Below are 57,671 nucleotides of genomic sequence, written 5' to 3'. Positions count from 1 at the left end.
ATCGAAGACGCGACCGCGACGGTGCTGGCGCCCGACCTGACTGTGAGCGATCCGGAGCTTTCCTGGTTCGCCTCGCAAACCGGCAACTGGGGTGGCGCAAGCCTGACGATCAGCCGCACCGGCGGGGCGAGCCTGGAAGACGCATTCGGCGCCAGCGGCAACCTGGGCATGCTGAAGGAAGGCGAAAGCGTGACACTCGCCGGCGTCGCCATCGGTACCGTGAGCAGGAATAGCGGCGGCGTTCTGACGCTGAGCTTCAGCGACAACGCGACCTCGTCGCAGGTGCAGGCTGCGCTGCGACAAATCACTTATGCCAACAGCCGCCAGAGCCTGTCTGCAGGCGCGACGGCGAATGTATCGCTCGACTGGACGCTCGAGGATGGCGACAGCGACGCGCCGCCCCGGTCGAACGACCAGGGCGCGGGCGGCAACCTGTCGGTCAAGCTTGCCCAGGTCGTCACCCTGACGGGCGTCAACGACGCGCCGGTGCTGGTCGACAGCACCCTTGCGCTGGAACAGGTCGAGGACGCCGTCGTCCCGGCCGGCGTCGTGGGCACCGCGGTCTCCGCGTTGACCGGCGCCATCGCCGACGCCGACAGCAGCGCGCCGCGCGGCATTGCCGTCACCGGTGCAGACAGCACGCTCGGCACCTGGTACTACAGTATCGATAACGGCGCGAACTGGAGCGTCCTGCCGGCGGTTTCGGACAGCAACGCCCTGCTGCTGCGGGCAGCCGACCTCCTCTACTTCAAGCCCGCCGCCAACGTCAACGGGACGGTGAGCGCCGGCCTGACGGTGCGCGCCTGGGACCAGTCCAACATCGCCGGCAAGGCGGCCGGCGCGCTTGCCGACACGACGGGCAATGGCGGTACCCTGCCCTATTCCACCGCAACGGATACCGTTGCACTGACCGTCACGGCAGTCAACGACGCGCCGACGCGCGTGGCGGACAGGATCGATATCGTGGTCGCGGAGGACAACGGGGACCCGGCCGGGAGCACGGTCTCCAGCCTGTTTGCCCCAGCCTTCAGCGATGCCACCGACAACCAGTCCGCCTTCGGCGGCTCGAGCGCACATGCCATGGCAGGCGTGGCCATCGTGGGCAACCTGGCGATCGCGGACCAGGGAAAGTGGCAGTACAACAGCGGATCCGGCTGGACCGACCTGCCGGCGGTTTCCGCAGGCAATGCGTTCCTGCTGCAGTCCGGCGATCAACTGCGCTTCCTGCCGGCGGCGGATTTCCATGGCACCCCGGGCAAGCTCACGGTGCGCCTGATCGACGCTTCCGGCGGCGCCGTCAGCAGCGGCGCCAGGGCCGACCTCTCCGACGACGCGGTAAAGTCGGGCGGCACCACGCGCTACAGCAACAGCGCGAATGCGGTCGACCTGCGGGTCACCGTCAATGCCGTCAACGACGCGCCCACCCTTGGCGGCACCGCCAGCCTCGGCGCGACCGATGAAGACACCGCGTCGGCCGCGATGAGCGCCGGCGCCATCGCCGCGGCGCTGACCTACGGCGACGCCAGGGACGACCGCAGCGGTGTCGCCGGCGGCGGCACCACTGCCACCCCGCGCTCGGCTATCGCCATCGTCGGCAACGCGGCCGGTCCTGCGCAAGGACGCTGGGAATACACGCTGGACGGCGCGACCTGGAACACGGTCGCCACCGATGTCGGCGACAGCACCGCGATCGTCCTCGACCTGGCCGACCCGAAGCACCAGGTGCGCTTCGTGCCCGCCGCGGACTACAACGGGACGCCGGGCAGCCTGAGCGTGCGTGCGGCGGACGGCACCTGGAACGGCTCCGGTGGCGTGACCGATATTTCGGCCACGCTCGGCGGCAGCTTCGCCTGGTCGGCCTCCACCGCCAGCGTCGGCATTGTCGTGAACGCGGTCAACGACAGGCCGGCCATCGTCGGCCTCGATGCGACGCCGACCTTTACCGAGGGCAGGGACACCGCGACCGATCGCAACGTGCTCGGCGACTACGTGGTGATCGACGGTTCGGTCACGATCACCGACACCGAACTGGTGACCCAGCATGTGGACGATTTCAACGGCGCGACCCTCACGATCGCCCGCGACGGCGGCACCGATTTCGCCCAGAACGGCGAGGACAGGTTCGGCCTCGACCCGTCCGCGGTGAACGTCGCCTCCGGCGTCATTTCAATCGGCGCCAAGGCGGTGGCCGACATCACCACCAACACCGCCGGCCGGATGGTCATCACCTTCCGCAGCGCGGCAAGCAGCAGCGACGTCAATGCGGTTGCCAGCGCGGTGACCTATGCCAACACTGCTGACAAGCCCGACAACCAGGTGACGCTGCGTTATCGTTTCAGCGACGATAACCAGGGGCCGCAGGGCAGCGGCGGTCCGTTGCAACGCGACGCCACCATCCATGTGATCATCGCCGCCGTCAACGACCCGCCGCTTGCGGTCGACGACACCGCGTCCATCACCGAGGATGCGGCCTCCAGCGTGACCGGCAACGTGATCCACGGCGCGGGCACGGATACCGACCCGGAAGGCGACACGCTGACCGTGACCGGCGTGCGCACCGGCATGGAAACCGGCTCCGGCACATCCGGAACGGTGGGTGCGGTGCTGACGGGAGGCTATGGCAGCCTGAAGCTGGAGGCGGACGGCAGCTACAGCTACACGCTGGACAACAACAATGCGGCCGTCAACCAGCTCAAGACCGGGCAGACCCTGACCGAGGTCTACACCTACACGATCAGTGACGGCAACGGCGGCACCGACGTCGCGCAGCTTACGATCACGATCAGGGGCAACACCGACGCCGCGCCGGGGATCTCGGCCAGCGACAACAACGGTGGCGCGACCGGGCAGGCCGAGGTGTACGAGAAGGGCCTGACGGATGCTGCCGATACCAGCGAAACCACGGCCGGCACGATTGCGGTGGCGGCGGCCGACGGACTGGCCAGCGTTGCCGTGGGCGGCGTCACGCTCACGCTTGCCGAGTTGCAGGCGCTGGCGGGCGCGCCACGCGCGATCGATACAAGCGAAGGCACCCTGACGCTGACCGGTTTCACCGCCGGCGGCAGCGTCGGCGGCGTGCCCGTCACGGGCAGCATCGCCTACAGCTACACGCTGAAGGCAGCGCTGTCGCAAGCTGGCACCGAAAGCAGCGACGCGGTGGCGCTTGCCGTCACCGACAATGCCGGCGCGACCAGCAGCGGCACGCTGACGGTCCGGATCGTGGACGACGCCCCGTTGGCCAGTGCCGACAACGGCGCCATCGTCGAGGATGCGGCGCCGAACACCACCGGCGGCAACGTCCTGACCAATGACCGCAGCGGGGCCGACAGCAGCGGCGCGCAGGTCACCACCGTAACCGCAGACGGCCTGTCGGTGGGGGCAGGCAGCAGCATTGCCACAACCTACGGCAGCATCGTCATCCATGCCGACGGCAGCTACACCTATACCCTCGACAACGTCAACCCGGCGGTCAATGCGCTCAGTCCGACCAGCACCCCGCTCGTCGACAGCATCGGCTATACGCTGGTCGACGGCGACGGAGACTCCACCACTGCCACCCTGTCCATCAGCATCAGCGGCGCCAACGACGCGCCAGTCCTGATCGACGCGGTGCGAAGCATTGTCCAGCTGGAAGATGCCCCCATGCCGTCGGGCGCGGCAGGCACGACCATCGGCGACATCCTTGGCGCAGGCGGCAGCAGCGATGCGGACCTTTCGGCGGCGGCGCACGGCATCGCCGTCGTCGCGGCCGACAGCAGCCTCGGCAACTGGTACTACTCGACCGATGGTGGCGACCACTGGCAGGCTGTCGGCAGCGCTGCGGAAAACAATGCGCTGCTGCTCGGCCCGTCGGCCCGCCTGTATTTCGTGCCGGCGGCCGACCGCAACACCAGCGACGGTCCGATCGGCGCCAGCGCACCGATCGCCGACGGCCTACGCTTCCGCGCCTGGGACCGCAGCAGCGGCACCGAGGGCGGCCGCGCCGACGCCAGTGTCAACGGTGGCGCAAGCGCGTTCTCGTCCCTGGTCGACAACGTTCGCCTGTCCGTCACGCCGGTCAACGACGGCCCCGCCATCGTCGATCTCGATGCGGTCTCCGTCAACGCCTCGCCGACCAACCCGTACATCCCGGGCAACGGCGGCGTGGTGATCGATCCGGACGTACGCTTTGCAGACCGTGAACTTGGCAGCGAGCGCAACAACTGGAACGGTGCGCGCCTCTCCATCGCGCGCAGCGGCGGCCCCTCGGCGGACGACCTGTTCGCCGCCAGGCCGGGCGGCACGCTGGTGTTTTCCAGCGGCGATCTCGTCGTCGGCGGCGTCACGATCGGCAGCTACACCAACGCAGGCGGCAGCCTGACCATGCAGTTCAATGGCAACGCGACCACCGCGCTGGTGGAATCCGCCGCCCGCAACCTCACCTACGCGAACGCCCAGGCGACGCCCACCGAAAGCAGCGTCACGCTGCGCTGGACGCTGGACGACCAGAATCCGGACACGACCGGCGGTGGCACTGCCGGCAACGGCACCGGCCAGGGCAATGGCGGACGCCTGCAGGCGCGCGCGGACATCGTGATCTCGCTGAACCAGCCGCCGGTTGCAGCCAACGACAGCGCCACGGCGGTCGAAGCCGGCGGCATCGGCAACGGCACGGCCGGCATCAACCCGAGCGGCAACGTGCTGGCGAACGACACCGATCCGGATGTCTTCGACACCCGCGCGGTGGTGACGACGGGCAGCTTCGCCGGCAGCTACGGCACGCTGACGATCGCCGCCGACGGTTCATACACCTATGTGCTGAACAACAGCCTGACGGCAGTCGAACAGCTGCGCACCGCCGCCGACAGGCTCGTCGAGAACTTCGGCTACACGATGCGCGACGCTGCCGGTCTGACCAGCAGCGCCAGCCTGGTGATCACGATCGAGGGCGCCAACGACACACCGCTGGCAAGCGACGACACCGCTACCGCGGTCGAGGCCGGCGGCATGAACAACGAGACGCGCGGCCCTGAAAGCACCGGCAACGTGCTGGTGAACGATACCGACATCGATGCCGGCGACAGCCGGACCGTGGTCACGAGCGGCGAGTTCGCCGGCCAGTACGGCAGGCTGGTGCTGAACGCCGACGGCAGCTACCGCTACCTGGTCGACGATGCCCACCCCGCGGTGGACGCCCTGCGCTCGGGCGAGCGCCTGACCGAAGTCTTCCGCTACACCATGCGCGACAGCGCCGGAGCGACCAGCAGCGCAAGCCTGACGGTGACGATCCACGGGGCGGCCGACATCTACATCGAGCCGCCGGCGCCCCCGGCGCCGCCGCCGGTAACGCCGGAACCGCCGCCTACTCCCGTGACCGTCCCGCCGGCGCCGAACAGCGGCGGCGGCTCCGAAGGCTCGGGCAAGTCGGCCACCGGCAGCGCCTTCTTCGGCAACGCCGCCGACACCTTCAGCGACCAGGCGGGCCGCAGGCTGGAATTGCGCGTCACGACGGAGAACGCGCCCGGCGCCAACAGCCAGGCAGAAGGCAGCGAAAGCCGCAAGCTGGAATCGACCGACCGCGGTTTCCCGGTGGAGCGCATGAAGGCGGAAGGCGGGCCCAACGGCCAGGTCGACGGCCAGCAGAAAGGTGGCGACCGGCTGTTCGTGTTCAAGGGCATCAGCAATACCGTGGTGCCCAACGGCGGCCGCCTCGACTACCACGTGGAACGACAGGCGTTCGGCCATACCGACCCCGGTGCCATCGTCCAGCTCGAGGCGACGCTGATGGACGGCAATCCGCTGCCCGAGTGGATGGAATTCGATCCGACCTCCGGCACGTTCAGCGGCCGTCCGCCTGCCGACGCCGAGGCCAATGTCGAAGTCAAGGTCACCGCGCGCGACAACGAGGGCCGCGAAGCCTCGACCAGTTTCAAGCTGCAGATCGACCGTGCGGCGCAGCAGCGCGGCGACGCCGGCCCCGGCGCAGAAAAGCAGGCAGACAAGCAGGCCAAGCGTCCCGGCAAGGATGGCGCGCGCGGCAGCCTGCCCTTCTCCGAACAGCTGAAGCAGGCACGGCGCGGCGAAACCGCACTCGACAGGCTGCTGGCAGCGGTCGCACCCGGCCTGGCCCCCGCCAAGCCGGTCCAGGGCGAGAAGCCCTCCGAAAAATCCGACGCCTGATCTTCAGGATATTTGCACGAACCAACAGGAAGAAAAGTGAAGCCCACCCGAATAGCCGCCCTGATCGCGACCACCTTTGCGGTCTCTGCCTGCGCCGTCAGGCCGGTCGCGATCAGCGACGACGATCATCACCTGCGCGCGCAGCAGGACCAGCGCCGCCTGTACGACGAACAGGAAGCCGTCGCCGCACCGATGTCGCTGGCCGACGCCGTCGCCCGCGCGCTGAAGTACAACATGGACTACCGCACGCGGCTGATGGAGGAAGCATCGGCCATGGGCCAGACGGAGCTGGCCAGCTTCGACATGCTGCCGCGCCTGACCGCCGCCGCCGGCTATTCCTGGCGCAACAACGAGGCGTTCGGCTTCGGCTTCACACCGGCCGGCACCATCTCCACCACGCCCTCCGCCGCGGTGGAGCGCACCCATCACACCAACAACCTGACCTTCGCCTGGAATGTGCTGGATTTCGGCCTGTCCTACGTGCGGGCCAGGCAGCTGGCCGACCAGTCGCTGATCGCGGAGGAGCGCCGCCGCAAGGCGCAGCAGAACCTGCTGCTGGACGTACGCAGTGCATGGTGGCGCGCGGAGGCGGCGCAGCGCCTGCTGCCGGAGATCGACACGCTGCTGGCCGAGGTCGACCAGGCCGCATCGCGCGCCCGCCTGATCGAGACCCGCAAGCTGCTGCCGCCGCTGCAGATCGTCGCCTATCGCCGTTCGCTGCTCGACCTGACCCAGCAGATCGCGCTGCGCCGGCAGGAGCTGGAACAGGCGAAGCTCGACCTGGCGCAGCTGGTCAACCTGCGCCCCGGCCAGGAGCTGAAGCTGACGCCGGCGGAAACCGAGGATTTCGTCGCGCCCGATCTCGCTTCCCAGGTGGACAAGCTGGAAGCGCTGGCGCTGGACAACCGCCCGGAGCTGCGCGAGGAAGCCTATCGCGCGCGCATCACCGACCTGGAAGGCAAGAAGCAGCTGCTGGCGCTGCTCCCTTCCATCGGCCTGGACGCCGGCACCAACTACGATTCCAACCGCTACCTGCTCAACAACCGCTGGGCCTCGGCCGGGTTGAACGTCTCGTTCAACCTGATCAAGGCGTTCTCGCTGCCCGCCGTACGCCGGAGCAACGAGGCTGCCGCCCGCGTCGACGAGACCCGGCGCCTGGCGGCCACCGCCGCGGTACTGGCCCAGACCCGCCTGGCCGCCGTGCGCTACACGCTGCTCAGCGAGGAGCTGGGCATCTGGAACGACGCGGTGCAGGACGATACCCGCATCGTCGGCTACCTGAATGCATCCAAGGACGTCGGCCTCGAGACCGAGCTCGAACTGATCCGCGCCAAGGCGCGCCGCATGATCTCGCGCGTCAACCGCGAACTGGTGCACGCGTCGCTGCAGGGCGCAATGGGCCGCATCTACACCTCGGTCGGCCTGGACGCGCTGCCCCTGGAAATCGAAAGCCATTCGGCTGCCGCGCTGTCGACCGCGCTCGCCGAACGGCTCGAGAAATGGGAAGGCAGCACCTTCGTCGCCCGGGCTGCGCCGGTGGCGCGCCCTGTAGCCGTACCTGACGTGGCCGGCCTGCCGCCGGAAGCGGCGCAGGCCTTTACCGGCGCGATGCAGCGCATCCTGCGCCTGTCGAAAATCGCAGTGAGCGAGGCGAATGCACCGGCGCCGTACCGGGTCGAGACCCGCGTCACCCTGATGCCGCCGAATACCTCCGGCCAGCAGGCCAGGGTGAAGGTACGCCTGCTCGGCGAAGGCGGCGCGGTACTGTCGGAAAGCGAGCAGTCCAGCATGCTGGTGACGCCGATCGGCCCGGACCAGTGGCGCGCGCTGGGCGAAGGCGCCGGCTACCGGATGGTGACGCCGCTGCGCGCGGAATACGCGGCAAGGCGCACGGCGCCGGATGCCACCGCAGCTGCGGCAAGCGACGCCAGCCCGGCGAGCCAGGCCGCCGCAACCGCTTCGGCGCAGCGTCCGGCCGCGACCACGGCCGTCCTGTCCGCCGCCGCGCTGCTCGACAACTCCGAACAGGTCAAGCTGCAGCTCGACGGCACGATCAAGGCTGCCAACACTTCCAAGAATTGAACCTCCATCACTGACATGAACAAGAACCGACTCTATTCCGCCCTGGCCCTCCTGTGCGCCGTACCGGCCCTGCATGCGCAACCGCAGGACGGACCGCCTGCCGCACCGTCGCTGTCCGCACCGGCTGCCTCAAGCGCCGCTGCGCTGCCCCAGGAGGCCGCCAAGGAGCTGTCGGCGCTGATCAGCGCCGACAGCGAAGCCACGCTGTCGGCACAGATGCCGGGCAAGATCCGCCGCGTGCACTATGCGATCGGCCAGAACTTCGGCGCCGGCGCCACCCTGGTCGAATTCGACTGCGCCGAGGCGCAGGCACGCCTGGAGGCGCAGCAGGCCGAGTACCTCGGCGCCCGCGAAACCCATCTCGCCAAGCTCAAGCTGCAAGGTCTGGGCGCCGCCGGCGAACTCGAAGTGACGCTGGCCGCGGCCGCCACCGAGAAGGCCAAGAGCATGATCCGCCAGCAGGAAGCGCAGATCGCATACTGCCGCATCAAGGCGCCCTATGCCGGGCGCGTGGTACGGCTCAAGGCCCGCGAGGCAGAGAACGTCAACATCAACCAGCCAGTGATGGAGATCGTCGCGCAGGCCAAGCGCAAGGCCGTCGTGCATGTCCCGTCCTCCTGGTCCGCACGCCTGAAGCCCGGCCAGCCGTTCAAGATCCGGGTCAACGACACCGGCAAGGAATACCCGGTCAAGCTGGCGCGCCTGAATGGCCGCGTCGACGGCGTGTCGCAGTCGCTGGAAATCGAAGCGCAGTTCACCGGCAAGACCGACGACCTGCTCCCGGGCATGATCGGCCAGGCCGTTTTCCCCGACAGCGTGACCAAGGGGAACTAGGAAATCGCCGAGCCGCAGCCGATGACAGCACCAAGCCCCGCCGGCCTGCTCTCCTTCGAGGGCAGGCTGCGCTCCGCGCGCACCGCGCATGAAGCCGACTTCCTGGCGGCGAATGAGCCGCACACCCTGTTCGGCCACGAACAGACCTTGCTGTGGAAGCCCGGCCCTTCCGGCAAGCCACTGCTGGCCGCCGCATCGGGTCTCGCCGAGATCGAACCGAAGTCGCCGTTCGGCCTCTGGTTCTCGCGCGCGGTCAGCCTGCTGGCGGGCGACGGCGCGGTGCGGCGCGTCGCGACGACCGATTTTCCGGCGGAACTCGACGACGGCGCCGAATGGATGCCTGCAGCCCTGATGCTGGTACCGCTTTCCGGACCCGACGGCAAGGCCGTCGGCGGCCTCTGGATGACCGCCGACCGCCCGTGGACGGACGAGGACGTGGAGCTGGCGAGGTGGGCGGGGCAAGTCGTCGGCCATGCACTATGGGCATGGGAACGCAAACGCCTCGCCGCGATCCTGCCGAACGCGTGGCGCCGCCTGCCGAAGCGGCGCCGGCGCCTGGCCCTGCTGGCCCTTCCCTTGCTGGCCGTGGTGCCGATCCGGCTGTCGGTGCTGGCGCCGGCGGAAGTGGTGCCGGCGCATCCGGTCTCGGTCACCGCGCCGGCCGACGGCGTCGTCGCCCAGGTCCTGGTGGCGCCGAACCAGCGCGTCGCCGCCGGCACGCTGCTGCTGGAAATGGATGACACCGCGACCCGCAATCGCCTGCTGGTCGCCACCAAGGCGCTCGACACCGCCCGCGCCGACCTTGCCCGCGCATCCAGCAAGTCGTTCTCCGACGATGCGTCCAAGGCGGAGCTGCAGCTGCTGGACGCCCGGGTACGCGAGCGTGCCGCCGACGTGGCCTACCTGAACGAGCTCCTCGGCCGGCTGAAGCCTGTCGCGCCCGCCGCCGCCACCGCGCTGTTCGCCGATGCGGACGAATGGCGCGGACGCCCGGTGCAGACCGGCGAGCGGATCATGACGCTGGCCGATCCCTCGCAGGCCGCGCTCGCCGTCTATGTCGCGCCCGACGACGCCATCGCACTCGACATCGGTGCCGACGTGCGCGCCTACCTTAACGTGTCGCCGCTCGATTCCTATGCCGCTTCCATCACCCAGGCGTCCTACGAAGCCGGCACCAGCCCGGAAGGCACGCCGGCCTACGTGGTCAAGGCCGCCTTCGCCGACGGCGAGGACACGCCGCGGCTGGGCCTCAAGGGCACGGCCAAGGTCTACGGCGGCTGGACGGTGCTCGGCTACTATGTGATGCGCAAGCCCTTGCGCGCACTGCGGCGCGCGCTCGGCGTGTAGTTTTCCCGGCGGCGGGCGGATGCGGCCCTCATTTGCATCCTTCCGCCCGCCCCTGGCAGCCGGCCCGTCCCTCGCGCTGCAGCGTCCCCCGCATCAGCCACACCCTGCTGCGTTCTTCCGTGGCCAGGCTGCTGTTGACAATGGCGATGCCGCCGTCCCGCGTTACCGCCAGCTTGTCCATCAGCAGCCCCTGCTGGCCCCCATTGACGCCGCCGCCGGGATCACGGCTGGCAGGCACCGGCAGTGCCTCGCTGAAGCGCTCGCCGCCGTCGAGCGAGACCGACAGCGCGAGGCCGCGCGACCGCTTGCGCGGATCGTCGAACATCTCGTGGATGACCACCAGGCGTCCTTGTCCATCGATCTCCAGCGACGGATAGGCGGCGCTGCGGGAGCCGGAAGGCAGCGCCGCCGAGATCGGGCGCGGCGTGCCGAAGCGGCTGCCGTCGGGCGATCGCGCATGGAAAATGCGCGCCTCGGCGAATGGCCCTCCGTTGCTCTGCGCGAACACAAGGTGGATGCTGCCGTCCGGCGCCGTCGCAAGCCGCGGCGCATCCGCGTAGCCCTTGCCCTGGCCGATCAGCCGAGGCTCGCCGAAGCGGCGACCGCCGTCGGTCGAGGCGGCGAGATGGATGTCGGCATCGTCGTCCTCGCCGGTGGTCCAGGCAAGGTAGAGCGTGCCGTCCTTGCCGAGACCGAGCGCCGGCGCGCGCGCCGGCTTGGCGCCGCGACCGCCGGCCACCAGGCGCGGCGCATCGAAACTCCTGCCGCCATCCGTCGAGCGGCTGATCCACAGCGGTCCCTCGTATTCGGTCCAGGCCGCGTAGAGGACATTGTCCGGCGCCGCGAGCAGGTCGAAACTGCCGTTATGCCAGGTCTTGCTGTCGATGCGGCCCTTGCCGTCGCCGCCGACCGAGCGCGACAGGTTGAGTGGCGCAGAAAAGCGCGCGCCCCCGTCGTCCGAACGGGCGAACAGGATGTCGCCGCCGTGCGAGCCGCCGGAGAAGATGATTTCCTGCCACAGCAGGTAAACCTGCGCGGGTGCCTCGGCGTCCTGGGCGATGCGAGGCAACCAGGAAAAGCTGTCGGGATTGCGCGAGACATTCACCGCCGTATCGAAACGCCGGCTGCCGTCCTCCGCGATGCGCTGGAAGTACACGTCCTTGCTTCCCTGGTCGACCCAGGCGAGCAGCGCGTCGCCGCGCGGATCGAGCAGGACGGCCGGGTCATCGACGTAGTCGTAGCGCGAGTCGTTCTGTTCCCAGGGTCCCTTCTCGCCGCGGCCGACGGCAATGTCGACCGGCGGCTGCCAGGAAACCCCGCCCGTTTGCTGCGCAAAGCCTGCACCCGCCGCCCCGCCGAGCAGCAGCGCACAGGCGAGGATCGAAGCGGTAGGCGTGGGCATGTCCAGTCCGGTGCGAACGCCAGATGCCGTCCGCACGTCCGCCCCGGTCAGTGCAGCTGGTGCTTCAGGGACGAGATCATGTCATGCGCCCTCGCCACCGCATCCTGCAAGGTCGGGTCGACCAGGCGCGCATCGTTACACACCTGCATCATCCGGTCGCCGACCTCCTCCAGCCGGTCCACGCACGCCTTCACCCTGTCTTCCGCGGTCTCGACGTCGACCATGCGCCTTGCCTCGTCCGACTCCCGCTCCAGCTCGCCGATCGCGCTGCGCAATTCATCCGGCGCGTTGGGACTGAGCAGGCAGGTACGCGCCACCTGGTCCACGGTCTGTTCGATCGCCTTCAGTCGATCCTTGATGAGGCCAATCTGCATCTTCGCTCCTTTTCGCTGTCATCAAACCCGGTCCGCCTGCCCAAACGGATTGCCTCGTCGGTCAGTGCGGACGCATGCCGCTGCTGTGGTGTTGCGACGTGGATTCGGAAACACCCGCAAGGGCGGCGCCCGTCGAATCGATGTCGGCGCTGTGGCTGACGTCGCCCAGCGAAAGAATGCCGACCAGCCGCTTGTCGCGGCTGACCACCGGCAGGCGGCGCACCTGCAGCTCGCCCATGTTGGCGGCGACCTCGTCGAGGTCGTCATCCTCGAAACAGTATTTCACGTCGGTACTCATCACGTCGCGGACGCGCGTCGTGCCGCCCATTTCCCTGGCCAGCGCACGCACCACGATATCCCGGTCCGTGATCATGCCTACCAGCCTGTCGTTCTCCCCGACCGGCAACACACCGCAATCGCAGTCCGCCATCAGCCGCGCCGCATCGACGATGGTTTCGTCGGGGCCGATCACCTGCACGTCTCTCGTCATCGCATCGCTTGCTCGCATGATCCATCTCCTTCGGCCTGTGTATCCGTCCCGCATCCTGCTCCCTGCTGCGCTGGGACGACGGGCGCGAACAGGAGATGCTTGGACGCGGATGCCTGCTTCGGGTTTCGTGCCGCCCGCGGCATTTCGGCTTCCGTTGCCATCGGTATCGGCCGGACAAGAGCAGGATTGATCTGGAGATTTGCACGGCGGCAGGCGGCCGGCCGGTTCATGACGCAGGCATCATCCGATGTGCATGCAAACGATGCGCAACAGGACGCACACCGCGCATTACGCCCAACGCGCCGAGGCATGCAGCACGGGGCGACAGCACGGGACATGCCACATGCAGCGCCACGCGCGCCGTGGATGCAGCGTGCATGCAATGCCGCATTTCCCGGCGGGGCGGCAGGCGGCCGCGCCCGCGGTGTCGTTCAGGAGCCGGGGTCCTCGTTCGGCCCGGAGAGCTTGTCCAGCAGCAGCGAGAGTTGTTCGCTCATGGTCCCGAGGCTGACGGTCAGGCGGGCAAGCTGCCCTTCCAGCCGCTCGACCCGCTGCTCCAGCGACAGTGGCGCCTGCTCCTGTTCGGCTTCGTCTTCATCCGCACCGGAGGTGACGGTCGAGCGCCCGTCCTCCTTGCGCTGCTGCAGGATGCGCTCCAGTATCTTGAGCGCCGTTTCATAGTCGCCGCCGGTCTGGCTGAGCAGATAGCTGCAATGGGCGAGCGGCTCGCCGGTGAGCTGGTGCAGCCGGAAAGCCATTTGTGCGTTTTGTTCCTGCATGGTCGCCTCGATTGGTAATGCGGGCACTATACCGTCACTTGCCCTGTCCGTCCGACGATCGCCGGCGTTTCCTGAAGGGGCTGTCGTGTCATGCCGATCGCGGGGCGCCGGCACGTCAAGCGCTGCCGCATCCTGCGCGGCCTTCATGGTCTTCGATGCCTTCAGGGCCGGCGGGCGGGCAAGAGACGGTCAGCCGCGCCGGGCTGCCTCGATCGTCGCGATGTCGATTTTCCCCATCTGCATCATCGCTTCATAAGCGCGCTTGGCTGCCGCACGATCGGGATCGGCGATCGCCGCGGTGAGGGCGCGCGGCGTGATCTGCCAGGACAGGCCCCACTTGTCCTTGCACCAGCCGCATGCACTTTCCTGCCCACCGTTGTTGACGATCGCGTTCCACAGGCGGTCGGTTTCAGCCTGGTCGTCTGTCGCTATCTGGAAGGAGAAGGCTTCGCTGTGCCTGAATGCCGGGCCGCCGTTCAGGCCGATGCACGGAATGCCGGCGACAGTGAACTCGACCACCAGGACGTCGCCCTCCTTGCCCGACGGGTAGTCGCCGGGCGCAGTGTGGATCGCGCCTACCGCACTGTCGGGAAACGTCTCGGCGTAGAACTTCGCTGCTTCTTCTGCATTGCCGTCGAACCAAAGACAAACCGTGTTCTTGCTGACCATTTCGCCCTCCTGTGGATGATGGGAAGTACTGCGTGCAGATCGTGAAGACAGCCTGATTGCGCTGGCAACCGGCCTTGCGTATGGTAGCGCACCTCCGCGCCCGCCCTCGCCAGCGATCGAACACGAAGGAATGATGCAGGTGAGACTCTCGACGCCTTGGCAGTCATGGCGGCGCGCGCACCGGCCCGGCGTTGAACGTGCGGATCCGGAAATGGCAAGGGCCGGCGTGATTGCCGGCCCCTTTTCCTGCCTTGCGTGCCATCGCATGTCGCAGGGACGTGCCGGCAAGGAGGACAGGAGCGACGCGTAGCCCCTTCCCACCCCTCCGGTCGACCCGCGCCTGTTTATTCCGCGTAAATGCCGGCCTTCCTGATGATCGGGCCCCACTTGTCGATCTCGGCTTTGAGGTGGGCGCGCAGCGCATCCGGCGTTGCCCGATTCTCGGCGACCGGATCCGTGCTGAGTTCCGCCAGCCGCTGCTTGACCGTGGGATCCTTCACCGCGAACTGCAATGCACCGCTCAACTTGTTCACCACGGCGGCCGGCGTCCCCTTCGGCGCGTACAGGCCATGCCAGACCGAAAGCTCGAATCCCGGCAGGCCCGCACTTGCCAGCGGAGGAAGATCGGGCAGGCTGGCGACCGGCGTCTTGTACGTCACCGCATAGGCCTTGACCTTTCCGCTCTTGATGTGGCCGAGCGTATTGGTCGCCTGGTCGCACATCAGATCGACCTGGCCGCCCAGCAAGTCATTCATGGCCGGTCCGGTACCCTTGTACGGCACCGTGGTCAGCTCGGTGCCGATGGCACTCATGAAAAGCATGCCGCACAGGTGCGAGGCCGCCCCGATGCCCGCGTTCGCCAGGGTCGTCTTCTCCTTGTTTGCCTTCAGGTAGGACAACAACTCATTGACGTCCTTCGCCGGAAAATCCTTGCGCGCAACGAGCGTCGACGTCGCATCGGTCGCCAGACCGATCGGCTCGAAACTGTCGATGCTGCTGTAGTTGAGCTTGCGATACAGGCTTGGCGCGGTGGCATGTCCGACGTGGTGGATGAAGATCGTGTAGCCATCCGGATTGGACCGGGCGACGCGTGCCGCGGCAATCGTACCGCCGGCGCCGCCGACGTTCTCGACGATGACCTGTTGCTTCAGGTTGTTGCCCATGGCCTGCGCCAGCAGGCGCGCGATGGTGTCGGTGGGTCCGCCGGCCGCAAATGGCACGATCAGCGTGATCGTCTTGTCCGGGAAGTCCGCCGCATACGATGCCGGGCTTGCCGCCAGGGCCAGCCAGACGAGGGATCCTGCGCGCTTGATCTTCATGCCTATGTCTCCTTGATGAGTTTCCCGGCCCGATGCCGGGAAGGTTGCGGAAAGAGCCGATCGTCCTCGGTCGCCTTCACCGGTCTTCCTGCCGGTTCGCAGCTGCTTGATCCCATTGTTCCGGCCCCGGCACGTCTTGAAGCAATCGCCATTGCCGCTTATCCGGGCGTGATTCGGATACGGCATCCTGCCCGTCGTGCCGGCCGCCGGCAGGACCGCCCGTCCACTCAGGCGGACAGCTTCTGCATCTCGGCGTGCAGGTCGGCCTTGCCCTCGAAGCCGATGCCCGGCAGGTCCGGCATCGTGATGTAACCGTTGTCGACCTTGACGCCATCCGGGAAGCCGCCGTACGGCTGGAACAGGTCAGGATAGGATTCATTGCCGCCGAGGCCCAGGCCGGCGGCAATGTTCAGCGACATCTGGTGGCCGCCGTGCGGAATGCAGCGACTGGGCGACCAGCCGTGCTGGTGCAGCATGTCGAGCGTACGCAGATATTCGACCAGACCGTAGCTCAGCGCGCAGTCGAACTGCAGCCAGTCCCGGTCGGGCCGCATGCCGCCGTAGCGGATCAGGTTGCGCGCATCCTGCATCGAGAACAGGTCTTCGCCGGTCGCCATCGGATTCGGGTAGTAGTTGCGCAGTGTCGCCTGCAGTTCGAAATCCAGGGGGTCGCCCGGCTCCTCGTACCAGAACAGGTCGTACCGGGACAGCGCCTTCGCATACTGGATGGCGGTGTCCAGGTCGAAGCGACCGTTGGCGTCGACCGCGAGCTTCTGCCCGTCCTGCAGCACGCTGAGGATGGAATCGATCCGGCGCAGATCCTCGTCGAGCGAAGCGCCGCCGATCTTCTTCTTCACCACCGTGTATCCGCGGTCGATATAGCTGCGCATCTCGTCCTTGAGCTTGCCATGGTCCTGTCCGGGATAGTAGTACCCGCCGGCGGCATAGACAAAAATCTTCCGGTTGGGCCTGCCGTTTCCGTAACGGTCTGCAAGAAGCTGGAACAAGGGCTTGCCCTCGATCTTGGCGACCGCATCCCAGACGGCCATGTCGATGGTGCCGATCGCCACCGAGCGCTCGCCGTGACCGCCCGGCTTTTCATTGGTAAACATCGTGTTCCAGATCCTTTCCGGATCCAGGTTGTTGCCGGTGGCATCGACGAGGCTGTCGGGATTTGCTTCCAGCAGGCGCGGGATGAAGCGCTCCCGCATCAGGGTGCCCTGGCCGTAGCGGCCGTTGGAGTTGAATCCGTAACCGACGACCGGCTTGCCGTCCCGGATCACATCGGTGATGACCGCAACCAGACTGAGTGTCATCTTGCTGAAGTCGATGTAGGCATTGCGGATGGGTGAGCTGATCGGAACGGTTTTCTCGCGGATTTCAACGATACGCATGGGAATCTCCAGATGATGTCTCGCCGCGCGGGCGGGACGCGCTGCAGGAGTGACCAGCATAGTCCTGGAAAAGATGTTTAGAATTCACTGGATTTCAATTGAAAAGTGAATGACGGTGAAAACCAATATCTCGGCGGACCTGGGGTTCTTTGTCCTGATCGCCCGTCACCGCAGTCTCTCGGCAGCGGCGCGCGCGCTCGATCTCACGCCGCCGGCCGCGACCAAGCGCCTTGCCCAGCTGGAAAGCCGGCTGGGGGTGCGGCTTGTCAACCGGACCACGCGCAGCATCAGCCTGACCAGCGAAGGCGAAACCTTCCTTGCCCACGCGACGCGCATCCTGGATGAGATCGAGGAGATGGAGGAAGCGGTGACGTCGGGAAGGTCGACCCCGCGAGGCCTGCTGCGCGTGAATGCCACGCTCGGATTCGGCCGCACGACGATCGCGCCCCTCGTCTCGGCGTTCGCGAAGCAATATCCGGATGTCGAAGTGCAGGTGGAAGTCACGGATGGCCCCGTCGACCTCGTCGAGCGCGGGTTCGATCTCGCCATCCGCTTCGGCGCCCTGCCGGACAAGCGGCTGAACGCGCGGCGCCTGATGTCCAACCGGCGATTTCTCTGTGCGTCGCCCGCCTACCTCGAGCGCCACGGCGAGCCGGCCTCCCTCGCCGACCTGGCCGACCACCGGTGCATCATCCACAGGCAGAACGACGATGCATATGGCGTCTGGCGCTTCGTCAGCGGCGAACACACCGAAGCCGTCAAGGTGCGCGGAACGCTTGCCAGCAACGACGGCGATATCGCGCTCGGCTGGGCGCTGGAAGGGCACGGCATCCTGATACGCTCGGAATGGGACCTGGCGAAGTATGTCGAAAGCGGCAGGCTGAAGGTCGTGCTTCCGAAACTCGCCTTGCCTGCGGCCGACCTGTTCGTCTACTACCCCAGCCGCCGCAACCAGTCCATCCGCACGCGGGCGTTCATCGACTTCCTGGTGACGCATTTCCGCAGGCCGTTCAAGCCCATCGCCCCGGCGGAAGAGACCTGACCGCACAACCGATGCAGACGTATCCGTCAGGCGGAGACCGTTCGTCTGCCGCAGGCCCTGCCCGATGGTCGGAGGGTGCTACGCCTGCCTGCGGATCATTGGGGAATCCGCACGGTGCCGTGGATGGTGATGCCGGGCTCGACGACGACCGGCGGAGGCGCAGGAACGTACACGGGCGCCTGTTCGTAGGCGCCCTGACGCGGCCCCTCGCATTTTCGCTCTTCCTTGTATTCCCCGCTCTTTTCCCATTTGCGCTCGACCTTGCAGTTGCCGTCCCTGCCCGCGGCGCAGGGCAGCCAACCCGGTGCCAGCAATGCATGCATTGCACGCCGGCACGTCGATGAGGATGCCCTTGCCATGCAGCCGTTGCAGCAGGTCCGCGTTAATGTGTATATTTTTCTGGTCTTTGCCGGCGGCAGGAACAATCGCGCTACGGCTTGAGGCAGATCGTGTTCAGTCATGCAGAGGCGGACGACGCCGTTGGGTGATCGTCTAGCCGCCGGCGGACCCACCGGGCAGGAGCGGACACGCGATATTTTCCCGACAACCGCCATGGAATCGGCACATGCAAAACAACAATCACAAAGCGCAACAGAAATTCTGGCGAGACGTCGAGTTGCCGTACATCGAGGCGCGGTTCGTGCGGCACGGCAGCGAACTGCGGTATGCGCGTCACTGGCATGACACCTTTTCGGTCGGAATCATCACGGGCGGTCGGAGCAGCTACCTCAACGGCACGACGGCCGTCGAAGTCGATAAAGGGACGCTCGTGGTGATCAACCCCGGCGATATCCATGTGTGCAATCCCGTCGACGGGACGGACTGGTCATACCTGATGTTCTATTTCGACACGGCGTGGTTCGGGCGGGTACAGGCCGAGTGCGGAGGGGATGCCGACGGCGCCTTTCGTCCTTATACAACGGCCGCGACGCATGCGCCGCATCTTGCCAGCGCCGGCGAGCAGCTGTTCGCCACCTTGACCGATTCCGACAGCGATCGGCTGGCGAGAGAGGTCGCGGTGACCGACTACGCGGCCTTGTTGGCGCGCGACCTCGCGCCGGGTGCGATCGACCCGCCCGACGCCGGCCGGAAAATCGAAGGTGCAGCGCAGTATATCGATGCGCACTTCACGGAAGCGCTCCGTCTCGATGCTATCTGCGCCGCCGCCAAGCTTTCGTCCTCGTATCTTATTCGCGCATTCAAGAAGCGCTATGGCGTCGCACCGCACGAGTACCAGACGAACCGCCGCATTCAACACGCCCAGGCACGACTGCGGGAAGGACTTCCGATCGCCCAGGTCGCACTGGAAACAGGATTCGCGGACCAGGCCCATTTCCAGCGCACATTCAAGCGTCTCACCGCGGCGACGCCGGGACAATACCGCGGCTGAGCGGACCTCAGGCGACAATCAGATAGACCACGCTCAGCATGATCATCGTCGCCATCACCCGATTGAAGAAACGAACCCGGGCGGACTCCTGCAGATAGTCTTGGAGGAAGCTGCCGGCCCAGGCCCAACTGGCAATCGACAGGTAGCAGATGACGAAGTAGACGCCGGTGAACAGCCAGACCGCGGCCGCATCGCCGCCGGAGGCATACGTGCCCATGCCGGCGACCGAAGCGAGCCAGGCCTTGGGATTCAACCACTGCATGGCCGCGCCCTGCGCAATGGAGGGGCGCCTCGTCGCGGGTCCGGCGTCCAGCTCGCCGGAATCCATGGCCAGTCGCCAGGCCATATACAGCAGGAACGCCGCGCCTGCCCAACGGATCGCCTCCGTCAATTGCGGCCATTGCACAATCATTTCGTGCAGCCCGAGTCCGGTGAGCAGCAGCAGAAGGGAAAAGCCGATGGTTGCGCCGGTGACGTGGGGCAGACTGGCGGTGAAGCCATAGCGGGCGCCGCTGCCGAGAGCAACAATGTTGACCGGACCCGGTGAGATCGAAGCAGCCAGGGCAAAGGCCGCCATGGAGGCAATCAGGTTCATCTACATACCCGTGCAAGTGAAGGACACGGCGGACGATATCGCGGACGGATGCGTACGTATTGAAGAAAATTGCCCTGCTCCCTGCTCCCTGCTCCCTGCTCCCTGCTTCCTGCTGGCCGCGTTGCGCAGCCGGAGAGACGCACGGCCCGGCCTGGCGCGGGTCGACGCGCCGGACGCGGGTGCATACCTTCCATCCGAAGCTGGTCGGCGATCGGCTTTCGACTGCACTCCTGTTTTTCCGCACGCAGCGCAATGGTATATTTTCAGCCTTCACAGGCATGTCCCCGGGCAGACCGGACCGGGGTTGTGCAAGCAGCCTTTCCATTCCATTCCGGCCTGGGAGCTTCACATGCAGCACGCCGGCATTGCCTCTGCCTATGATCGACTGGCCGAACGCTGGCTGGACGAACGGTTCAGCCGGACCGATGGCGTTCACCAGCACAAGCGCGCGCTGAACTTCCTCGCCGACGGCGCCGGCGGTCGGGCGCTCAACGTCGGCTGCGGGTGCAACACCCGGTTCAACGCGCTGATGCATGAACGTGGACTGGAGATCGAGGGCATCGATATCTCCGCGCGCATGGTGGCCTTGGCTGAAGCAGCGGACCCGGCGGTAACCGTGCACCATGCCGATGTCTGCACATGGCAGCCGCAGCATCGCTATCACTTCATCACCGCGTGGGACAGCATCTGGCATGTTCGACTCGAACACCAGCGGGCGCTGATGCTGAAGCTCATGGGCGCGCTGGAAGCCGGCGGCGTGTTCATCTTCTCTGCGGGCGGGCTCGATGAAGCCGGGGAGCATGTGGATTCAGCAATGGGTCCCGAGGTCTACTACAGCACGCTCGGCATTCCCGGTCTGCTCGACGCTGTCTCGGACGCGGGTTGTGTCTGCCGACACCTCGAGTTCGATCAGCATCCGCAGAAGCATCTCTGCGTCATCGTCCAGCGTCTCTTCCGGTCGACGCAAGCTTGAGCCCGGGGTAGCATGCGCTGCGATGCACCGCAGCCCTGCCCGCCGGCGCGCGATGCGTCCGATGCCGTTCGGCATGGCGTTCGCCGATGCCACCGCATCCCCTCTTCGGCATGGGTGGGCAGCGACAGAGGCAACGTGCTCCGGGCGTCCTTCAATGATCGCAAGCAGAAGCACGGGCAGCCTCCGCCTGGCCGAAAACGGGTACCTGGAAAGCGCGCACTTCCGATGCGGGCAGCGGTGCCGACATGAGGTAGCCTTGTACTTCCTCGCAACCGAGTTGCTGCAGAATCCGCAACTGCCCGTCGGACTCGACGCCCTCGGCAATCACCTTCATCTCCAGCGCCTTCGCCATCGAGATGATCGCCCTGAAGAGCACCTCGCCTTCTTCCGCCCGCCCAAGGCGTGACGTGAATGCGCGGTCGACCTTCAACACGTCGACGTCCAGGCTGTGCAGCATCGCAAGCGAGGAATACCCGGTGCCGAAGTCGTCAAGATGAACCGACACCCCCATTGCCCTCAATGCTGCCAGCTCATGGGCGACCTGCTGCGCATTCGTGGCCATCGTGGATTCGGTCAGTTCGACCTCGATGGTGGAGGCCGGCAAGCCATACTGCTGCAGACAGCGTTCCACGAGGCCCGTCACGCTGCCGTCGTTGAACTGCTTGCCGGAGATATTGACCGACACGGGGACCAGCGGCATGCCCTCTGCCCGCCACTGGGCGAGCTGTGCGCCAACCTTGTCCATCACGATTTCTCCGAGACGGAGGATGAGGCCGGTGCTTTCCGCCGCGGGAATGAAGTCGCCCGGGTACACGATCCCCCGGACGGGATGCTGCCAGCGCACCAGTGCCTCGAGGCCCGCGAGCGTTCCGTTTCGCAGGCTCACCCGCGGTTGATAGTGCACGATGAACTCGTCATTCTCTGTGGCGCGTGCGAGTTCGCGCTCGGTTTCCCAGCGGCGTTGCAGGCGCGCGAACAGTGCATCGCTGAAGAAGTGGTAGCGCATGCCGATGTCGGCTTTTGCGTTGTACATCGCGATGTCGGCGTTCCTGATCAGGGTCTCGGCCTCTTGCCCGTCCCTTGGATACAGGCTGATGCCGATCGAGGTACCGATCAGGAACTCCTGCCGATGAATGTGGAAAGGCTGCGCCAGCGCGTCGACAATGCGTTGCGCCACCTCTGCCGCGTTCGCCTCGCGTTCGATGTTCTCCAGCAAGACGATGAACTCGTCGCCGCCGAAGCGGGCGATCCTGTCGTCCGGTCGCAACACGGTCTGCATGCGGTGGGCGACGGCCTGCAGCAACTGGTCACCTGTGGAATGCCCCCAGGAGTCGTTGACGATCTTGAACTTGTCCAGGTCGACGAACAGGGTGGCGAGGAACCGCCCTTCCCGACCGGCGCGCTCGAGCGCCAGCGGCAGATAGCGCGACAGCCAGTGGCGGTTCGGCAGCGCGGTAAGCGTGTCCTGCTCGGCCAGGACGCTCTTCTCCTGTTCGAGCTGCTTGCGCTCGCCGATGTCCCGGATCGTGACTGCGATGTTTTCTCCTGCCCGCACGAACCGGCGGTTGATCCACGTCGCGTCCAGCTTCGTGTCGCTTCGGGTCTTGTACTCTTCCTCATGAAAACCATGCTCGACCACGTTCGTCACGACGCCGAGCAGCTCCTGCAGCAAAGGGCCGCTGTACAGCTGCCGCAGGCGCGACCCGATCAGGTCCTTGCGCGTCAGCCCGTAGAACGACGCTCCCCGCTCATTGCAGTCCACCATCTCGTAGTCCACGATGCTGTCGCCCTTGCCGTAGATGGGACTCCACATGAAAAAACCTTCCTTCGCGCCCTCGGTCGCGATGCGGTAGGTGCTGCGGATGGTTTCTTCACAGTGCTTCCGCCAGGCCAGCCGCAGCGACATGACCGTGGCGGCAATCGCGAACAAGATGAACACCGCGGTTCCTGCCGCCCCGATGCGCCGGTAGTTCGCCTCGATTTCCTGCAAGGGGCGAAACACGTCCTCGGCACCAAGGCCCACGACGGCGACCAGGGGATAGCCGGGCACCTGTTCCGATGCAAGGTAGCGCCGGATTCCATCCGCGAACCAGCTGGCGTGACTCACTCCCTGTATCCACGGCCCCGCGCGCAGGAAATCCGGCTGGATCACCTTGGGGCGGAGCGCGCTTTCTACCGTTCCCCCAAGCTTGGCGGCGCGCAGCACGCCGTCTTGCCCGACCAGCGCGAGCACGCCGGTGGCGCCGAGCGAGGACTTGTTCGTGAAGTCCGCAAGAAACGCCGCGTCGATCGAGGCCCAGATGACGCCGGCAAAACCGCCGCGCGGATGATCCAGCCGCCTGGACAGGACAACGATTTCCGTTTCAGGCAGGAGACTTTTCAGCGGCGGGCCGATCCGCAGTGAAGGGGTGGGATGCGACTGGTGGAACCTGAAGTCGTCGCGGTCACTGACCGACCTCCCCAACGCGCCGGGGATCGTGGTCGAAGTGACGATCCCGTCCGTGTCGGCCACCGATATGCCGAGTATCGTGTTATCGATGAACCCGGTCTTTTTCTGGATCTCCTCCAGCGTGCGCATGCTTTCTGCGTTTTCCCAGACGCTCTTCAGCACCGACGTCAACTGGTCCAGTTGCGCCACATTCCGCCCGATCTGCTGCGCGTAGGTGGCAGAGAGGAGCGTTGCCTGGCGGAGGGCATCGTCTTCCATCCTTTGCCGGTCCGCATCCAGCATCGAGAACAGCACAACCCAAAGCAGCACCCCAAGGGCCAGCGATACGACGGGCCAGACGACGAGCGAAGCCGCCTGTCGCCGCACAAAGCGCCTTTTGTCGCGGGTGAGCCATCCGGGCTTCCAAGGCTGGAAGAAGGCGCCCTTGTCGCAATTGTTCATGTTGAAACGAAATTCGTAGGAGTTGCACGTTTGCAACATCTTATGCGATAAGCCGCGGGTTTGGCGAGGAACGGTCGGGTGAAAGCGCCGATGCGTCGGTTTTCTGCGTCAGGTGTCCCGGGCCGCCATCCCCGCATTGCGCCCGGCGGCGCCGGAACCGCTGCTGCGCCTGCACCTGACCTGAGCACGTCAACTTCCCGCTGCACGGTCGAGGAACTTGCCCCGCCCGCCATTCTCTATCCGGATATCGCCTGCGAATCCGGAGCGCGAGTCAGCACAGGCACAGGAGACCGCGATGCAGGGGGACTATTCAACATCCGCGCCGCCGGACGGTCATGGTGCCGCTGGCGGCGGCGAGGCCCGCCTCCCGGCCGACGCTGAAGCGGCGCGCCTGCGCATGATGTTCGAACAGGCGCCCGGCTTCATTGCCATTCTGCGCGGTCCGGACTACGTGTACGAAGTCGTCAATCGGGCGTACTGCCAGTTGGTGGGGCACGACGACTTGATCGGGCGGCCGGTTCGGGAAGTGCTTCCCGAGTTGGAAGGACAGGGCTATCTTCCCTTGCTCGACGATGTATATGTCACCGGCAGACCGTTCGTCGGTCACAAGCGGCGCATCCGCTTCCAGCCATCCAGGGACGCGCCCGAGGTGGAGCGCTACATCGATTTCGTCTACCAGCCGCTCTTTGATGCCGATGGAAGAGTCACCGGAATCTTCCTGCAGGGACAGGATGTAACGGAGCAGCACGTCATGCAGGAGGCGCTGCGCCGCAACGAGGAGCGCTGGAAACTGGCCATCGAGGGCGCGCGGGACGGCGTCTGGGATTGGGATGTTGCCAGCGGCGAGGTCGAACTGTCGCGGCACTACAAGGATATCCTGGGCTATGAGGAGGTGGATTTCCCGAACCGGCTCGAGGAATGGGCCGGGCGCATCCATCCGGAGGACCGTGACGCCACCATGGACGCCCTGATGCACACGGTCCAGACCGGTGCGCCCTATCACATGGAATACCGTCTTCGCTGCAAGGACAACAACTACAAGTGGGTGCTTTCGCGTGGTGTCATCGTCGCCCGGAACAATGCAGGTCTTGCCACGCGGCTGACCGGGACCATGAGCGACATCTCGGAACGCAAGCAGACCGACGAAGCGATTTGGCGCCATGCCAACTTCTGTCCGCTGACCGGTCTGCCGAACCGCCGCCTGTTCCAGGACCGCCTCGCCCAGGAGGTGCGCAAGGCACATCGGGAGGGTGACCAGGTCGCGCTCCTGTTCATCGACCTGGATCGCTTCAAGGAGGTCAACGACTCGTTGGGTCATGAGGCCGGCGACCGCTTGCTGATGCAGGTTGGCGACCGGCTGGTCAATTGCGTGCGCGAGGGGGACACGGTCGCGCGCCTCGGCGGGGATGAATTCACGGTGATACTGACCGACCTGCATGCGTATCCAAAGGTCGAGAGCGTGGCGCAGAAGATCATCGGACGCCTCGACGAACCGTTCCGGATCAAGGGCGAAACCATCCGCATCAGCGCAAGCATTGGCGTCACCCGCTACCCCGCCGACGCGGCCGACGCCCAAGGGTTGATACGCAACGCAGACCAGGCGATGTACGCGGCCAAATACGCGGGCAAGAACCAGTACCGGATGTTTCACAAACAGATGCGGCATGACGCCCAGAAAGGGGCAAGGCTGCTGCGCGACTTGCGAACCGCCCTCGCTTCCGACCAGCTGCTGCTCCACTTCCAGCCCGTCGTCGACCTGTCTTCCTCAACCATCGTCAAGGCCGAGGCGTTGCTGCGGTGGCTGCATCCCAGGCATGGCTTCATCAGTCCTGACCGCTTCATTCCGGCCGCGGAGGATTCCGGACTGATACACGAGATCGGGGACTGGGTATTCACGGAAGCCGCCATGTGGGCTGCGCATTGGAGAGAAACATCGGGCGAGAGCATTGAAATCAGCATCAACCGCTCGCCCGTGCAATTCCATCGGCCACTGCCGATGAACTGGATACATGTGCTCGAGAAGCATGGCGCGGCGGTCGGCAGCATCGTCGTCGAGATCACCGAAGGCGTGCTTCTCAATGCATCCGAACAGGTTGCGGAGACGCTTAGCCGCTACCGGGACGCCGGGGTTCAGGTGGCGCTCGACGACTTCGGAACCGGCTACTCATCGCTGGCCTATCTCAAGCGGTTCGACATCGACTACCTGAAGATCGACCAGAGCTTCGTGCGTGACCTCGAATGCAGTGAAGGCAGCAGGGCAATTACCGAATCGATGATAGCGATGGGCCACCGGCTGGGTCTCAAAATCATCGCCGAAGGCGTCGAGAAGCCGGAACAGGCGGCCATACTTTCTGCTGCAGGCTGCGACTACGGACAGGGTTTTCTGTTTTCCAAGCCGGTGCCGCCGCAAGTGTTCGAGCAATTGCTCATCCGCTGAGCGGCGAAGCCCGTTCGGCCGGACGGCGGCGTTCCCCTCCCACGGCAGAAGACGCTTCCCGTTCCGCTGCGACCGCCGATCCAGCGATCGCTTCGCTCGCTCCTTCACTTGCACCTGGCCGGCAGCATCGGTCCGGTCGCGACCGGCAGGAAAAAGCCCGTCGCCCAACCGAACATCCAAGCAAGCATCGTTGCAACTCGGCGCTGCCCTACCCCGTTACAAGACGCGTGACGTTGCCTACATGCAACACTGTCGCACCAGTATTGTGCGTTCGGCTTCCAATTCCCCTTTCAGGTGCAGTAAATTGCTTTACAGAATTGAGTGCAGGGGCGGTGCCTGCTGGATTGAGGTTTTGACGTGGAACTGGCAGCAGAAAACGCAGTGAGCGAAATGCTTTCCTTCACATTGGGAAGCGAAGAGTACGGCATCGGCATACACAAGGTGCAGGAGATCCGCGGGTACGAAGCCGTTACCGCCATTCCGGAGTCCCCGTCATACCTGAAAGGGGTCATCAATCTTCGCGGCGTGATTGTTCCCATTGTGGACATGCGCGTTCGCTTTTGCACGGGAACCCCTACCTACGACGCGACCACCGTTGTCATCATCGTCAACTGCAACGAGCGGGTGACGGGCATCGTGGTCGACAGCGTGTCGGACGTCGTCGCGCTGACCACCGAACAGATCAGACCCGCGCCTGAAGTCGTTGCTGCCTTCGACGCAAAGACGCTGATCGGACTTGGCACGCTGGAAAAGCGCATGTTGATCCTGCTGGACATCGACCGCCTCCTGGCTGACATCGACGTCGGCAGTTCCGGCGCCTTGCTTCGCTAGACCCGACCGGGAAGAACCGCCACCGGTTCCGACGCTTGTGCGTTTTTTCCCGCATCAAAGGAAACAGCATTGGGGAGAGCGGACAGACACGGCCAAAAAGCACCACATACAACGCGCCCCGGAATCGCCGGCGGTCGCAAACGGGAGTAAGTCGCGACCTTGCGACGCACTGATCCATGAAACGATGGAATGTGCGCGCAACCGGTCGCCGGCTGCTCGGGCATGACCTTATCAATTTCCGCGCAAAGCAGCGGGCAAACACAGTTGCAGACAGGGATATGAAAATTTCCAATTTTAAGATTGGCACCAGGCTGGGAATCGGTTTCGGCATCATGGGCCTGTTTCTCCTCATCTGCATGGGCGTCGGCATCACGATGCTCGGCCGGATCAATCAGAGCACGGACGTGATCGCAAACGATCGCCTACCGAAAATCGCCACCGCGAATGCGTTGCTGACCGAGATCAACGACATTGCCATTGCGCTGCGAAACATGATGTTGAATGAGGACCAGGCGGACCGCCAGAAGCAGATTGACGAAATCCTGTCGTCGCGCCAGGAATCGAAGGCCCATCTCCAGACGCTTGAGCGCACGCTGAAGGTACCCAAGGCACAGGACCTTCTGAAGGAAATGGCCGCAGCGGATGAACAATACCAGCGCGGCCAGGAAGCACTGCTGCAGAAGATCCAGGCCGCGGCGCTCGACGACGCGAAGGCATACCTGGCGAACGACCTGCGGCCGGTGCTGGCGAACTACAAGCGCCTGATCGCCGAGCAGATAAAGCTGCAGACGGACATCACCACGTCGGCTGCGACGGAAGCGGCGGAAACCTACGCCAGCACGCGGAACATGATGCTCGCTTTTGGCGCGGCGATCCTGGCTTTCGCCGCGTGGATCGCACTCTGGATCACGCGATCGATCGTGCGCCCGGTCGATGAAGCGCTGAAGATCGCCAACACGGTCGCTTCCGGCGACCTGACCAGCCGGATCGAGGTCCGCACCAGCGACGAGATGGGCAATCTGCTGCAGGCCCTCAAGGCGATGAACGAAAGCCTGGTCAGTACGGTTGCCACTGTACGCACCAGCACCGACACGATCGCCACGGCGTCCGCGCAGGTCGCCGCCGGCAGCCAGGACTTGTCGTCGCGGACCGAGCAGCAGGCTTCGTCGCTCGAGGAGACCGCATCCTCGATGGAGGAACTGACTTCCACGGTCCGGCAGAATGCGGACAATGCCCGCCAGGCGAACGCGCTGGCCAACACCGCGTCCTCGGTCGCGCTGAAGGGCGGGGAAGTCATCGCGCAGGTCGTCAGCACCATGGGCGAGATCAATGCGTCGGCCGGCAAGATCGCCGACATCATCAGCGTCATCGACGGCATCGCCTTCCAGACCAACATCCTCGCCCTGAATGCGGCGGTTGAGGCCGCCCGGGCCGGCGAACAGGGGCGGGGATTCGCGGTGGTGGCCTCCGAAGTGCGTACCCTTGCCCAGCGGTCGGCAGCGGCAGCCAAGGAAATCAAGGCCCTGATCGAGGATTCGACGGCCAAGGTCGAGACCGGCAGCGCCCTGGTGAACAATGCCGGAACGACCATGTCCGAGATCGTGGACAGCGTCAAGCGCGTGACCGACATCATGGCCGAGATAGCGGCAGCGAGCCAGGAGCAGACCTCCGGCATCGAGCAGATCAACGGCGCAGTGACGCAGATGGACCAGGTGACCCAGCAGAACGCGGCACTGGTTGAAGAAGCCGCTGCCGCCTCGGCCGCAATGCAGGAGCAGGCGGCGAAACTGGCGCAGGCAGTGGCAGTATTCCGCATCGATGGTGCAGCGTCCGCGACGTCTGTGCCCACAAAGACGCACGCCGTGGTACAGAAATCGGTAAGCAGCGTCGGTCACCGGCCTCCGGTGAAGCAGGACCGGCAAATGAAGCAGCGGCCTGCATTGCCGAAGACGACGCATCCAGCGGGCGATTGGGAAGAGTTCTGATACGAAGGCGGGTCTGCCGCCGCCTGGGTGGCGGTGGGAGACCCGGTCGGCGGAAACCGTCTCGGTCGAACCGCCCCGGATAACGCCATTGCGCCTCTGCGTCCACGGCAAGCGGTGGCTGCGTACAGGCGCAGATTGCGTCGCAGGGACAGACAACGTCCCCGCATTCGGCGCCGCTTCGCCTCACTCTCCGAGGCCCACTTCAGCGGCGCCAGCACGTCATCCCGGAAGTCCGGCCGGCGGGAGCGCTACCATTCCTTGTTAGGCCGGCTTCACGCTCAATCCGGCGCGAGCAAGCCGCGGCGGGTCGTCGAAATCGATGAAGCGATCGCCGCCGCATGCGCGCAGCAGGGCATCGGCCTCGCGCCGGCCCCCCTCGTCGAGAGAGAGGTAACAGTCCCTTGCCCTCTGCAGCATCCACAGGCTGTATGGGCGAACGATACGCTTTCCCTCGCGCCCCCCAAGCGAGAATGCATGCATGCCGAGCGTCCGCGGCAAGTTCTCGCCGGGATGTGCCTGCATCCACTCCCGCACCAGCCGGGCGGACTCCGCGAGCACCGGAAGCTGCTCGCTGAACATGCGGCGCAGCACGGGAAGAAGCGTCGCCGGCAGGTCGTCCCGCGGCAGGAAGTCGCCGGCCAGGGGAACCGGCTGCTGCATGCGCTCGACCCATTGCGCCACCCGCGGCGCAGTCCTGCGCATGTGCTCTCCGCTCGCGGGGTCCCGATATTGATGGGCGTAGAGCGGGCCGAACAGACCGAAGTCTCCTATCGACGGACGGTCGCCGAACAGGAAAGGATGGTGTTCGAAATGCGCGGAGAGCTCTGCGAGCAGGCTTTCATAGGACGATTCGATGGACGCATGCATGTGCGGCTCGGCGCCGAGCAGCACGGCAGCATTGGCGAATGGTTCCGCGCGGCGCGCGCCGATCTCCCGTTGCTGCTCCGGCGATGCGTCGGGGGCGCTGAGGGCGCCGAACGCGCGGATTGCCCATTCCCTGTTGTGGTGCCAGCGATAGTGCATCGCCGGTATCACCAGCCATTCGTCGCCGTAGACTTCCAGCAGCAAGGCGGCGAGGCGCTGCCGCGGCGTCGCGGGATAGACGGAAGGGCCACCAATGCGTGACTCCAGCATGTCGATAATCTCGGTGCTGTCCTGCAGGCAGGCGTCGTCGGGCGCAATGACCACGGGGATGACGGGAAATCCGACGCGGGGAAGGATGATCTCCTTGAATGCCCGCGCATCTGCCGGCACTTCCTCGAACGCGATGTTCTTCCAGCGCAGGTAGGCGCGCACCTTGCCGGTGAAATAGCTGATGTCCGCGCCGTACAGCTTGTACTTCGGGTCTTGCATGATGTCTCCGGTTCGCATCGCGTTCACGCTGGCATCCATGCTACAAGAAAAAGCACGACCGTGCAGTAATTGTGAAAGGCATGGAGCCAAAGCGGAGCCCGGCCTGTCCGGTTCATCGGGCGCGGACGTCTTCGGCGCGACCATCACCTGCACTGCCGCGCCAACCTCAACCCCTGGCGGGCATGGGTGCTGCCATCAGCTTGAAGTCCCGCAGCGGCAGGCGCAAGGAAACGGCTGCCGCGATCAGCAGCAGGACGCCGGAACTGCCGAACGCGACCCAGTGGGTCCCGAACTGCTCGAAACCCCAGCCTCCCAGCCACGAGCTGAGCATGGCGCCTACCTGGTGGCCGAGATAGGCCGTGCCGTACAGGACGCCGACCAGGCGCACGCCGTAGATGTCGGCAAGCATGGCCGAGGACGTGGCGATGCTGCCGGCCCAGACCATGCCGCCGATGGCGGCGGCGATGTACAGCTCCCATTGCGTCCCGACCAGCAGGAGCGCAAAGAAACCGAGGCCGCGGACAAGATAGATGATGCCGAGGATGTTCCTGCGTTGCACGCGATCCGAAATCCTGCCCAGCACCAGGGTACCGAGAATGGCGACAAGCCCGATTACCCCGATTCCATAAGAACTTGTCATCGCGTCGAAGCCGTGATCCATCAGCATCGGCACGCCATGGGTGCCAAGCAGATTCATGCTGAAGCCGCAGGCGAAAAGGCCGGCCACGATCTTCCAGAAAGGCGATGTGCGCACGGCTGCGCTGAATGAAAGCCCCGTAGAAGCAACCTTGGCTGCCGCCGGGTTCGCACTGATCTGCTCGGGCAGCAGGTCGGTGTTCGCCGGCGCGTCCTCGCGCATGACGAAGAATGCCGCCGGCACGGTGATCAGGGCAAACACGACTGCAAAAGCCACCAGCGTCGACTGCCAGCCCATCCAATGGATCGCCGAGGTGAGGACCGGCGTCAGGATCGCCATGCCGGCCATCGAACCGGTGGACAGGAAGAACAATGCCATGCCCCGCTGGCGGGTGAACCAGCGGCTGATGATCGGCGTCAGCGCGACCGGACTGGTAAAGCCGAGGCCTGCCGACATCAGCACGCCGAACGCGAGCAGGAAGCCAAGCGGCGTGCGGGCCGTCACTGTCCAGATCACCGAAACGAAGACGATCGCGGTGCCGAGCAGGAGCACGAAGCGCGTTCCGAAACGCCCGACCAGGTAGCCGGCCAGCGGCATCGCCAGGCCATAGCAGAGCATGCCGATGCCGATGATCGTCGCCAGCAGGCTGCGGCTGAACCCGAGGTCTTCGACCATCGGCAGGAAGTATGGCCCGATGCCGAGGCGCATGCCCACGGTCAGCGTGGTGAGCAGGGTGGAGGCGGCCACGATGTTCCAGCCGAAGTACCAGGATCGAGAAGTCATGGAGGGTGACGAGGAACAGGATACGGGCAGCCTGGTCCAGGGCAGTTTGAACGTTGTTAGAGTGTAGCAAATGGCGTGTGGATGCGTTCGCCCCCGGTTGTCCCGCGCGGCGCGGCGCCGTGACCGGTACGGTCGAATCCGGGGACGGCCGGATGCCGCCGGTATCCGGCCTGCGCGCCCGCCGTCGACGCGTCGTCCGCAGGCGCCGGTTCGAGGGGAAGCACGCATTCCTGTCTCGACTGCGCATTTCGGCGCCGGGCAATGCAGACGCCGTTGCGCGACGCCCCGGCGCCGTCAGCTAGGTCCCGGAGAACGGCGTCCCGAACACGCCGACCGCAAGTTCCGCCCATGCGAGGCATAGCGCCGCTGCGAGCACGGCGACAAGGACGGCCCGATACCGGGGACGGACGATGAACATGGCCAACATCCGGTAGAGGACAAACGTACTGGCCAGGAGTACGGCGGCAACCGCAAAATCGGACAAGTCCCAGTGCATTTCATCCTCGAAAGTCGTTGTACGGTTGCCGCCACGGACAGCGACGGGACAGGCCGGCGGCTGTGCGTCGGTTTCCAACGGCTGTCGGCCGACCGCGAAGCAGTGCCCCGTCCCCGCCGCCCGCTCAGAATCCTGCCTCCCGCACCAGCACCGAGAGTATACGCGACAGGTTGTTCAGCAAGACCGCGTGCCATCCCGCCTCCAGCCTGACCTTCCCGCGCACCACCATCGGTACGCCGCCTGCATCGTCGTCAGGCCGGATCCTGATCCGGTACAGCGCCTCGTGCGCGACCAGCCCGCCCTGGGCCAGCCTCGTCGCTGCCAGTTCGCCGCCGTTGGGCGATGCCAGCAAGGGTGGCACCATGCGCCCTGCCGCCGGGTCGACTGCGACGACCGTGCCGCGCAGCACCGGCACGTCGGCCAGCTCGGGGTAGAAGCGCGCGCTGTCGCCGACCTTTACCGACTGCAGCAGCTGCTCATCGACATAGGCATCGATCTCGCCGGCCTGGCCGGCAACCACGTGCAACAGGGGATGCCGGGCCTGCACCCAGCGGCCGGGCAGCAGGTCCGGCGGCATGTCGCGCACGATGCCCGCATGCGGCGCCGTGACGGAAAGGCGCGCGAGCTCTTCGGCCGCACCAGCCTCGTCGGCCAGCGCTTCGCCCAGCTGTTCTTCCAGCACCAGGCTGCGCTCGCGCTGCAGCGGATTGGCCGACACCCGCGCCAGCTCCTGGTTCAGGCCTGCGGCGCGCAACCTTGCACGCTGCAGGCGATTGACCAGTTCCGGCGACTCCAGCCGCAGCAGCGGCGCGCCGGCGGCCACCTGCTGGCCGGCGCGTACATGGACTTGCGCCACCCGGGCCGGACTGGCGGGATAGATGGCGGTGGACTGTATCGCCCGGAGCAGGGCCGGCGCGCTGACTTGGCTGGACAGCGGCACCAGCCACAGGAACAGGAGCAGGAGTCCCGCCACTGCAAGCCACGCACGCCGGTCGAGGCGCCACTCGGAACGTTTCGCAAACAATGCCTTTACCTCCACGGACACCGGCCGGACGATGAACCAGCCGATTTCGATCGCCATCAGGAAGATGCCGAGCAATTTGAAGAACAGGTGATACACCATCAAGGCGATGCCGATGAACAGCACCAGACGGTAGATCCAGGTGGTGTAGGCAAACGCAATCAACGCGCGCTTGCGCACGTCGCTCATCGTCGGCTCGGTATCGCGCTCCTCCAGGCCGAACAGGCGCCGCCGCAACGCATTGCGGGCAAGCGCGGAACTGCGCTCGTGCAGGTTGGGCATGTCGAGCGCGTCCGACAGCAGGAAATAGCCGTCGAAGCGCATGAAGGGACTGGCGTTGATGGCCAGGGTCAGCACCCAGGTCGATGTGGCGAGCAGGAAGAACATGCTGCGCAGCCCGCCGTCGGGCGTCAGCGCCCAGGCCAGCGTGGTCCATGCGGCAAGCGCAAGCTCGGAGGCCATGCCGGCGGCGGCAATGGCGAAGCGCCGTGACGGCAGGTTGAGCTTCCACGACTCGCCGGTGTCGGTGTACAGCATCGGCCACATCACGAGGAAGGCCACGCCCATCGTCGGCACCCGCAGGCCCATGCGCTTGGCAGTGTATGCATGGCCAAGTTCATGGATCACCTTGGCGAACGTGGCGGCGATGCCGTAGTACAGCAGACCTTCCAGGCTGAAGAAGTACGAAAACGATGAGGCGAGCGCGTCCGCCTGACGGGTTGCCAGGTACAGGCCGAGCAGCCCGGCAAGCAGCGTCGCGGCGAGGAAGCCGCGGGTGAAGAAAGGCGCCACGCGCGGCAGCGACTGTGCCAGGAAGCGATCCGGATGCAGCAGCGGGACGCGGAAGAACAGGTAGTGATGGATGGCCTGCTTCCACCAGGGCGGACGGGCGGCAATCCAGCGCTTGCGCAAGGTCTCGCGGGCAGGGGCATCCGCCATGACCAGCTGATGATGCCGCAGGAAGGCCAGCAGCGCGGCAGCCTCGTCGGCTGCCGGATGCAAGGGCGTCTCGGCCGCGACCGCCGCGCACAACGCGTCGATCTCCATGCCCGCCTCCCAGCGGCTGAGCATCTCGAACTCGAGCCAGCCGAGCTCGTAGAAGCGGTTGCGCACCGGGTCGTGGACGCGCCAGGATGGCGCGCCGTCCGCGTGCGGCGGTCCGGGCAGCAGCTGCAGGTCCTGGCGCAGTGCCGGCAGGACCGGTGCCGGCGGCGGCGATGAAGCGAGTGCGGCGTCCATGTTCAGCTTCCGATTGCCGGCCCGGTGGCGCCGTCGAATCCGAGCGCCGGCAGCATGGCTGCCTCGGCCTCGCCCTGCACGCCCTCGGCCAGCGCCATGCCGCCGAGGCCGTGAATGACCGCGCACACGCTCTTCAGGAAATGCTGGTTGCCGACGGACTGGTCCACCTCCCGTACGAAGCCGGCATCGACCTTGATGTAGTCGAGGCCCAGCGCGTACAGGCTGCCGATCGCGGCGAAGTCGCGTCCGAAGCGTTCGACGCCGGCCTTGCAGCCGCGGGCGCGCACGCCGCGCATCAGCTCCGTAAGCGCCTGCGGATGACGTGTCCCCGCCTCCGCCGGAATCTCGATCCACAGCCTGGGCAATACCTCCGGATGGCGGTCGAGCAGGGCCAGCAGCGATGCGACGAAGCCGGGCATACCCGGACTGTCGGCAGACAGGTTGAGCGCGAGCGGCTCCGGGTCCTGCCCGAGCTGCGCCAGCACCGCCTGCGCCACGGCCAGGTCGAATTCGGCGCCAAGGCCAAGGCGTCCCACCATCGGCATGAAGCGGCCGGCCGCCGACCACTCGCCGCTGCCGTCCAGGTCGAGACGGACGAAGCATTCCTGGTGCAGTAGGCGCCCATCCAGGGTGCGGGTGGCAAAGCGGGCGAGCCGGATCCGGCCGCCGCCGATCGCGGCCCGCAGGCGCTGTTCCCATTCCCGGGCGCCGAGGATGCCGGAGACGGGTATGCCGTCCTCGGCGGCGGCGGCGTTGCCCGGTTGCGCCTCCGCACGGGCGAGCACGGCGTCGGCCCGGGCCAGCACCGCGGCCGGCGTCTCGCCGGACTCGAAGCGCACCGCGCTGATCGCGGTTACTGCAGGCGTGCCGGCAAGCGAGGCAAGGCCTGCAAGCTCCGCTTGCGCCGCAAGCGCCTCGGCCGCCCCCGCGGCCGACGTCTCGCCCGGCAGCAGCAGCGCCAGGTCTGCGCCGTTGAGGCGACCTGCCAGCGCGCCCTGGGCTTCTGCGGCAGCTTCCGCGCGGGCGCCGACGAGGCGCGCCACCCTGACCAGCAGCCCGTCGCCGATTTCGCGTCCGGCGCGACGGTTGATGCCGGCGAGATCGCGGATCCGGCACAGCAGCAGCACGCCGCCGTCCCGGCCGGTCTCGGCGTCCAGCGCCTGCGCCAGGCGCGTCATGAAGAAGCCGCGCAGGGCCAGCCCGGTAAGCCCGTCGTGGTTGGCGGCATGCCGCATCTGTTCCAGCTGCCTGCCCTCCTCCAGGAACATCTGGTGCAGTCGTCCGACCATCTGGTTCATCGCGCGGCCGACGGCGTGAAGCTCGGGGGTTTCCGGTTCCGGCATGGCCACGAACCGGCGTTCCGCAATGGCCTGCGCCTGCTGGACGATCGCCGTCAGGGGCCGGCGCAGGCGCTGCAGCACCGCGGTGCACAGCCAGCCGGTGGCAAGGCCGGCAAGCAGGAATCCGGCGAACAGCTGCAAGGCGATGCGCTGAAGCTGCGCGTAGGCGGCGTCGCGCACGCTCGCCAGCTCGACCGTGCCGAATACCACAGGGCCGTCGGCGATTTCGGCGCGGCCCGGCTGCGGCTGGACCGGCAGCAATGCAGCGAGCAGTTGCGGCGCCGGCGCGGCATCGTGCATCTCGACCAGCAGCCGGCCGCCGCGGTCGCGCACCCGCACCAGCTCGTACTGGCCGCCCTCGAACAGGGTCGCGGCCTGCAGCTCCAGCGTGCCGGTGTCCTTCCCCAGCTGCGACATCGACAGCGCCAGCGCGGCGGCGGCGTCGGCGTTCTTCACGGCCAGCTGCTGCTCGAGATAGCTGCGCGCGCCGTACGCACTGATGCCGAAGCTGGCGATGAACGAAAGGGCCATGCAGGCAATGACGGTGATCCAGAGTTGACGGTAAAGCGACATAGGTCCTCAGCGGCTGTCGGTGACAATGAGTGCGGCAGCGTAGGCATCCGAGCAGGCGCGCGCCAGCGACAGGTTGCGCGTGCTGCCTTTCTCCTGGCAGGCGGGATCGCCGCTGCGCATCGAGGTGGTGACGAATTGGTGGAGTGCCTGCCGGCCGGCCGCGTCGGCGGCGAATGCAGCACGGCCGGTGTCGGGCAGCAGGCCGGGGTCGCGCTGGTTGTCGGCGACGATCGCCAGGACGGCGCTGCCGCGCGCTGCGATGCGCCGTCCAATGTTGGGCCAGGAAAAGCTGGCGCCGGCACGCAAGCGGTTGTCGCGCTCGTCTGCATTGGGGAACAGCAGGCGGTAGCCGCCCTGCGGCTCGGTGGCCAGCAGGTACAGGTAGCCGACCGTCGACGCCCGCACATTGAGCGCCTGCAGCTCGCCGCCCGCCGCCACGACCGGCGTCAGCAGCAGCTCCCGCCGTCCGTCGCGCCCCGCATGCAGGTCTTCGAGCAACGCTTGCGCACCGGCCTGGCTGCTGGCTGGACCGGCAGCCATAAGGGGAGCGAATGCGCGGTTGCCATGCAGTTGCGGTTTTGCTTCCGGTCCCGCAGGCAGGCGGCGCTCGACCTGGCCCTGCGTGCATCGCGCCAGCTCGGTGAAGGACAACGCCCCGGAGCCGTCGCTGTCCCATTCCGCCGGTGCCGCCGCGCATGCGCGCACGCCGCTCGAAAAGACGCCCCCGCTGGCGGCGTCGTCCCAGGCCGGGTCTTCCGGCCGTCCTGCGGACAAACCGATGATGTTCGCCGTCGGCACGGCGCCCTTGCGCAGCTCATTGACGAATCCGCGCCAGCGACGGTTCTTGCCGGGCCGGCAGGCGGCGTCCGGCGAAGGCAGGCACCGCGCCGTCATGCCGCGACCGCCTTCTGGCGCCGTATTGCATGAATCGAAAAACACCATGGTCTTGTCGGCGCGCTCGGCAACCGGCAACAGATAGCCGGCGAGTTCGCCGTGCCCGAGCGGCGCGCCGTCGGCGGCGATGAAGGTCTCTTCGCAGCCGCCGGGCCGGTCGAGATCGGCACGGCTGCTGCCGAGTCCGGAGAAATACACCAGCACCTGGTCGCTTGGGGCGATGCGCATCGCCAGGTCGGTGCCCGCGCGGCGGATCGCGTCGGCGCCGGCGTCCCGATCACGCAGCATCCTCACCTGTTCGGGCGGGATGCCGAGCAAGCGCGCCAGGGTCCTCGCATGCTCGGCGTCCCGATCGGCGCCCGCGAGGCGCGGCAGGCCGCCTCCGTAGTTGCCGATCACGATCAGCAGCGCATGCCGGCTGCTGCGCGCGCCCTGAATGTCGCCTCCCTGGGCGCCGGCCGCACAGGCGGACACTGCCATCAGCAGTACGGCAATGATGGTGCGGAACGGCATGGGGAAGGCGTCGGAAGTCTCACAGCGGCATTATGCCCTGTGCGACGATTCCAAACGGCAATTATGGCCAGAAAGGCAAAACGGTTTGTTGCGCCGGAAACCCGGGCGCCGGACTGCGCGCGGCGCGGCGGCCGGCACGACAGGCCGATGAACCGCCCGGGGCGTGCACAGGGCGCCTATTCGCCGTTCCAGAGATAGCCGACCACGCCCGCAAGCAGGACCAGGAAACCGACGCAGAACACGATTGCGCCGGTCGTGCCGACGTCAGCCGCGACCGCCGCCACGCCGAACGCGCCGAGCAATGCCCCGGCGTACATCATGGACTTGTATCCCCACTGGTTCATCGGATGTTAGAAAGTTTTGATGCGCCATTAAAGCGCAATCGACGCCCGGCGTACATGCCATGTCTATGGGAGCCATTACCCTGTGCGGTAGCGCGCCAGGAACTGGCGGAAGCTGGGAAGCTGCGCCGCCCGGTACGCCGCCATTTGGGGCGCCAGGCGTGCATCCGCCTCCAGCAGCGCCTGCAAAGCGACCGGGTTCTTCACGAGCGCGTCGAGCTTCCAGAGAAAGGTCTTGATGCCGAACGCGACGGCGCCGCTTTCCGGCAGCTTCACGAAGGTCTCGTGCTCCGAACGCAGGTAACCGAACGCTTCCCAGTTGGCCGCGCTCGCCTCGGGTCCCGGCGTCGATTCGTCGAAGTGCAGGCAAAGCTCGCCGGTCATGCGCATGCCCCAGTTGCGCCGCCAGCTGGGGCTGCCGGGCGCCATACGCGCGAAGTAACGATCGACGCGGTCGGCGAAGTGCGTGACGTAGTGGGCCACATGGCCTTCATGGATCTCCCTGGGCGTCCTCCCCAGGCGCGCCGCCCGCAGGCTGGCCCGGCGCCGTTCGTCCCAGGCGTTCCAGGTGGCGGCGTCCGACCGGTCGGGCTCGGCCTGCGCGAAATGGCTGCGCAGGGACCAGTCATTGGGAAACAGCAGCGCCCCGGACTTCAGCACGTATCTCGGGGCCGGGTCGGCGGCCCCCTGCTCCGGCATCAGCAGCAGCATGTCCTCGGAGGCCATCAGGGCGATCGCGTGCAGCGGATCCGCCCCCTCCTCTCCCAGGTCGACGGCAAAACCGGTCAGCAACGAAACCAGCCTGTCGCCGTCGCGCCGGAAATAGCGCGGCCAGTCGGCCAGCAGGGATGCCGCCACGGCATCGCGCAGTTCGCGCTCCGCCGCCCGCACCTCGCTTCCGGGCAAGCGGTCGACGACCTTGTCGCGCTTGTCGAGCAGGATGGCACGGCGGCGCGCGATCTGCCCGGGATAGCTGCTGTCGACCGCCAGCCAGCGCAGGTCGTCCTGCCAGCGGTTGATCATCACGGTATCCGGCACTGCACGATAGCGCACCATCTGGTCGTCGGCCAGCGTGGCGATCAGCGCCGCATCCGGCGCCACATGATCGGGAAAAATGCCGTGCAATCGCATGGGCTGCTCCACCGCCGACTGCATGCCGGGCCTTCAGTCCGGATGCGCTGCTTCCATCATCTGTCGCAGCCGCCGGACCAGCTCGCTGCAGGATGCCGTATCGCCGCCGAGATGACGCTGCAGGCAGTAGCGGAACCAGCCGTCCATCAACAGGTACGTGGCGAGCGCATCGGTCGGCACGCCCTTCATGCCGAATTCCTGCAACCTGTCGAGGAATCGCGCGGTGAGCTCGACCAGCTTCGATTCGAGCTCTTCCACCAGAGGCCGGAAGGCCGGATCGAACATCGCCTGTGCCCGCACGTCGTACCACAGCCGGTGGACATCGGCCTGCTCCTCGATTGCCTGCCCCAGCGCGGCGCTGCCCTGCTCGATCAGCGCCTGCGGCGTCTCCGCCCGGCAGATCAGCTGCTCCAGTTCATGAATGAAGGCGTCCTTGTACAGCCGCACCGCACACACGAGGAGGTCGGTCTTGTCCTTGAAATAGTAGTGGATGCTGCCAAGCCGCGCGCCGGAACGGGCAGCGACCTCCCGCAGGTTGACATGAGCAAAGCCGAGTTCGGCAAGCGCCGTCAGTGTGTAGAGCGCGATCTCGCGCCGCTTGTCCACCTTGCGGCGGGAGCGTTGGTCGCCCGTAGGGAATATCTGCATGGTGCTGGATTGCGTACAGTGCGCCTGTATCGGCCGTGGCCGCCTATTCTACCCGCGCCTGCCCTTCCCCGGCCAAGCCTCCTATCCGCGCAGCGCGTGGAAAAAGATGCGGGGCAGCTTGCCCAGCGCCGGACGGTACTGGAAGCGGGTAAGCAGCCGGCCCAGTACTGCCGCGCGCCGGTTGGTGATGAACCACGGCGGCCTTGGCAGCATGCTGAAGGACAGCCGCATCAGGTTGCGCGGATACGGTGTGAAAGGCGCCTCCAGCACGGTCCGCTGCGGCCGGTCGAACAACATGGTGTTGTGCACGAAACCGATCCCGCTCTGCACGTCGTCCAGGGTGTGGCCGGGGAAGGCGCCCCAGGGCGTCGGCGCGGACAGGAAACCCAGGCCCGCCCAGGCGTTGACCGCGATGCAGCCGTAGCGCAGGTCGGCGATGATCTCCTCGAAGCGACGTCGCCCTATCATTCCCATGGTGGCGGGATGAATCACGATGTTCGCGCCCAGGGTGCCATGCAGGTGCCGGTTTGCATAATCGACCGCGCGGATCAGGAACGCCTCAGGATCCTTTCCCGGCAGCGCCGTGACGCTCAGCGCCGGGCCGAAGATTTCGCTCGCCTCGGCGCCGTCGCAGGCGCCGGCCGGGAAGCTGGCCACCAGGCACTGCGCGGTGCTGGCCGGCAGCGCCGCGTCCGCGCCCAGCGCCGACCGGAAGCCTTCCAGGCGCTGGTTGCTGCCGGGGTAGTACAAGGGACGCGGCGCGGACGCCGCAATCACGCTTTTCACCTGCGCCAGCAGGCTGTCCTTCTGCTGCCATTCAGCCGGCATCACCAACACCTGGCAGGCGATGCAATTGAAACCCGCGTTGTGCAGCTTCTGCGTGGCGATGTGTTCCGCCTGGAAGGCTACGTCGGCCTTGCTCCATGGCCCGGGAACGACGATGGTCGGGCATACCGCGCCAAGCTCGGAGGTGATGCGGCGCCGGTTCCTCGGCGTGCCGGCCTGCTTGTTGGCCGCCGCCTCCGCGCCGCTGCCCCAGACGATCTGATCATGCGCCGCGCCGGAGCCGGTGATGTGGATTTCCTCGACCAGCGGGTGGTTGCACAGATACTGGCCGGTCGCGGCGTCGCCGCGGACGATGCGCAGGTAGCCGCGGGATATCAGCGGCTGCAGCGCCGGTTCCAGGAATTCGACCAGGTAGTCGTTGACCGGATTCATCTTCACGAGCACGACCTGATGTTCGGCAAACAGCTTATGCAGGCAATCCAGCGGCGCAATCGACGATATATTGCCGGCGCCGAGCACCAGCGCCAGCTTGCCCTGCCGCGGCCGCCCCGGTTCGTAGGCCGATGCGGTATGGCGGGTGAGGTTCACCCGGTCCACGCCGGGCTCCATCCAGACCTCGGCGCTGACGCCGCTCAGCAGCAGCCGGTCCCAAAGCGTGTGCGGCACGACCTTCACCGCGAGTTGCCCGTTCGGCAGTTCGCGCATCGGCAGACCGTCGAGATGCCGCTTGTCCGCCACCTTCGACAAGGTCGCCATCAACGCATTGCAGTAGGCCATCAGGCTGTAGGGACCCGACAGCCATTCCTCGCCTTCCAGCGGCGAGCCGGCCGGGATACCCTTCCGGCGCGACGCGGTTTCCGCCCAGGCCTGTGCCACCGGCATCAGGCATTCCTTGATCTCGGCGAGGAGCGCAATCCGTTCCGCCACCCCTACCGACGGCCACTGTGTCCGCCTGGCGGCCAGCGCTGCCAGCGCGTCGTCCAGTGCCGGGAAGGCCGTTGCCGTCTCCTGTTGAAGTACCGTGCTCATGCAAGCTCCTCGTGTTCCCGTTGCGACGCGATGCCCGCCGTCATGGCGCTGCCTCGCATCCATTCCGCCGCCCGCTCCGCGATCATGACGGTCGGCGCATTGGTGTTGCCGCCGATGAGCGTCGGAATCACCGACGCATCCACCACGCGCAGCCCCGCGACGCCGCGCACCCGCAGCTGCGGATCGACCACCGCCATGTCGTCGCTTCCCATGCGGCATGTGCCGATGGGGTGGTAGATCGTATCCGCCCGCGCCCGGATGTGGCGCATCAGTCCTTCATCATCCTCCACCCCTTCGGTATACAGCTCATGCAAGCAGTATTTTGCAAGCGAGGGCGCCCGCATGATCTCGCGCATCTTGCGCGTGCCTTTCAGCAGCAGCGCCGCGTCGGCCTCGTCGGACAGGAACTTCGGATCGATGCGCGGCGGCGAAAACGGATCGGCATCGAACAGGCCGACCTCCCCCCGCGACTTCGGCCGCAGCACACAGACATGACAGGAGAAGCCGTAGCCGAGATGCAGCTTGCGCGCATGGTCGTCCACCATCGAGATCACGAAGTGCAGCTGCAGGTCCGGCCGCGGGCATGTTTCCGACGACCTGATGAAGCCCGCGCCTTCCGCGAACGGCGTCGCAATCATGCCCTTCCCGGTCTTGCGCCATTCCAGCGCCGCCTTCGCCAGCGCGACGCTGCCCGACAGGCCGAGCCCGAACATGTCGGTATGTCCCGACTTGCAGGAGATGATGAAATCGAGATGGTCCTGCAGGTTCTTGCCTACCCCTGGCAGCGCATGCTGGACAGGGATGCCGTGCCGTGCCAGTTCGTCCGGGTCGCCGACGCCGGACAGCATCAGCAGCTGCGGCGAGTTGAAGGTTCCGCCTGCCAGCACCACCTCGCGCCGGGCCCGCAGGTTTTCCACCTTGCCGTTGCGCTGCACCTCGACGCCGACGGCACGCTTGTCCTGCAACAGCAGCCGGCGCGCCTGCGTATGCAGCAGCACTGTCAGGTTCGGCCGGTCCATGGCCGGATGCAGGTACGCTGCCGCGACGGAACAGCGCTCGCCGTTGCGCGGGCCTTCGTAGAATTGGGTGACCTGGTAGTAGCCGACGCCTTCCTGGTCCTCCCCGTTGAAGTCGTCGTTGCGCTTGTGGCCGCACTCGATCCCGGCGCGGATGAAATCCTCGGTGATGCCCCGCGGGCTCTTCTGCTCGCCCACCTTCAGCGGTCCGTGGCCGCCGTGCAAGCGGGATTCGCCGCGCTGGTTGCCTTCGGATCGCCGGAAATACGGCAGCACCTCCTCGAAGGACCAACCGTCGCAGCCCTGGCGCGCCCAGTCGTCGAAGTCCGACGGATGGCCGCGCACATAGAGCATTGCGTTGATGGCACTGGAGCCGCCAAGACACTTCCCGCGCGGCTGGTATCCGCGCCGGCCCCCGAGGCCGGGCTGGGGCACGGTCTCGTATGCATAATTGTTGATCTTCGGACGGCCGGGTAGCATCGCGACGATGCCGGCCGGCGCCCGCACCAGGATGCCGCGGCCGTCGCCGCCCGCCTCCACCAGGCAGACGGTCACCGCCGGGTCTTCGCTCAGGCGGGCAGCGAGTACGGCGCCGCCCGATCCGCCGCCGACGATCACGTAGTCGAATTGCATGTCTCCTCCTGCGCGGGTTGGTTGCTCTTTTTGCAGTCTTTTTTGTGACTGCATCTTAGGCAGGATTTGGACAAATGTCCAAATCATTTTTTCCGGCGTCCGGGAATAAAGCGCGAAGCGCGCGCGTTAACGCGAATAGGGAAAACAGGAGACCGGCGGCCCCCTGATGCCGGCCAAGTAGGAAGACAGGCGCATGACGTCGTCGCTTCCCCGGAGTTCACCTCAACCTGAAAGGAAACGCCATGACCATCACTCACAAGACTCCCGCTGCACACCGTCTCGCCACCGTCGTCCTCGCGCTTGCCGCCCTTGCCGTCGCCGGCACGGCAGGCGCCCAGGGCGCGGGCGCGCCCGCAAAAATGGAAAACGGCGTGCTGGTCGGCAGCAATGGCATGACGCTCTACACCTTCGACAAGGATGCCGACGGCAAGAGCATGTGCAACGGCAAGTGTGCGGAAAACTGGCCGCCGCTGATTGCCGACAATACCGTGCCTCCCGGTGACTTCAGCGTCATCACCCGCGATGACGGCAAGAAGCAGGTCGCCTACAAGGGCAAGCCGCTCTACTACTGGGTCAAGGACCAGAAACCCGGCGACCGCACCGGCGATGGTGTCAACAACGTCTGGCATGTGGCAAAGTAAAGCGTTGTCGACAGCCGCCGGGACCGGCCAACCAAGGGCATGAAGGAGATCGTCCAGCATCTTCCGCGCCTGCGCCGCTATGCCAGGGCGCTTACCGGGGACAGCGCCGCTTGCGAGGATCTGGTCCAGGACACCGTCGAGCGCGCCCTGGCCCGGGCCGAACTGTTCCGTCCCGGGTCGCGGCTCGACGCCTGGCTGCTGTCCGTCATGCACAACCTGTTCGTCAGCCAGATGCGGCGCGACGCACTGCTGCCGCAGGCCGACGACGATTCGACTGCGGCCGAGACGCCGGTGCGCGGTACCGAAAGCGACGGGCTGGAAGTACGCGATCTCGACCGCGCGCTGGCCCAGCTTCCTCCCTGGCAGCGTGAAGTCCTGCTGTTGATCTCGCTGGAAGAGTTCAGTTACGAGGAAGCGGCGCACATCCTCGGCGTCCCGGTCGGCACCGTGATGTCGCGCCTCGCACGCGGCCGCGAAAGACTGCGTGCGATCCTCGACGGCCGGGTCGCGCCGCCCGCCGCATCGCACCTGAAAGTCATCAAATGAATGTCCCGACCGAGACCGAACTCCACGCCTATGCCGACGGCCGCCTCGCGCCGCTACGCGCGGCGCAGGTGAAAGCGTGGCTGCAGGAAAACCCGGACGATGCGCTGCAGGTCACGGCATGGCAAGCGCAGAAGGCGTTGCTGCGCGGCGCCTACCGTCCGTTCGGCCAGTCGCCGGTGCCGGATCGCATCGAGGAAATGCTGTTTGCCCGCCGCCGACGGCGGTGGCGCCTTCCGCCCGGACCGGCCCTGTGGACGTTTCCGCGCGCGGCTGCCGTGCTTTGCTGGATAACGGCAGGGTGGATTGCCGGATTCGTGGCACACGGCCACCTTCGCCCCGCACCTGCGGATGGCATCGCCATGCTGCCGCGCCAAGCCGCGGTCGCGCATGTGGTGTACACGCCGGAGGTACGCCACCCGGTGGAGGTCGGCGCCGAGCAGGAAGCCCACCTCGTGCAATGGCTGTCCAAACGCCTTGGCGGCAAGCTCGTCATCCCGGACCTGCAGGCCGCCGGCTTCAAGCTCGTCGGCGGCCGGCTGCTGCCGGCGCAGCAAGGTCCGGCCGCGCAATTCATGTACGAAGACCGCGACGGCAAACGCCTGACACTGTACGTACGGACCAATGCCGGACACCAAGCGACCGCTTTTCGCTTCGCGAACGAAGGCGGCCTCGCCGTCTTCTATTGGGTCGACGGCCCATTCGGCTATGCCGTGTCCGGAAGCCTGGAGCGCGACGCGATGCTGCACATCGCCGGCATCGCTTACCCGCAACTGGGCGGCAGGTGAGCCGCCGCCGGACGGCGGGCGCGACGCCCGACCGACGCCGCTACAGCACCGGATACTTGCTGCGTCCGCTGTCGATCAGGATGAATTCGCCCGTGGTTTTCCTGGCGCCGTCGCATAGCCAGTAGCACGCATCTGCGACATCCTCCGGCGTGATGGTGGCCGCCAGCGGCGTCGCCTTCATGTACATCTGGCGGGTCGCTTCATAGCGCTCCGCGCCCAGCCCATTCTGCAGCCAGGGAGTCTCGACCATGCCGGGACCGACGGCATTGATGCGAATCTCCGGTGCAAGCGCGCGCGCCAGGCCGAAGGTCATCGCGTTCAGCGCGCCCTTGGATGCCATGTACGCCACGCTCGAACCGATGCCCGCGACCGATGCCACCGACGAGATGTTGACGACCCCGGCGCCGGGATTCTTCTTCATCAGCGGTGCAAACGCCCTGATCATCTGGTAGGCGCCGATCACATTCACCGCGTAGATGTCGTGGAAGTCCTGGGCAGCGAGGCCCTCGAGATTCGCCGCCGCGACGAACTTGGTCGTGCCGGCGTTGTTGACCAGCGCGTCCGTCCGTCCCCAGCGCGCTTCGACAGCCTGTGCCAGCGCGCGGCAGTCCGCGTCATCGGCGACGTTGGCCTTCTGGACGAGCACATCGGCGCCGAGGTCGCGGCACTCCTGCGCAACGGCCTCCGCCGGCTCCTGGTTGCGCGAGAAATTGACGACCACGTTGTAGCCGTTCCGCGCGAACAGCCGCGCAGTGGCGGCGCCGATGCCCGACGACGATCCGGTTACCACGGCAACTTTCCTGCTCATGCTTGTCTCCTTTGATAGTGATTTCGGCAATCCAGCATTCTACTTGCGGCCGAAATTTTCGACCGGCGTGCAGCGCCGCCCATCCACCGTTCTTTCCCAACCGGCAATCTGCTACAGTACTGCCCTGCGATTTGCGCCGCGTGTGGACCAGGCGCATTCGGTCGAACGTAAGTGAACAGGAAGTGCGCATGCTTTTGTCGGGGTGGTTCGGATGGTCGGTGCTTTGGCTTCTCCCCTTGCTGTTACGCCTGTGCAGGGCAGCCGTCCTGAAGACGGCAGCATGGAACGGACAGGGCTCGATCCGGCTCTGGCTCGGCACGCTGCTGACGCTGCTGTCGAGCTGCGGCCTTGAGGCCCTGGCTGCCGCGCAAGGCCCGGCGGTCGGCGAAGCGGTCGCCGGTACGATGACTGCGTTGGCCGGCACCGCGCTTTCCGCATTGCTGATGCTGGCAACGCTCGTCGCCACCATCCCCTGGCTGTTCGGCAGCAGCGCGCCCGCCCTGCTGCGCGCGCTCAGGGGCAAGCGAGACGGCGCGCCGCGGCCGCGACGGACGGCTGTCGCGGCAGGCGCTCCTGCCGCCTCCGCCACCTTCACTGCCGCTTCCGTCCCGGCTTCTGTTTCCGCTACCCCTCGCGTGCCGCCTGCCGATGGCCGCCGCTCCGGAGCCAGTGCGCGCCGACGCGAATCCTGGCGGCTGCCATCCCCGGCGGCGCCCCATGCGCACATGGACAAGTCCACGACAGTCCTGCCGGCGAGCCGCGCCAGGTCCGACAAGCCGAGGACGGAATGGGCGCCATTCGAAAGCATCCGCCCGACACCCGCAATGCTGGCCCGCGCCAATGCGGAGCAGGCGCAGCAGCGGCCGGAACCGCTGCCGCAATTCGCACGCTTGCAACCGTCCTCAAGGCCTGTCAGCACACCGGCAAGCATGACGAAGCGAAACCCGCCGCAGCAACCGGACAAGGAAGACACGGCAGCGCACCACGCCCCGGCCCAGGCGAACGCAGCGGCAGTCAATCATGCGCGGCCCGCGCAGGCGGTAACGCGCATCGAGCCTCCCGCGCCGCCATGCGCAACCGCCTTGCTGCCGGAGACGATGCCTGCACCGGTTGACGTTCTCCGGGATCCGGGCGGCACGCGCGAGGCGTCGGAGCGCGAGCCGGCACCGCCCCTCGCCCCGCTGCCAGCCGCCGCTACGCCCGGGGCCGGCGTGGGCGAGCCAGGCATCGCATCCGCGGAGGCCGACACGGATGCCGGCGCAGCGGAACGGCAGCCGGCTATTGAAACGCCGCCAGCATGCGAGACAGTGCCCGCCGACGCTCCGGCAGCGACGCCCATGCTGCCGTCCTCCAGCGCAACGGCAGCCATCATGACGGCGACCATCGCCAGCGCCGCGACAACCTGGAGCGCGGCGGACCTGCCGCCCATCGACCTGCTCGACCGCCTGCCCGCCGATGCCATCGACATTCCCGACGCCGAGCTGGCCGAGACCGGGCAACTGATCGAGCAGCGTCTCAAGGAGTTCAAGGTGCCGGTCACGGTACTCGGTGCCTGCGCCGGCCCGGTGATCACCCGCTTCGAGGTCGAACCGGCGGTCGGCGTCCGCGGCGCGCAGATCGTCGGCCTGATGAAGGACCTGTCGCGCGCGCTTGGCCTGACCTCGATCCGGGTGGTAGAGACGATTCCGGGCAAGACCTGCATGGGACTGGAACTGCCGAATGCAAAGCGGCAGACGATTCGCCTGTCCGAAATGCTGGAATCCTCCGCGTACCGTGTTTCGCCATCCCGGCTCACGCTTGCAATGGGGAAGGACATCACCGGCGCGCCGGTGGTGACCGACCTCGCGCGCGCGCCGCACATGCTGGTGGCAGGCACGACCGGCTCCGGCAAGTCGGTGGCCATCAATGCAATGATCCTGTCGCTGCTCTACAAGGCCACCCCGGAAGATGTGCGGATGATCATGATCGATCCCAAGATGCTGGAGCTGTCGGTCTACGACGGCATCCCGCACCTGCTGGCGCCGGTCGTCACCGATATGAAGCTCGCCGCCAATGCGCTCAACTGGTGCGTCGGCGAAATGGAGAAGCGATACCGGCTGATGTCGGCGCTGGGCGTGCGCAACCTGGCCGGCTACAACCAGAAGATCCGCGACGGCGAAGCGACGGAAAGCAAGGTGGCCAATCCGTTCTCGCTCACTCCCGACGCGCCGGAGCCGCTGTCGACACTGCCCATGATCGTCGTGGTAATCGACGAACTGGCGGATCTCATGATGGTGGCGGGCAAGAAGATCGAAGAGCTGATCGCGCGTCTTGCGCAGAAGGCGCGCGCGGCAGGCATCCACCTGATCCTGGCTACCCAACGTCCGTCGGTGGACGTGATTACCGGCCTCATCAAGGCCAACATCCCGACGCGCGTCGCATTCCAGGTGTCGTCCAAGATCGACTCGCGCACGGTGCTCGACCAGATGGGCGCCGAGACGCTGCTCGGCCACGGCGACATGCTGTTCCTGCCGCCCGGCAGTGGCTATCCGCAACGGGTGCACGGTGCATTCGTCTCCGACGAGGAAGTCCACCGCGTCGTCGAATACCTGAAGCAGTTCGGCGAACCGGAATACGAGGATGCCATCCTCGCCGGCCCGGCCAGCGAGGAGCCCCCCACAGACCTGCTGGGCGACGAGGCAAATCCCGAATCCGATCCGCTCTATGACGAAGCCGTCGCCTTCGTCATCCGCAGCCGGCGCGCCTCGATCTCGGCCGTGCAGCGCCAGCTCCGGATCGGCTACAACCGTGCCGCCCGCCTGGTGGAGCAAATGGAAACCGCCGGCATCCTGTCCCCCATGGCCGCAAACGGCAGCCGTGAGATCCTGGTCCCGCCGTCTGCCGGCTGATCCCTGACACCCGAATGAAACTCGATATCTCAGCAGATGACCTGGAAGCCATGCTCGATGCGTGGCGCCAGTCCGCCGACCTCGCGTCGGCAATGACGGATCAATTCAGGATCATGATGATGGCCAATCGCCGGCAGATCCTGGAGAACCTGCTGCAGACCGGGAGCGGATGGCAGCAGCTGCTGCGTTGCGCCCGCCCCGTCACGCCGGACGACGATGCCGAATACCAGCGGATACGGACCAGCCTGGATGTTTTCGTCGCCTGGGCGGCAGCCGAGCTGGATCTGCTTGATCAACTCCGCGACGCCGACGCATAAAAAAAGCGAGGTCGCTTTCGCAACCTCGCATCAAACCGACTTATTCTTCTTGCTGCTTATGCCAACAGTGCAGATTCTGCGGGTGCCGCGTGCACTGCCTTGTCGAGACTGGCCTGCATCTCGGCGCATTGCTCGGCGCGAGCGAGGCGTACCAGATTGAGCAGCGATTCGCGCAGAACGTGACGCTCGCGGGCGGAAGCGTTGCTGCCAAGGGTTGCGTGGATCAGGTCTTCGATTGCGGGTGCAGTGTACATGGCTCTCGTTGAGGTTGGGTGAAGTTGAAATGTCGAACTGGGATGACCAGAGTATGCGACGACCGGCCCAAAAAGCCGTTGATGAACCGCAAGAGAAATTCGGAATCGTCCTACAAAGTTCAGAATCCGGGGGTGGGCACCACTCGGCATAAACCTACATAGCGTCCATTCATCGCGCGGCGCGCCCATCGTTATCATTTCGTCAAATTCGCCCTTGGTAGTATGCTCAGGTGCGGGGCAACACGAAGGAAATCATCACGTCGCTATGTCTGGTTCGCGTGGAGGGATAGTACTGATGCTGTACGTGCCGCGCGCTCCACAGCGCACCTGCGACCGCGCGTAGACTTGCATGTCGGTATGTTTGCATGTCTACATCGCTGGCTTGCCATTGTCCGATGCAGATCGAAGCAGGCTTTGCAAAGGCGTCTTCGTCCATGCTCGGCAAGCTGTAAGGTTTGCGTGCAGAACTGCTGCGTGCCGGGACGACAACTCCAGTGGAATCGCGTGCCGGCTGCACGGATAGTGACATGCGGAGTGCTGTGTATAGCAACAGCTGTCGCTGCGACACGACGCCGGTGAATTGAATGGAGATGCCGACGCATTTTCTTGTTTATCGGTGGAAATTTCGCTGCTATCGTTTGCATGCGTCCACTTCATTTTTAATGCACCGCCATGCTACTCCGTGACCTAGCCGACATCATGCTGCGCACCGCCCTCGCCGCAGCCGCTGTTACCACCGTTGCCGTCGTCGCTGCCCGTTTCGCAGGGATGTAGTCTGCAGGAGAAGGCCTGCCGCGCCGACGGTCACTGCCTTCCAAGCGGTCGCCATTCTTCGATCTGCGCGGGGTCGCACATGACCGGCGTGCCACGCCTAAGGTAGAAGAAACACCAGGCGGGCACGCTCCAGCGCACTTGCTGTTCACCCCGCTTGGTCACGATCACGCAAAGCTCGCCGTCCTTCAGCAGCGAAAGCGCATTCCCTGCCCGCATTGCATCCTCCAAGGGTTTATCCATCTGCCTCGAATACTGTACAAACATACAGTTGCAAAGGCAAGTACCCGTTAACGGATCTCAAACCCGGGCGCGTCGTGCAAAAAAAATGCCGCCGGTGCGCGCACGGGCAGCATGCTGATGCAGCAACGGGATGCGTCCTCTCAGACCGAATTGCCGAGTCCCGAGGAGCCCATTCCCATCTGAGCGGGCGGGCGGCCATAGGTATCGCTGGCGCGGAATTTCTGCCGACGGTCGCCCATGAGCTGCCGCAGTTCGGCAATGCTCAGGCCCGACACCTCGTGCAGCCGGATCAGCAGGGACGCACCGACCGGCAGACGGCGATGGCGCACCTTGCTGATCACAGGAGGCGCTACTTCCATGACCCGCGACAGCGCAGCGTCGTTCTTCAGCCCCATCTTTTCGATCACGCCATCGAGCATGCGGTTCGGGTCATAGGATTCCTGGTTCAACAGTGGATGTTCAGTAGTGGTCATGTGTCTTCCTAAAGAAACGACGAGAAGCAATGCCCTACTGACGCGTTAACCCGTATCAAGTTCCTTATATATACCGACATCTTTGCGCTTTCGCGAAGGGTCCGCGACGGTCTATTGTCTTTCTGTTAAAGCTTCGGAAAGCGTGCTGAAAAATCATGCACGTATCACTACAATACCCACCTTGACGCATGCCTTCGGCATACAAAAGAAACAACAGGAGAATATCGATGTCCACCAGCCTGCAGGGCAAATCCATTATCGTCACCGGCGGCTTTGGCGCACTTGGGCGCGCACTCGGCGCAGAACTTTCATCACTGGGGGCGCGTGTGGCGCTGCTCGACCGGAGCGGCGCCGCTCCCGACACGCCAGCCGGCATTCTTGCCATCGGCGGCATCGACCTCGGCGACCCAACTGCCGCGCATGGCGCGTTCGCGCAGGTCGCCTCCCGCTTCGGCGGCGTGGACGGGCTGGTGAACGTGGCCGGCGCCTTCATTTGGGAAAAGCTGGAAGGCGGGACCATCGAAGCCTGGGACCGCATGTACGCGATCAACCTCCGGACCGCGGTGGTCGCTTCCCAGACGGCCTTGTCATTCCTGCTTGGCCGCGGTGCCGGGCGCATCGTTAATATCGGCGCCCTCGCCTCGGTCAAGGCGGCTGCCGGAATGGGCGCCTATGCGGCGTCGAAGGCGGGCGTTGCGCGTCTCACGGAATCGCTGGCAGAGGAACTGAAGGACACTGGCATAACCGTCAACGCCGTCCTGCCGAGCATCATCGACACCCCGGCCAACCGCGCCGACATGCCGGATGCCGATGCCAGTCGATGGGTCACGCCAGAGGCGCTGTCGAAGGTCATCGCCTTCCTGCTGTCCGACGCCGCCGCGCCGATCTCAGGTGCGTGCATACCGGTCGCCGGCCGCGTCTGAAATTCTTCCTTGCCGCCGCTCCTGCCGATTGAAAAGAACGACCGCGCCCCCATTTGCCCAACGTGAAGGTACTTCTCTGCGGATGGACAAAGTGGCTACGGACGTAACGGAAAAGGTCGACGTATCGAAGATCGAACTCGAGGCGGTCGACGCGCGGGCGAATGCACGCGTGACATCAATGGAAGCGGCGAACACCGTGCTGGAACGCTGGGTGGCGAATGAGCAGGACACGGACAACGCGCAGTGCGAAGTGCGCGTGGTGTTCGAAGACGGGTTTCATATCCGCAGCCGCTATCCGCTGACCCGGTCGGAAAAGCGGGTTTCGCTGGCAAGGCACCTGCGCAAGCAACTCAACAGCATGGCCGGCGAGGGTCGCCCCCGAAAGGCTTGCCGGCGTGAACCCGGCCTGGACATCCGCCTGAACGACGGTAGCCAGGACGACGCGGCGCGCGAGGCGCTGGAACGTTATAACATCTGATTTCCCGGTCGGATTCTTCCACTGCCGCTGATTGAGCCAGCGCAAACCACTCCTTGATCTACGCCCAGTCCATTTGCGGCCGGGCGTGTTCTTCTGCTTCGGCGGCCCACGGCCGCCGGCAGATGTCCGAATAACATGATCAAGGAGACGCATCATGCTCAGCAGCACGCTCCGCGGCCTGGCAGTCGCCGGCTTGTCCCTTCCACTCCTCTGTGCCCACGCGAATAACGGCAACGCGCCTGAAGCCGGCAGAAACGGCGCCGGCAGCACCGTTCGCGCCGTGGAATATGGCCGCATCGAAGGAGTCGACAACGCCAGTACAACCCGCACCCTGGCATGGAAGGGTATTCCCTTCGCCAAGGCCCCGATAGGCGAACTCCGCTGGCGCCCGCCGGTCGATCCCGAACGCTGGCAGGGAATCCTGTCGACCCGGCAGTTCGGCAATGCCTGCGCGCAGTACGGCCGTATCTATGGCCCGGGCGCGAACAATCGCTACGACGAAACCATAGGCACGACATTGAACCAGGCAGTGGGCAGCGAGGACTGCCTGTACCTCAACATTTGGCGCCCGTCGACCGGCAAGCCGAAGTTGCCGGTCATCGTGTTTTTCCACGGCGGCAGCAATGTCTCCGGCTATACGGCGGATCCGATGTACGACGGTGCCAACCTGGCCCGTACTGCCAACGCGGTCGTGGTCACGGCCAACTTCCGCCTCGGCATCTTCGGCTTCCTCAACCTGCCGCAACTCAAGACCGGCACCCATCCGGACAACGACTCGGGCAACTTCGCGATCCTCGACAGCATCAAGGCCCTCGAATTCATTCAGCGGAACATCGAACGCTTTGGCGGCGACCCGGGCAACGTGACCATCATGGGCGAGTCTGCCGGCGCTGTGAACGTCTATGCCCTGCTGACTTCTCCCAAACTGGCCAACGCGCATCCCAAGCTCTTCCACAAGATCGTGCCGATGAGCGGCGGCCTGTCGCTTGCCGGCAGCCTGCCGCCAGGCAGTATTCCGACGATGTCGCCGGCGTCGACCTATCTTGCGCAAGGCAATGCCCTGCTCCATAACCTGCTGATCGCCGACGGCAAGGCCACCGACGCGGCCTCTGCCGAAGCCTATGCAGCCAGCCAGACCCGGGAGCAGATTGCGGCCTACCTGCGGTCGAAGTCGCCCTCGACGCTCTTCACCGTGCTGCTTACAAGGCTGGCTGCTGGGGGACTGGCAGGCTCCGGACCCATCCCGGACGGCAGCGTTGTCGCAAGTGATCCGATAGCGGCGATCCGCAGCAACGACTACGTTCGGGTACCGGTCCTCGCGGGGAATACGCGCGACGAGGGCAAGCTCTTCCCGTCCTTCCTCCCCCTGGTCAGCGGCGTTCCCGGAAGTGCACGCATCGTGACCGACGCCCAGCTGTTCGCCAATCACTTCTCGTACCGCCCGGATGCGCCGCCGCAGACCACGGTCGAGGAATGGATCGCGCCTGCCTACCTGCCGGTCAACGCACCCGTCACCGGCTTTACGGCGCGCGCGGAGCAGTTCAACCGGATCTTCTTCCTCGCAAGCCGGGACGATATCCTGAACGCCTTGAAGTCGAAGCAGCCTGACGTCTGGTACTACCGGTTCGACTGGGATGAACAGCCGGCGCCCTGGAATGACATTTATGGCGCTGCCCACCTGTTCGACCTGCCGTTTGTGTTCGGCAATTTCGGACCGTCCCTCATGGCGAACATCATGAACACCCGCGCTAACCAGCCGGGTCGACTCGCGTTGTCCGACGCCATGATGCGAAGCATCGGCGCCTTCGCCAGTGAGGGCGACCCCAACAACCGGACGCTCGGCGTCTTCTGGCCGACGTGGCCGCAGAAGCTCATCTTTGATGCGACCGCAACGGAGAAGGCGATCAGCGTACAGTGAGCATCGCGGGGCAGGTACAACGTACCTGCCCCGCGCCACTCCGCTCCGACCGTGCGTCAGCGGGGTGGCGCGCCCCCGGATTGCCCGCTCTGCAGAGGGCATCGCAGCGCGCGATATCGCAACAGGGCCTGGAACAGGCAGGCCCAGTCGTGCTCTTCCTGATACAGCACCGCGCTGCGCTCGATGTAGTGATAGACCCAGGTGCACTCGCAGCACTCCGGACATTCCAGATCAGGCAGCGCCTGCGCCATCGCGGCGGCCATCATCTCCAGTTGCTCAAGGCTGATTTCCTGGCGTTCCATCCTCAGCTCCTTGTAAATTTGGCCAGCATTCATGGTGTGACAAGTCGGCGTACGAAGGATTCCTCCCACACGCCGCCCCATCCTGTGCCGCCGCTCCAGGCGGCCAGCGGCAACCACCGTCAAGATCGCCGGCGGCGCAAGGGCGCGCCAGTTGACCACGAACACCAATTCCCGGCGGGTCAGCGCCATTTAATATCCATGCTAATATTTCGCATGCAAACTACTCTGCCGCCGCCTCGATGCGCACTCCCGACCGGACCCTGATGCAACTGACAATGTTGCTCACCCAAGCCTCGCGCGCCTACAAGGCTGCAGCCGACCGGCTTGCCGCAGGTTACGGACTCTCGCAGGCCGCGGCGTGGCCGGTCATCATGATCGGCAGGCTAGGGAACGGTGTGAGGCCGGGTGTACTGGCGGATGCCATCGGCTTGGAGCCGTCGTCTCTGGTGCGGCTGATCGATCAGCTGATTGCCAGTGGACTGGTTCAACGGACAGAAGATGAAACCGATCGCCGGGCACGCGTACTAAGCTTGACGGACGAGGGTCGCATGCGGGCAGACGAGCTTGAAAAGGCACTTCTGCCTTTTCGACGCAATCTCTTCCGCGGTGTCGCCGCATCCGATCTCGACGCCTGTATCCGCGTCCTCGACACACTCTGCGCTGCCGTCGCTGTCCACGAATCTTCCCAGGCCGACCGTTCCGCCGAATAGATTTGCGCGCGGGCCCTCCCCGCCGGATCCTCCTCCTCGTGACGCTGCCCGCGTTCACGCAAGGCTGAAAATCCAACCGGGGTACGGTGCTATTTCAGCCTCTTCAACAGGATTTCGCAGTGAGCAGCAAGACCTTGAACCAAGCACAGAAGAATTCACCGGCAACCGTGCTGTTTGCCAGTCTGATTGGCACCACCATCGAGTTCTTCGACTTCTACATCTACGCGACCGCCGCAGTACTGGTCTTCCCGAAATTGTTTTTTCCGTCCGGCGACCCGACTGCGGCGACCCTGCAGTCACTGGCGACATTCGCCATCGCTTTCTTCGCTCGCCCCGTCGGTTCGGCGGTCTTCGGCCACTACGGCGACCGCATAGGCCGCAAGGCGACCCTGGTGGCCGCCTTGCTGACCATGGGCATCTCGACCGTGGTCATCGGCCTGCTCCCCACCTATGCAAGCATTGGCGCGCTGGCGCCATTGTTGCTGGCGCTCTGCCGCTTCGGACAAGGTCTGGGGCTCGGCGGCGAATGGGGCGGCGCGGTACTGCTGGCCACCGAGAACGCCCCACCTGGGAAGCGAGCGTGGTACGGCATGTTCCCGCAGCTTGGCGCACCTATCGGATTTTTCCTTTCCGGCGGCATATTCCTGCTCCTGAGCGAGACGATGAGCGAGGAGCAATTCTTTTCCTTCGGCTGGCGTATCCCCTTCCTTGCCAGCGCCCTGCTCGTGATCGTCGGTCTCTTCGTCCGCCTCAAGATCACCGAGACACCGGTGTTCCAGACAGTCCTCGACAAGCATGAACGCGTCAAGATCCCGGCCCTGGACGTGTTCCACAATCATGGCCGCGCGCTGGTGCTCGGCACCCTCATCGCCCTCGCCACCTTCGTTCTGTTCTACCTGATGACGGTGTTTGCCCTCAGCTGGGGCACGAGCGCTCTGGGATACACCCGTCCGCAATTTCTGCTGCTTCAACTCTTTGCAGTCGTGTTCTTCGGCCTGACGATACCGGTGTCCGCCGTCCTGGCGGACCGCCACGGGCAGCGCAGGACGATGATCCTCGTGACCATTGCGATCCTGTTGTTCGGCCTTGTGCTGGCCCCGTTGTTCGGCTCGGGCAGCGTCCTGGAAGTCACCCTCTTCATGTCGCTCGGCCTGGCGCTGATGGGCATGACCTACGGCCCTCTCGGCACGCTGCTGTCCGAGTTGTTCCCCGCGCAGGTGCGCTACACCGGCGCCTCTCTGACGTTCAATATCGGTGGCATCCTTGGTGCGTCGCTCGCACCCTACGCCGCCACGTGGCTCGCCACGCACTACGGACTAGGTTATGTCGGTTACTACCTGTCGCTCTCCGCGTTCATCACCCTGGTAGCCCTGCTGCTGGCGCGAAAAGGCCGGGTGCCCAGTGCATTCGCACAGGACGTCCGCTAACGTCGCTGCAGGGCGCCGCGTGGCGGCGCCTGTCATCCCACATAGATTCAGTTAGGACGGTTAATTGCGATATTCGAGGTGTATTTTTTGCTGCAAGCGTTGTTGGAAGCGGCGGCGCATGTCATGCAAGTGTATGGCTTGGGCGTTACCCGCGCCTGTGGGCTTATCAGAATATCCCGGTCCTTGTACCGCTATGAACCGCGTCGCGCGGATGACCAGGCCTTGCGCGAGCGGCTGTGCGAGCTGGCCGCCTACAAGCGGCGCTACGGTTATCGACGGTTGCATGTGCTCGTCAAGCGCGAAGGCTGGGCTGTCAACCACAAACGATTGTTCCGCATCTATCAGCAGGCAGGTTTGGCAGTCAGAAGACGGAAGAGAAAGAGAATCGCTGGCGTCGAGCGGCAGGTCACCAGGAATAAACAAGCAGCGGCCGCATAGATCGCCGTGCTACATGACACCAAACCGCCTTGCAGATAGTTTTTCAACCGCAGATTCCATGTCGATTGAGGATTGAATTGGGTAGCAGGTCAGCATCAGGTACGAAATGGGTGGTGTTCGCTTTTGCCGCTTTTCCGGCGCTGCAAAGCAAAAAGCCCCGACTCGCACGAGCCGGGGCTTTTCTGGGGTAAGAGCCTGACGATTACCTACTTTCACACTGGTTGCAGCACTATCATCGGCGTAGAGTCGTTTCACGGTCCTGTTCGGGATGGGAAGGGGTGGTTCCGACTCGCTATGGTCATCAGGCATAACTTGTTGGCTGGT

General features: G+C 65.7%; 47 protein-coding genes and 1 rRNA gene (1 of these 48 running past the window's edge). 21 read left to right on the top strand and 27 right to left on the bottom strand.

Annotation, left to right across the window (positions count from 1 at the left end):
• The 4 genes in view from VIM12_RS03055 to VIM12_RS03040 are tightly spaced (at most 36 nt apart) and all read left to right on the top strand, a layout consistent with a single transcriptional unit that may run on beyond the window.
• Window positions 1-6,159 carry the end of a VCBS domain-containing protein gene (locus VIM12_RS03055; RefSeq protein ID WP_331940142.1) on the top strand. 7,365 nt of this gene lie to the left of the window's left edge, so only the last 6,159 of its 13,524 coding nucleotides appear in the window; its start codon lies off the left edge, out of view; its stop codon occupies window positions 6,157-6,159.
• A gap of 36 nt (window positions 6,160-6,195) precedes the next feature.
• The gene (locus tag VIM12_RS03050; protein WP_331940141.1) at window positions 6,196-8,241 is read left to right on the top strand and encodes a TolC family protein; all 2,046 of its coding nucleotides are present in this window, start codon (window positions 6,196-6,198) and stop codon (window positions 8,239-8,241) included.
• 15 nt (window positions 8,242-8,256) lie between these two features.
• Entirely contained in the window at window positions 8,257-9,075 is an 819-nt protein-coding gene (locus VIM12_RS03045) for an efflux RND transporter periplasmic adaptor subunit (protein ID WP_331940140.1), read from the top strand.
• A 21-nt stretch (window positions 9,076-9,096) separates the two neighbouring features.
• The gene (locus tag VIM12_RS03040) at window positions 9,097-10,422 is read left to right on the top strand and encodes an HlyD family efflux transporter periplasmic adaptor subunit (protein ID WP_331940139.1); all 1,326 of its coding nucleotides are present in this window, start codon (window positions 9,097-9,099) and stop codon (window positions 10,420-10,422) included.
• A gap of 28 nt (window positions 10,423-10,450) precedes the next feature.
• Here VIM12_RS03040 and VIM12_RS03035 read toward each other — a convergent pair whose 3' ends face one another.
• From VIM12_RS03035 to VIM12_RS03005, 7 genes are all read right to left on the bottom strand, one after another.
• Complete coding sequence (locus tag VIM12_RS03035) at window positions 10,451-11,824, bottom strand: sialidase family protein (protein ID WP_331940138.1); 1,374 nt, start codon at window positions 11,822-11,824, stop codon at window positions 10,451-10,453.
• Window positions 11,825-11,871: 47 nt separating this feature from the next.
• Window positions 11,872-12,198, bottom strand: a complete 327-nt coding sequence (locus VIM12_RS03030; RefSeq protein WP_331940137.1) for a hypothetical protein — start codon at window positions 12,196-12,198, stop codon at window positions 11,872-11,874.
• 61 nt (window positions 12,199-12,259) lie between these two features.
• Complete coding sequence (locus tag VIM12_RS03025) at window positions 12,260-12,706, bottom strand: CBS domain-containing protein (protein ID WP_331940136.1); 447 nt, start codon at window positions 12,704-12,706, stop codon at window positions 12,260-12,262.
• Between the two features lie 413 nt (window positions 12,707-13,119).
• Window positions 13,120-13,467 (bottom strand): hypothetical protein, encoded by a 348-nt coding sequence (locus VIM12_RS03020; RefSeq protein WP_331940135.1) that lies wholly within the window; start codon window positions 13,465-13,467, stop codon window positions 13,120-13,122.
• Between the two features lie 189 nt (window positions 13,468-13,656).
• Entirely contained in the window at window positions 13,657-14,136 is a 480-nt protein-coding gene (locus tag VIM12_RS03015) for a VOC family protein (protein ID WP_331940134.1), read from the bottom strand.
• Window positions 14,137-14,480: 344 nt separating this feature from the next.
• Complete coding sequence (locus VIM12_RS03010; RefSeq protein WP_331940133.1) at window positions 14,481-15,455, bottom strand: tripartite tricarboxylate transporter substrate-binding protein; 975 nt, start codon at window positions 15,453-15,455, stop codon at window positions 14,481-14,483.
• A 227-nt stretch (window positions 15,456-15,682) separates the two neighbouring features.
• Window positions 15,683-16,849, bottom strand: a complete 1,167-nt coding sequence (locus tag VIM12_RS03005; protein WP_331940132.1) for a mandelate racemase/muconate lactonizing enzyme family protein — start codon at window positions 16,847-16,849, stop codon at window positions 15,683-15,685.
• A 109-nt stretch (window positions 16,850-16,958) separates the two neighbouring features.
• On the opposite strand from VIM12_RS03005, the gene VIM12_RS03000 reads away from it, so the two are divergent.
• Window positions 16,959-17,891, top strand: coding sequence for a LysR family transcriptional regulator (locus tag VIM12_RS03000; RefSeq protein ID WP_414691742.1), 933 nt, complete (start codon window positions 16,959-16,961; stop codon window positions 17,889-17,891).
• Between the two features lie 95 nt (window positions 17,892-17,986).
• Here VIM12_RS03000 and VIM12_RS02995 read toward each other — a convergent pair whose 3' ends face one another.
• The gene (locus tag VIM12_RS02995; protein WP_331940131.1) at window positions 17,987-18,214 is read right to left on the bottom strand and encodes a hypothetical protein; all 228 of its coding nucleotides are present in this window, start codon (window positions 18,212-18,214) and stop codon (window positions 17,987-17,989) included.
• 242 nt (window positions 18,215-18,456) lie between these two features.
• On the opposite strand from VIM12_RS02995, the gene VIM12_RS02990 reads away from it, so the two are divergent.
• Window positions 18,457-19,281, top strand: coding sequence for an AraC family transcriptional regulator (locus tag VIM12_RS02990; protein ID WP_331940130.1), 825 nt, complete (start codon window positions 18,457-18,459; stop codon window positions 19,279-19,281).
• A 7-nt stretch (window positions 19,282-19,288) separates the two neighbouring features.
• Here the strand turns inward: VIM12_RS02990 and VIM12_RS02985 are convergent, their stop codons facing one another.
• Window positions 19,289-19,876, bottom strand: a complete 588-nt coding sequence (locus VIM12_RS02985; protein WP_331940129.1) for a LysE family translocator — start codon at window positions 19,874-19,876, stop codon at window positions 19,289-19,291.
• Window positions 19,877-20,225: 349 nt separating this feature from the next.
• Here VIM12_RS02985 and VIM12_RS02980 point away from each other — a divergent pair, with 349 nt between their 5' ends.
• A complete protein-coding gene (locus VIM12_RS02980; protein ID WP_331940128.1) occupies window positions 20,226-20,849 on the top strand; it encodes a class I SAM-dependent DNA methyltransferase in 624 nt (207 codons plus the stop codon).
• Between the two features lie 151 nt (window positions 20,850-21,000).
• Here VIM12_RS02980 and VIM12_RS02975 read toward each other — a convergent pair whose 3' ends face one another.
• Entirely contained in the window at window positions 21,001-23,739 is a 2,739-nt protein-coding gene (locus VIM12_RS02975; protein ID WP_331940127.1) for a bifunctional diguanylate cyclase/phosphodiesterase, read from the bottom strand.
• Between the two features lie 295 nt (window positions 23,740-24,034).
• On the opposite strand from VIM12_RS02975, the gene VIM12_RS02970 reads away from it, so the two are divergent.
• The 3 genes from VIM12_RS02970 to VIM12_RS02960 all read left to right on the top strand — a co-directional run bounded on the left by VIM12_RS02970 (window position 24,035) and on the right by VIM12_RS02960 (window position 28,992).
• Entirely contained in the window at window positions 24,035-26,176 is a 2,142-nt protein-coding gene (locus VIM12_RS02970) for a putative bifunctional diguanylate cyclase/phosphodiesterase (protein ID WP_331940126.1), read from the top strand.
• Between the two features lie 390 nt (window positions 26,177-26,566).
• Complete coding sequence (locus VIM12_RS02965; protein ID WP_331940204.1) at window positions 26,567-27,007, top strand: chemotaxis protein CheW; 441 nt, start codon at window positions 26,567-26,569, stop codon at window positions 27,005-27,007.
• Between the two features lie 278 nt (window positions 27,008-27,285).
• Window positions 27,286-28,992, top strand: coding sequence for a methyl-accepting chemotaxis protein (locus tag VIM12_RS02960; RefSeq protein ID WP_331940125.1), 1,707 nt, complete (start codon window positions 27,286-27,288; stop codon window positions 28,990-28,992).
• A 261-nt stretch (window positions 28,993-29,253) separates the two neighbouring features.
• Here VIM12_RS02960 and VIM12_RS02955 read toward each other — a convergent pair whose 3' ends face one another.
• The 11 genes from VIM12_RS02955 to VIM12_RS02905 form a co-directional block, all read right to left on the bottom strand.
• Window positions 29,254-30,345 (bottom strand): glutathione S-transferase family protein, encoded by a 1,092-nt coding sequence (locus VIM12_RS02955; RefSeq protein ID WP_331940124.1) that lies wholly within the window; start codon window positions 30,343-30,345, stop codon window positions 29,254-29,256.
• A 166-nt stretch (window positions 30,346-30,511) separates the two neighbouring features.
• On the bottom strand, window positions 30,512-31,765 hold the full coding sequence (locus tag VIM12_RS02950) for an MFS transporter (RefSeq protein WP_331940123.1): 1,254 nt from the start codon (window positions 31,763-31,765) through the stop codon (window positions 30,512-30,514).
• 298 nt (window positions 31,766-32,063) lie between these two features.
• On the bottom strand, window positions 32,064-32,261 hold the full coding sequence (locus VIM12_RS02945) for a hypothetical protein (protein ID WP_331940122.1): 198 nt from the start codon (window positions 32,259-32,261) through the stop codon (window positions 32,064-32,066).
• Window positions 32,262-32,385: 124 nt separating this feature from the next.
• Complete coding sequence (locus tag VIM12_RS02940; RefSeq protein ID WP_331940121.1) at window positions 32,386-34,521, bottom strand: HlyD family efflux transporter periplasmic adaptor subunit; 2,136 nt, start codon at window positions 34,519-34,521, stop codon at window positions 32,386-32,388.
• Window positions 34,522-34,523: 2 nt separating this feature from the next.
• Window positions 34,524-36,434 carry an EAL domain-containing protein gene (locus tag VIM12_RS02935; RefSeq protein WP_331940120.1) on the bottom strand — a complete coding sequence of 637 codons (1,911 nt, stop codon included), beginning with the start codon at window positions 36,432-36,434 and terminating at the stop codon, window positions 34,524-34,526.
• A 6-nt stretch (window positions 36,435-36,440) separates the two neighbouring features.
• Window positions 36,441-37,841, bottom strand: coding sequence for a caspase family protein (locus VIM12_RS02930; protein ID WP_331940119.1), 1,401 nt, complete (start codon window positions 37,839-37,841; stop codon window positions 36,441-36,443).
• Between the two features lie 176 nt (window positions 37,842-38,017).
• The gene (locus tag VIM12_RS02925; protein WP_331940118.1) at window positions 38,018-38,185 is read right to left on the bottom strand and encodes a hypothetical protein; all 168 of its coding nucleotides are present in this window, start codon (window positions 38,183-38,185) and stop codon (window positions 38,018-38,020) included.
• 75 nt (window positions 38,186-38,260) lie between these two features.
• Window positions 38,261-39,313: a DUF3445 domain-containing protein gene (locus VIM12_RS02920; RefSeq protein ID WP_331940117.1), complete on the bottom strand. Its 1,053-nt coding sequence runs from the start codon at window positions 39,311-39,313 to the stop codon at window positions 38,261-38,263.
• A 33-nt stretch (window positions 39,314-39,346) separates the two neighbouring features.
• Window positions 39,347-39,961, bottom strand: coding sequence for a TetR/AcrR family transcriptional regulator (locus VIM12_RS02915; protein WP_331940116.1), 615 nt, complete (start codon window positions 39,959-39,961; stop codon window positions 39,347-39,349).
• An 81-nt stretch (window positions 39,962-40,042) separates the two neighbouring features.
• Window positions 40,043-41,776: an aldehyde dehydrogenase family protein gene (locus VIM12_RS02910; RefSeq protein WP_331940115.1), complete on the bottom strand. Its 1,734-nt coding sequence runs from the start codon at window positions 41,774-41,776 to the stop codon at window positions 40,043-40,045.
• Window positions 41,773-43,425, bottom strand: coding sequence for a GMC family oxidoreductase (locus VIM12_RS02905; protein WP_331940114.1), 1,653 nt, complete (start codon window positions 43,423-43,425; stop codon window positions 41,773-41,775). The genes VIM12_RS02910 and VIM12_RS02905 overlap by 4 nt, the downstream gene beginning before the upstream one ends.
• Before the next feature lie 242 nt (window positions 43,426-43,667).
• Here VIM12_RS02905 and VIM12_RS02900 point away from each other — a divergent pair, with 242 nt between their 5' ends.
• From VIM12_RS02900 to VIM12_RS02890, 3 genes are read left to right on the top strand one after another with little or no spacing between them, the layout of a single operon-like run.
• Window positions 43,668-44,066, top strand: coding sequence for a hypothetical protein (locus VIM12_RS02900; RefSeq protein ID WP_331940113.1), 399 nt, complete (start codon window positions 43,668-43,670; stop codon window positions 44,064-44,066).
• Window positions 44,067-44,105: 39 nt separating this feature from the next.
• Window positions 44,106-44,612: a sigma-70 family RNA polymerase sigma factor gene (locus tag VIM12_RS02895; protein ID WP_331940112.1), complete on the top strand. Its 507-nt coding sequence runs from the start codon at window positions 44,106-44,108 to the stop codon at window positions 44,610-44,612.
• Window positions 44,609-45,397 carry an anti-sigma factor gene (locus tag VIM12_RS02890; RefSeq protein ID WP_331940111.1) on the top strand — a complete coding sequence of 263 codons (789 nt, stop codon included), beginning with the start codon at window positions 44,609-44,611 and terminating at the stop codon, window positions 45,395-45,397. The genes VIM12_RS02895 and VIM12_RS02890 overlap by 4 nt, the downstream gene beginning before the upstream one ends.
• Before the next feature lie 40 nt (window positions 45,398-45,437).
• Here the strand turns inward: VIM12_RS02890 and VIM12_RS02885 are convergent, their stop codons facing one another.
• Window positions 45,438-46,205 (bottom strand): SDR family oxidoreductase, encoded by a 768-nt coding sequence (locus tag VIM12_RS02885; protein WP_331940110.1) that lies wholly within the window; start codon window positions 46,203-46,205, stop codon window positions 45,438-45,440.
• A 218-nt stretch (window positions 46,206-46,423) separates the two neighbouring features.
• Between VIM12_RS02885 and VIM12_RS02880 the strand changes: the two genes are divergently transcribed.
• Together VIM12_RS02880 and VIM12_RS02875 are read left to right on the top strand one after the other, a co-directional pair.
• Window positions 46,424-49,093: a DNA translocase FtsK gene (locus VIM12_RS02880; RefSeq protein ID WP_414691741.1), complete on the top strand. Its 2,670-nt coding sequence runs from the start codon at window positions 46,424-46,426 to the stop codon at window positions 49,091-49,093.
• A 14-nt stretch (window positions 49,094-49,107) separates the two neighbouring features.
• On the top strand, window positions 49,108-49,410 hold the full coding sequence (locus tag VIM12_RS02875; RefSeq protein ID WP_331940108.1) for a hypothetical protein: 303 nt from the start codon (window positions 49,108-49,110) through the stop codon (window positions 49,408-49,410).
• Between the two features lie 56 nt (window positions 49,411-49,466).
• Here the strand turns inward: VIM12_RS02875 and VIM12_RS02870 are convergent, their stop codons facing one another.
• The 3 genes from VIM12_RS02870 to VIM12_RS02860 all read right to left on the bottom strand — a co-directional run bounded on the left by VIM12_RS02870 (window position 49,467) and on the right by VIM12_RS02860 (window position 51,151).
• Window positions 49,467-49,664: a hypothetical protein gene (locus tag VIM12_RS02870; protein WP_331940107.1), complete on the bottom strand. Its 198-nt coding sequence runs from the start codon at window positions 49,662-49,664 to the stop codon at window positions 49,467-49,469.
• 804 nt (window positions 49,665-50,468) lie between these two features.
• Window positions 50,469-50,678: a hypothetical protein gene (locus tag VIM12_RS02865; RefSeq protein ID WP_331940106.1), complete on the bottom strand. Its 210-nt coding sequence runs from the start codon at window positions 50,676-50,678 to the stop codon at window positions 50,469-50,471.
• A gap of 140 nt (window positions 50,679-50,818) precedes the next feature.
• On the bottom strand, window positions 50,819-51,151 hold the full coding sequence (locus tag VIM12_RS02860; protein WP_331940105.1) for a hypothetical protein: 333 nt from the start codon (window positions 51,149-51,151) through the stop codon (window positions 50,819-50,821).
• Between the two features lie 227 nt (window positions 51,152-51,378).
• Between VIM12_RS02860 and VIM12_RS02855 the strand changes: the two genes are divergently transcribed.
• The 3 genes from VIM12_RS02855 (at window position 51,379) to VIM12_RS02845 (ending at window position 54,470) form a co-directional block, all read left to right on the top strand.
• On the top strand, window positions 51,379-52,074 hold the full coding sequence (locus VIM12_RS02855; protein WP_331940104.1) for an SDR family NAD(P)-dependent oxidoreductase: 696 nt from the start codon (window positions 51,379-51,381) through the stop codon (window positions 52,072-52,074).
• A 91-nt stretch (window positions 52,075-52,165) separates the two neighbouring features.
• Window positions 52,166-52,552 (top strand): hypothetical protein, encoded by a 387-nt coding sequence (locus tag VIM12_RS02850; RefSeq protein WP_331940103.1) that lies wholly within the window; start codon window positions 52,166-52,168, stop codon window positions 52,550-52,552.
• A gap of 154 nt (window positions 52,553-52,706) precedes the next feature.
• Window positions 52,707-54,470 (top strand): carboxylesterase/lipase family protein, encoded by a 1,764-nt coding sequence (locus VIM12_RS02845; protein WP_331940102.1) that lies wholly within the window; start codon window positions 52,707-52,709, stop codon window positions 54,468-54,470.
• A gap of 56 nt (window positions 54,471-54,526) precedes the next feature.
• Here the strand turns inward: VIM12_RS02845 and VIM12_RS02840 are convergent, their stop codons facing one another.
• On the bottom strand, window positions 54,527-54,961 hold the full coding sequence (locus tag VIM12_RS02840) for a hypothetical protein (RefSeq protein WP_331940101.1): 435 nt from the start codon (window positions 54,959-54,961) through the stop codon (window positions 54,527-54,529).
• A 50-nt stretch (window positions 54,962-55,011) separates the two neighbouring features.
• Between VIM12_RS02840 and VIM12_RS02835 the strand changes: the two genes are divergently transcribed.
• From VIM12_RS02835 to VIM12_RS21265, 3 genes are all read left to right on the top strand, one after another.
• Complete coding sequence (locus tag VIM12_RS02835; RefSeq protein WP_331940100.1) at window positions 55,012-55,482, top strand: MarR family winged helix-turn-helix transcriptional regulator; 471 nt, start codon at window positions 55,012-55,014, stop codon at window positions 55,480-55,482.
• Between the two features lie 119 nt (window positions 55,483-55,601).
• The gene (locus tag VIM12_RS02830; protein ID WP_331940099.1) at window positions 55,602-56,909 is read left to right on the top strand and encodes an MFS transporter; all 1,308 of its coding nucleotides are present in this window, start codon (window positions 55,602-55,604) and stop codon (window positions 56,907-56,909) included.
• Window positions 56,910-56,987: 78 nt separating this feature from the next.
• Window positions 56,988-57,347 carry an IS3 family transposase gene (locus VIM12_RS21265; RefSeq protein WP_414691740.1) on the top strand — a complete coding sequence of 120 codons (360 nt, stop codon included), beginning with the start codon at window positions 56,988-56,990 and terminating at the stop codon, window positions 57,345-57,347.
• 193 nt (window positions 57,348-57,540) lie between these two features.
• Here VIM12_RS21265 and rrf read toward each other — a convergent pair.
• Window positions 57,541-57,653 (bottom strand): 5S ribosomal RNA (gene rrf / locus VIM12_RS02820).
• Between the last annotated feature and the right edge of the window lie 18 nt (window positions 57,654-57,671).

Source organism: Noviherbaspirillum sp. (assembly GCF_036563305.1).
Classification (GTDB): domain Bacteria; phylum Pseudomonadota; class Gammaproteobacteria; order Burkholderiales; family Burkholderiaceae_D; genus Noviherbaspirillum.
The sequence above is the reverse complement of the archived record's forward strand: the minus strand, read 5'-3'. Positions and strand labels throughout refer to the sequence as shown.

Bases quoted from the DNA above. Each gene is read 5' to 3' on its own strand.
- VIM12_RS03040 (WP_331940139.1), top strand. From the start codon at position 9,097: ATGACAGCACCAAGCCCCGCCGGCCTGCTCTCCTTCGAGGGCAGGCTG.
- VIM12_RS02920 (WP_331940117.1), bottom strand. From the start codon at position 39,313: ATGCGATTGCACGGCATTTTTCCCGATCATGTGGCGCCGGATGCGGCG.
- VIM12_RS03025 (WP_331940136.1), bottom strand. From the start codon at position 12,706: ATGCGAGCAAGCGATGCGATGACGAGAGACGTGCAGGTGATCGGCCCC.
- VIM12_RS02915 (WP_331940116.1), bottom strand. From the start codon at position 39,961: ATGCAGATATTCCCTACGGGCGACCAACGCTCCCGCCGCAAGGTGGAC.
- VIM12_RS02990 (WP_331940130.1), top strand. From the start codon at position 18,457: ATGCAAAACAACAATCACAAAGCGCAACAGAAATTCTGGCGAGACGTC.
- VIM12_RS02965 (WP_331940204.1), top strand. From the start codon at position 26,567: ATGCTTTCCTTCACATTGGGAAGCGAAGAGTACGGCATCGGCATACAC.
- VIM12_RS02935 (WP_331940120.1), bottom strand. From the start codon at position 36,434: ATGTCGCTTTACCGTCAACTCTGGATCACCGTCATTGCCTGCATGGCC.
- VIM12_RS02975 (WP_331940127.1), bottom strand. From the start codon at position 23,739: ATGAACAATTGCGACAAGGGCGCCTTCTTCCAGCCTTGGAAGCCCGGA.
- VIM12_RS02890 (WP_331940111.1), top strand. From the start codon at position 44,609: ATGAATGTCCCGACCGAGACCGAACTCCACGCCTATGCCGACGGCCGC.
- VIM12_RS02925 (WP_331940118.1), bottom strand. From the start codon at position 38,185: ATGAACCAGTGGGGATACAAGTCCATGATGTACGCCGGGGCATTGCTC.
- VIM12_RS03010 (WP_331940133.1), bottom strand. From the start codon at position 15,455: ATGAAGATCAAGCGCGCAGGATCCCTCGTCTGGCTGGCCCTGGCGGCA.
- VIM12_RS03020 (WP_331940135.1), bottom strand. From the start codon at position 13,467: ATGCAGGAACAAAACGCACAAATGGCTTTCCGGCTGCACCAGCTCACC.
- VIM12_RS02955 (WP_331940124.1), bottom strand. From the start codon at position 30,345: ATGCAAGACCCGAAGTACAAGCTGTACGGCGCGGACATCAGCTATTTC.
- VIM12_RS03015 (WP_331940134.1), bottom strand. From the start codon at position 14,136: ATGGTCAGCAAGAACACGGTTTGTCTTTGGTTCGACGGCAATGCAGAA.
- VIM12_RS02930 (WP_331940119.1), bottom strand. From the start codon at position 37,841: ATGCCGTTCCGCACCATCATTGCCGTACTGCTGATGGCAGTGTCCGCC.
- VIM12_RS02950 (WP_331940123.1), bottom strand. From the start codon at position 31,765: ATGACTTCTCGATCCTGGTACTTCGGCTGGAACATCGTGGCCGCCTCC.
- VIM12_RS02900 (WP_331940113.1), top strand. From the start codon at position 43,668: ATGACCATCACTCACAAGACTCCCGCTGCACACCGTCTCGCCACCGTC.
- VIM12_RS02985 (WP_331940129.1), bottom strand. From the start codon at position 19,876: ATGAACCTGATTGCCTCCATGGCGGCCTTTGCCCTGGCTGCTTCGATC.
- VIM12_RS03000 (WP_414691742.1), top strand. From the start codon at position 16,959: ATGACGGTGAAAACCAATATCTCGGCGGACCTGGGGTTCTTTGTCCTG.
- VIM12_RS02845 (WP_331940102.1), top strand. From the start codon at position 52,707: ATGCTCAGCAGCACGCTCCGCGGCCTGGCAGTCGCCGGCTTGTCCCTT.
- VIM12_RS02895 (WP_331940112.1), top strand. From the start codon at position 44,106: ATGAAGGAGATCGTCCAGCATCTTCCGCGCCTGCGCCGCTATGCCAGG.
- VIM12_RS02840 (WP_331940101.1), bottom strand. From the start codon at position 54,961: ATGGCGCTGACCCGCCGGGAATTGGTGTTCGTGGTCAACTGGCGCGCC.
- VIM12_RS02870 (WP_331940107.1), bottom strand. From the start codon at position 49,664: ATGTACACTGCACCCGCAATCGAAGACCTGATCCACGCAACCCTTGGC.
- VIM12_RS02885 (WP_331940110.1), bottom strand. From the start codon at position 46,205: ATGAGCAGGAAAGTTGCCGTGGTAACCGGATCGTCGTCGGGCATCGGC.
- VIM12_RS02970 (WP_331940126.1), top strand. From the start codon at position 24,035: ATGCAGGGGGACTATTCAACATCCGCGCCGCCGGACGGTCATGGTGCC.
- VIM12_RS02945 (WP_331940122.1), bottom strand. From the start codon at position 32,261: ATGCACTGGGACTTGTCCGATTTTGCGGTTGCCGCCGTACTCCTGGCC.
- VIM12_RS03035 (WP_331940138.1), bottom strand. From the start codon at position 11,824: ATGCCCACGCCTACCGCTTCGATCCTCGCCTGTGCGCTGCTGCTCGGC.
- VIM12_RS02905 (WP_331940114.1), bottom strand. From the start codon at position 43,425: ATGCAATTCGACTACGTGATCGTCGGCGGCGGATCGGGCGGCGCCGTA.
- VIM12_RS02835 (WP_331940100.1), top strand. From the start codon at position 55,012: ATGCGCACTCCCGACCGGACCCTGATGCAACTGACAATGTTGCTCACC.
- VIM12_RS02995 (WP_331940131.1), bottom strand. From the start codon at position 18,214: ATGCATGCATTGCTGGCACCGGGTTGGCTGCCCTGCGCCGCGGGCAGG.
- VIM12_RS02855 (WP_331940104.1), top strand. From the start codon at position 51,379: ATGTCCACCAGCCTGCAGGGCAAATCCATTATCGTCACCGGCGGCTTT.
- VIM12_RS03045 (WP_331940140.1), top strand. From the start codon at position 8,257: ATGAACAAGAACCGACTCTATTCCGCCCTGGCCCTCCTGTGCGCCGTA.
- VIM12_RS02910 (WP_331940115.1), bottom strand. From the start codon at position 41,776: ATGAGCACGGTACTTCAACAGGAGACGGCAACGGCCTTCCCGGCACTG.
- VIM12_RS03030 (WP_331940137.1), bottom strand. From the start codon at position 12,198: ATGCAGATTGGCCTCATCAAGGATCGACTGAAGGCGATCGAACAGACC.
- VIM12_RS02960 (WP_331940125.1), top strand. From the start codon at position 27,286: ATGAAAATTTCCAATTTTAAGATTGGCACCAGGCTGGGAATCGGTTTC.
- VIM12_RS02865 (WP_331940106.1), bottom strand. From the start codon at position 50,678: ATGGATAAACCCTTGGAGGATGCAATGCGGGCAGGGAATGCGCTTTCG.
- VIM12_RS02980 (WP_331940128.1), top strand. From the start codon at position 20,226: ATGCAGCACGCCGGCATTGCCTCTGCCTATGATCGACTGGCCGAACGC.
- VIM12_RS02940 (WP_331940121.1), bottom strand. From the start codon at position 34,521: ATGGACGCCGCACTCGCTTCATCGCCGCCGCCGGCACCGGTCCTGCCG.
- VIM12_RS02860 (WP_331940105.1), bottom strand. From the start codon at position 51,151: ATGACCACTACTGAACATCCACTGTTGAACCAGGAATCCTATGACCCG.
- VIM12_RS02875 (WP_331940108.1), top strand. From the start codon at position 49,108: ATGAAACTCGATATCTCAGCAGATGACCTGGAAGCCATGCTCGATGCG.
- VIM12_RS03005 (WP_331940132.1), bottom strand. From the start codon at position 16,849: ATGCGTATCGTTGAAATCCGCGAGAAAACCGTTCCGATCAGCTCACCC.